At 58.9% G+C, this 46,540-nt stretch carries 47 protein-coding genes and 2 tRNA genes (1 of these 49 cut by a window edge); 27 read left to right on the forward strand and 22 right to left on the reverse strand.

Annotation, left to right across the window (positions count from 1 at the left end):
* Positions 1-1,341 carry the 5' portion of an ATP-binding protein gene (locus BLV11_RS12590; protein WP_091814714.1) on the reverse strand. Its footprint begins 219 nt before the window's first position, so only the first 1,341 of its 1,560 coding nucleotides appear in the window; its start codon is at positions 1,339-1,341; its stop codon lies beyond the left edge, outside the window.
* A gap of 55 nt (positions 1,342-1,396) precedes the next feature.
* On the reverse strand, positions 1,397-2,134 hold the full coding sequence (locus tag BLV11_RS12595; protein ID WP_091814717.1) for a response regulator: 738 nt from the start codon (positions 2,132-2,134) through the stop codon (positions 1,397-1,399).
* Between the two features lie 356 nt (positions 2,135-2,490).
* Here BLV11_RS12595 and BLV11_RS12600 point away from each other — a divergent pair, with 356 nt between their 5' ends.
* Both BLV11_RS12600 and BLV11_RS12605 read left to right on the forward strand, forming a co-directional pair.
* Entirely contained in the window at positions 2,491-3,255 is a 765-nt protein-coding gene (locus BLV11_RS12600; RefSeq protein WP_091814721.1) for a GNAT family N-acetyltransferase, read from the forward strand.
* 29 nt (positions 3,256-3,284) lie between these two features.
* Complete coding sequence (locus tag BLV11_RS12605) at positions 3,285-4,094, forward strand: lysophospholipid acyltransferase family protein (protein ID WP_091814725.1); 810 nt, start codon at positions 3,285-3,287, stop codon at positions 4,092-4,094.
* Between the two features lie 6 nt (positions 4,095-4,100).
* On the opposite strand, the gene BLV11_RS12610 is transcribed toward BLV11_RS12605, so the two are convergent.
* The 3 genes from BLV11_RS12610 to BLV11_RS12620 form a co-directional block, all read right to left on the reverse strand.
* The gene (locus BLV11_RS12610) at positions 4,101-4,559 is read right to left on the reverse strand and encodes an FKBP-type peptidyl-prolyl cis-trans isomerase (protein ID WP_091814728.1); all 459 of its coding nucleotides are present in this window, start codon (positions 4,557-4,559) and stop codon (positions 4,101-4,103) included.
* A gap of 5 nt (positions 4,560-4,564) precedes the next feature.
* On the reverse strand, positions 4,565-6,760 hold the full coding sequence (locus tag BLV11_RS12615) for an acetyl-CoA hydrolase/transferase C-terminal domain-containing protein (protein WP_091814731.1): 2,196 nt from the start codon (positions 6,758-6,760) through the stop codon (positions 4,565-4,567).
* 187 nt (positions 6,761-6,947) lie between these two features.
* Positions 6,948-7,262: a hypothetical protein gene (locus BLV11_RS12620; protein ID WP_091814734.1), complete on the reverse strand. Its 315-nt coding sequence runs from the start codon at positions 7,260-7,262 to the stop codon at positions 6,948-6,950.
* Between the two features lie 253 nt (positions 7,263-7,515).
* Between BLV11_RS12620 and BLV11_RS12625 the strand changes: the two genes are divergently transcribed.
* Positions 7,516-8,733 (forward strand): glycosyltransferase family 4 protein, encoded by a 1,218-nt coding sequence (locus tag BLV11_RS12625; RefSeq protein ID WP_091814738.1) that lies wholly within the window; start codon positions 7,516-7,518, stop codon positions 8,731-8,733.
* Positions 8,702-9,268, forward strand: a complete 567-nt coding sequence (locus BLV11_RS12630; protein ID WP_245726022.1) for a phosphatase PAP2 family protein — start codon at positions 8,702-8,704, stop codon at positions 9,266-9,268. The genes BLV11_RS12625 and BLV11_RS12630 overlap by 32 nt, the downstream gene beginning before the upstream one ends.
* On the opposite strand, the gene dinB is transcribed toward BLV11_RS12630, so the two are convergent.
* On the reverse strand, positions 9,269-10,339 hold the full coding sequence (gene dinB / locus BLV11_RS12635) for a DNA polymerase IV (RefSeq protein WP_091814908.1): 1,071 nt from the start codon (positions 10,337-10,339) through the stop codon (positions 9,269-9,271).
* Positions 10,340-10,554: 215 nt separating this feature from the next.
* Here dinB and BLV11_RS12640 point away from each other — a divergent pair, with 215 nt between their 5' ends.
* From BLV11_RS12640 to minE, 6 genes are all read left to right on the forward strand, one after another.
* Complete coding sequence (locus BLV11_RS12640) at positions 10,555-11,334, forward strand: PEP-CTERM sorting domain-containing protein (protein ID WP_091814744.1); 780 nt, start codon at positions 10,555-10,557, stop codon at positions 11,332-11,334.
* A gap of 263 nt (positions 11,335-11,597) precedes the next feature.
* On the forward strand, positions 11,598-11,891 hold the full coding sequence (locus BLV11_RS12645) for a DUF1244 domain-containing protein (protein WP_091814748.1): 294 nt from the start codon (positions 11,598-11,600) through the stop codon (positions 11,889-11,891).
* Positions 11,888-12,277, forward strand: coding sequence for a HopJ type III effector protein (locus BLV11_RS12650; RefSeq protein ID WP_091814751.1), 390 nt, complete (start codon positions 11,888-11,890; stop codon positions 12,275-12,277). Before BLV11_RS12645 ends, BLV11_RS12650 begins: the two co-directional genes overlap by 4 nt.
* Positions 12,274-13,041 (forward strand): septum site-determining protein MinC, encoded by a 768-nt coding sequence (gene minC, locus BLV11_RS12655; protein ID WP_091814753.1) that lies wholly within the window; start codon positions 12,274-12,276, stop codon positions 13,039-13,041. Before BLV11_RS12650 ends, minC begins: the two co-directional genes overlap by 4 nt.
* A gap of 118 nt (positions 13,042-13,159) precedes the next feature.
* Positions 13,160-13,969, forward strand: coding sequence for a septum site-determining protein MinD (gene minD, locus BLV11_RS12660; RefSeq protein WP_091814756.1), 810 nt, complete (start codon positions 13,160-13,162; stop codon positions 13,967-13,969).
* A gap of 5 nt (positions 13,970-13,974) precedes the next feature.
* Positions 13,975-14,226, forward strand: coding sequence for a cell division topological specificity factor MinE (minE, locus tag BLV11_RS12665; RefSeq protein ID WP_091814759.1), 252 nt, complete (start codon positions 13,975-13,977; stop codon positions 14,224-14,226).
* Between the two features lie 69 nt (positions 14,227-14,295).
* Here the strand turns inward: minE and BLV11_RS12670 are convergent, their stop codons facing one another.
* Positions 14,296-15,303 (reverse strand): DUF2804 domain-containing protein, encoded by a 1,008-nt coding sequence (locus BLV11_RS12670; protein WP_245726024.1) that lies wholly within the window; start codon positions 15,301-15,303, stop codon positions 14,296-14,298.
* Positions 15,304-15,429: 126 nt separating this feature from the next.
* Between BLV11_RS12670 and BLV11_RS12675 the strand changes: the two genes are divergently transcribed.
* The 3 genes from BLV11_RS12675 (at position 15,430) to BLV11_RS12685 (ending at position 18,150) form a co-directional block, all read left to right on the forward strand.
* Positions 15,430-16,173, forward strand: a complete 744-nt coding sequence (locus BLV11_RS12675; RefSeq protein ID WP_091814766.1) for an START domain-containing protein — start codon at positions 15,430-15,432, stop codon at positions 16,171-16,173.
* Between the two features lie 38 nt (positions 16,174-16,211).
* Positions 16,212-16,703, forward strand: a complete 492-nt coding sequence (locus tag BLV11_RS12680) for a CBS domain-containing protein (protein ID WP_091814769.1) — start codon at positions 16,212-16,214, stop codon at positions 16,701-16,703.
* A 91-nt stretch (positions 16,704-16,794) separates the two neighbouring features.
* Positions 16,795-18,150 carry a PhoH family protein gene (locus BLV11_RS12685; protein WP_091814772.1) on the forward strand — a complete coding sequence of 452 codons (1,356 nt, stop codon included), beginning with the start codon at positions 16,795-16,797 and terminating at the stop codon, positions 18,148-18,150.
* 76 nt (positions 18,151-18,226) lie between these two features.
* Here BLV11_RS12685 and BLV11_RS12690 read toward each other — a convergent pair whose 3' ends face one another.
* Positions 18,227-19,894 (reverse strand): AMP-binding protein, encoded by a 1,668-nt coding sequence (locus BLV11_RS12690; protein ID WP_217634571.1) that lies wholly within the window; start codon positions 19,892-19,894, stop codon positions 18,227-18,229.
* A gap of 152 nt (positions 19,895-20,046) precedes the next feature.
* Between BLV11_RS12690 and BLV11_RS12695 the strand changes: the two genes are divergently transcribed.
* The 3 genes from BLV11_RS12695 to BLV11_RS12705 all read left to right on the forward strand — a co-directional run bounded on the left by BLV11_RS12695 (position 20,047) and on the right by BLV11_RS12705 (position 23,811).
* Positions 20,047-21,051 (forward strand): AraC family transcriptional regulator, encoded by a 1,005-nt coding sequence (locus tag BLV11_RS12695; protein WP_091814779.1) that lies wholly within the window; start codon positions 20,047-20,049, stop codon positions 21,049-21,051.
* 108 nt (positions 21,052-21,159) lie between these two features.
* On the forward strand, positions 21,160-23,202 hold the full coding sequence (locus BLV11_RS12700) for a T6SS phospholipase effector Tle1-like catalytic domain-containing protein (protein ID WP_091814782.1): 2,043 nt from the start codon (positions 21,160-21,162) through the stop codon (positions 23,200-23,202).
* Positions 23,203-23,211: 9 nt separating this feature from the next.
* Positions 23,212-23,811 carry a DUF2931 family protein gene (locus BLV11_RS12705; protein ID WP_091814785.1) on the forward strand — a complete coding sequence of 200 codons (600 nt, stop codon included), beginning with the start codon at positions 23,212-23,214 and terminating at the stop codon, positions 23,809-23,811.
* A 104-nt stretch (positions 23,812-23,915) separates the two neighbouring features.
* Here the strand turns inward: BLV11_RS12705 and BLV11_RS12710 are convergent, their stop codons facing one another.
* The 4 genes from BLV11_RS12710 to BLV11_RS12725 all read right to left on the reverse strand — a co-directional run bounded on the left by BLV11_RS12710 (position 23,916) and on the right by BLV11_RS12725 (position 27,637).
* Positions 23,916-25,097, reverse strand: a complete 1,182-nt coding sequence (locus BLV11_RS12710; protein ID WP_091814788.1) for a thiolase family protein — start codon at positions 25,095-25,097, stop codon at positions 23,916-23,918.
* 22 nt (positions 25,098-25,119) lie between these two features.
* Complete coding sequence (locus BLV11_RS12715; RefSeq protein ID WP_091814791.1) at positions 25,120-26,271, reverse strand: acyl-CoA dehydrogenase family protein; 1,152 nt, start codon at positions 26,269-26,271, stop codon at positions 25,120-25,122.
* 32 nt (positions 26,272-26,303) lie between these two features.
* A complete protein-coding gene (locus tag BLV11_RS12720) occupies positions 26,304-27,065 on the reverse strand; it encodes an SDR family NAD(P)-dependent oxidoreductase (RefSeq protein WP_091814794.1) in 762 nt (253 codons plus the stop codon).
* 146 nt (positions 27,066-27,211) lie between these two features.
* Entirely contained in the window at positions 27,212-27,637 is a 426-nt protein-coding gene (locus BLV11_RS12725; RefSeq protein WP_091814797.1) for a secondary thiamine-phosphate synthase enzyme YjbQ, read from the reverse strand.
* 137 nt (positions 27,638-27,774) lie between these two features.
* Here BLV11_RS12725 and BLV11_RS12730 point away from each other — a divergent pair, with 137 nt between their 5' ends.
* The gene (locus BLV11_RS12730; RefSeq protein WP_091814800.1) at positions 27,775-28,914 is read left to right on the forward strand and encodes an HD domain-containing phosphohydrolase; all 1,140 of its coding nucleotides are present in this window, start codon (positions 27,775-27,777) and stop codon (positions 28,912-28,914) included.
* A 12-nt stretch (positions 28,915-28,926) separates the two neighbouring features.
* On the opposite strand, the gene BLV11_RS12735 is transcribed toward BLV11_RS12730, so the two are convergent.
* Genes BLV11_RS12735 through BLV11_RS12745 form a run of 3 tightly spaced genes read right to left on the reverse strand, consistent with a single transcriptional unit; the run spans position 28,927 to position 31,393 of the window.
* Positions 28,927-30,024: a succinylglutamate desuccinylase/aspartoacylase family protein gene (locus BLV11_RS12735; protein WP_091814803.1), complete on the reverse strand. Its 1,098-nt coding sequence runs from the start codon at positions 30,022-30,024 to the stop codon at positions 28,927-28,929.
* Positions 29,994-30,899, reverse strand: coding sequence for a 30S ribosomal protein S6--L-glutamate ligase (gene rimK / locus BLV11_RS12740; protein WP_091814806.1), 906 nt, complete (start codon positions 30,897-30,899; stop codon positions 29,994-29,996). Before rimK ends, BLV11_RS12735 begins: the two co-directional genes overlap by 31 nt.
* Entirely contained in the window at positions 30,896-31,393 is a 498-nt protein-coding gene (locus BLV11_RS12745) for an ATP-dependent zinc protease family protein (RefSeq protein ID WP_091814809.1), read from the reverse strand. Before BLV11_RS12745 ends, rimK begins: the two co-directional genes overlap by 4 nt.
* Positions 31,394-31,564: 171 nt before the next feature.
* Between BLV11_RS12745 and phrB the strand changes: the two genes are divergently transcribed.
* Positions 31,565-32,971, forward strand: coding sequence for a deoxyribodipyrimidine photo-lyase (gene phrB / locus BLV11_RS12750; RefSeq protein WP_091814813.1), 1,407 nt, complete (start codon positions 31,565-31,567; stop codon positions 32,969-32,971).
* 5 nt (positions 32,972-32,976) lie between these two features.
* Here phrB and BLV11_RS12755 read toward each other — a convergent pair whose 3' ends face one another.
* The 4 genes from BLV11_RS12755 to hemA are packed head-to-tail and all read right to left on the reverse strand — an operon-like array spanning position 32,977 to position 36,946.
* The gene (locus BLV11_RS12755) at positions 32,977-33,723 is read right to left on the reverse strand and encodes a HesA/MoeB/ThiF family protein (protein WP_091814816.1); all 747 of its coding nucleotides are present in this window, start codon (positions 33,721-33,723) and stop codon (positions 32,977-32,979) included.
* Entirely contained in the window at positions 33,710-34,579 is an 870-nt protein-coding gene (prmC, locus tag BLV11_RS12760; RefSeq protein WP_281242778.1) for a peptide chain release factor N(5)-glutamine methyltransferase, read from the reverse strand. Before prmC ends, BLV11_RS12755 begins: the two co-directional genes overlap by 14 nt.
* Complete coding sequence (gene prfA / locus BLV11_RS12765) at positions 34,572-35,657, reverse strand: peptide chain release factor 1 (protein ID WP_091814819.1); 1,086 nt, start codon at positions 35,655-35,657, stop codon at positions 34,572-34,574. Before prfA ends, prmC begins: the two co-directional genes overlap by 8 nt.
* A complete protein-coding gene (gene hemA, locus BLV11_RS12770) occupies positions 35,654-36,946 on the reverse strand; it encodes a glutamyl-tRNA reductase (RefSeq protein WP_091814822.1) in 1,293 nt (430 codons plus the stop codon). Before hemA ends, prfA begins: the two co-directional genes overlap by 4 nt.
* Before the next feature lie 281 nt (positions 36,947-37,227).
* Here hemA and BLV11_RS12775 point away from each other — a divergent pair, with 281 nt between their 5' ends.
* The 9 genes from BLV11_RS12775 to BLV11_RS12815 all read left to right on the forward strand — a co-directional run bounded on the left by BLV11_RS12775 (position 37,228) and on the right by BLV11_RS12815 (position 44,347).
* On the forward strand, positions 37,228-38,994 hold the full coding sequence (locus BLV11_RS12775) for a tetratricopeptide repeat protein (RefSeq protein WP_091814826.1): 1,767 nt from the start codon (positions 37,228-37,230) through the stop codon (positions 38,992-38,994).
* Between the two features lie 26 nt (positions 38,995-39,020).
* Positions 39,021-39,638, forward strand: coding sequence for a lipoprotein insertase outer membrane protein LolB (gene lolB / locus BLV11_RS12780; RefSeq protein ID WP_091814915.1), 618 nt, complete (start codon positions 39,021-39,023; stop codon positions 39,636-39,638).
* Complete coding sequence (gene ispE / locus BLV11_RS12785; RefSeq protein WP_091814829.1) at positions 39,605-40,489, forward strand: 4-(cytidine 5'-diphospho)-2-C-methyl-D-erythritol kinase; 885 nt, start codon at positions 39,605-39,607, stop codon at positions 40,487-40,489. Before lolB ends, ispE begins: the two co-directional genes overlap by 34 nt.
* 19 nt (positions 40,490-40,508) lie before the next feature.
* A tRNA-Gln gene (locus BLV11_RS12790) sits at positions 40,509-40,583 on the forward strand.
* A 52-nt stretch (positions 40,584-40,635) separates the two neighbouring features.
* Positions 40,636-41,580: a ribose-phosphate diphosphokinase gene (locus tag BLV11_RS12795; protein WP_091814832.1), complete on the forward strand. Its 945-nt coding sequence runs from the start codon at positions 40,636-40,638 to the stop codon at positions 41,578-41,580.
* Between the two features lie 156 nt (positions 41,581-41,736).
* On the forward strand, positions 41,737-42,369 hold the full coding sequence (locus tag BLV11_RS12800) for a 50S ribosomal protein L25/general stress protein Ctc (RefSeq protein ID WP_091814920.1): 633 nt from the start codon (positions 41,737-41,739) through the stop codon (positions 42,367-42,369).
* A 21-nt stretch (positions 42,370-42,390) separates the two neighbouring features.
* Entirely contained in the window at positions 42,391-42,981 is a 591-nt protein-coding gene (gene pth / locus BLV11_RS12805) for an aminoacyl-tRNA hydrolase (protein WP_091814835.1), read from the forward strand.
* A gap of 105 nt (positions 42,982-43,086) precedes the next feature.
* Complete coding sequence (gene ychF, locus BLV11_RS12810) at positions 43,087-44,178, forward strand: redox-regulated ATPase YchF (protein ID WP_091814838.1); 1,092 nt, start codon at positions 43,087-43,089, stop codon at positions 44,176-44,178.
* A 92-nt stretch (positions 44,179-44,270) separates the two neighbouring features.
* Positions 44,271-44,347 (forward strand) — tRNA-Met (locus BLV11_RS12815).
* A 250-nt stretch (positions 44,348-44,597) separates the two neighbouring features.
* On the opposite strand, the gene BLV11_RS12820 is transcribed toward BLV11_RS12815, so the two are convergent.
* The 3 genes from BLV11_RS12820 to BLV11_RS12830 all read right to left on the reverse strand — a co-directional run bounded on the left by BLV11_RS12820 (position 44,598) and on the right by BLV11_RS12830 (position 46,134).
* Positions 44,598-45,005: a GFA family protein gene (locus tag BLV11_RS12820; RefSeq protein ID WP_091814841.1), complete on the reverse strand. Its 408-nt coding sequence runs from the start codon at positions 45,003-45,005 to the stop codon at positions 44,598-44,600.
* Between the two features lie 121 nt (positions 45,006-45,126).
* A complete protein-coding gene (locus BLV11_RS12825) occupies positions 45,127-45,669 on the reverse strand; it encodes a DinB family protein (RefSeq protein ID WP_091814844.1) in 543 nt (180 codons plus the stop codon).
* Positions 45,670-45,774: 105 nt separating this feature from the next.
* Positions 45,775-46,134 (reverse strand): nuclear transport factor 2 family protein, encoded by a 360-nt coding sequence (locus BLV11_RS12830; protein WP_091814848.1) that lies wholly within the window; start codon positions 46,132-46,134, stop codon positions 45,775-45,777.
* Between the last annotated feature and the right edge of the window lie 406 nt (positions 46,135-46,540).

Here is a 46,540-nt window from a genome sequence, read left to right on the forward strand (position 1 = left end):
GTCATCTTCCACGTCCACCCGGCAGTTGTCCTCATCCAGCTGACAGCGAACCCGCACCCGGCCAGAGGCATAACGGGCCGCGTTTCCAACCAGATTCTGAATGGCCCGATGGATATACCGCGGTTCCACATCCGACATTGCCCACGACTCTGAAGACGAGGGAATATCCGCCTCGATGACCATCTCGGGCCGAATAAGCTGCTGCTCCCCAACCACCTGACGGACAATATCGGTGACGGAGGTCTCTACCAACGAGAATACCGGTCCGCCCTGCTCCAGACGGGCATACGTGAGAATTTCATCGATCAGCTCATCCAGCTCCTGGATATCACCGTCAATCCCGTCGAGCTGCTTCTGCAGAGCCTCAGGACTGTTCGAGCCTTCCAGCATCTGGACCCCAAACCGGATTCGGGCAACCGGCGTGCGCAGCTCGTGGGAGACCGCGTGAATCATCTCACGCTGAACACCGACCAGACGCTGGATATGTTCAGCCATGCCATTGAACGCATTCGCCAGCCGCGAAACCAGGGTACTGCGACTCTCCTCAACCCGCGCACCCATTTCCCCCCGGGCAATGCGAACCGCCACGGATTCGACCGCACGCAGATTCTGGTCCACATCCCGCAGCAACATCAGCAGAGCCGCAGCCAACACGGCGGCAGCGACCACAATCAGCAACAGGACCACACTCCAGTGCCAGGGATTAAACGGCGCCGGCACGGCCATCTTGACCAGAGTTCCATCCGCCAGCCGCAACAGCACGCTGGACAGGTCTCCCTGCCGGTAAAAGGCAACCCCACGATCAGACACCTGCCCCAACACCGCTTCAGCGGGCAACTCAGATTCACTGGTCAGAGGCTTCAGAGCCACGCCCAGGGTCGATGATAGCGAAGCCAGCATATCGTCCCGGGCTTCCGGAAGTGATTCATTCAAATGCGCCAACGCGATCAGGGCGAGAGACTCCGCCACTTCACGGTAGGTATCGCGAAACAGGAAATCCAACACCTGCCCCTGCTGGTTCAATACCTGCAGGCGCCACCCCAGGCTGGTCTGTAACGCCACCACCTGGCCATAGCCCAGACGTTCCAGCACCAACGGGGACACATCCAGGTCGCCCTGTTCGACAACGCGCAACTGGTGATGTCCGGACAACCACGGGTATTGATTCTGAGGAGCAGGCACCGCCGCCAGCCAGCGCAGCATCGGCGCAGGAAAAGCTTCCTGCCAGTATTGCTGACGAACCGCGTTAAAACCGGCAAACAGGGAAAAACAAAGAACAACGACCAGCGCCGTGAGCCCGATCAGTCGCAGGTACAGCTTGAGGAAGAACTTCAGGGGCATGAACAAAACCCTGGGGGAAATTGCCGGCCTTGCGGCCGGCTCGGAAATCAGGTGATCAGGCTTCCTTTACAAACAGGTAGCCCTTGCTGCGAACCGTCTTGATTCGACGGGGATGAACCGGGTCATCCCCGATCTTGGGCCGAATCCGCGATACCCGGACATCGATGGAGCGATCCTGGCCGTCGTATTCGATTCCCCGCAGGGCGGTAAAGATTTCTTCCCGGCTCAAGACCCGGCCAGCACTGCTCGCCAGCAGCCATAACAGGTCAAACTCGGCACTGGTCAGATCAATGCTTTCATCGTTCAGCCAGGCCTCCCGCATGGAGCGATCGACCACCAGGTCATTGAACTGCAGCCTTACCGGCTCTTCGCCACTGTCACCGCCATTGTCGGCATTGGCCGCATCGCCGACCCGCCGAAGCAGAGCTCGGATACGCGCCAGCAGGACCCTCGGCTGAACCGGCTTGCCAATATAGTCATCGGCGCCCATTTCCAGCCCCAGAACCTGATCAAGGTCATCCGTCCTGGCGGTCAGCATGATAATGGGCCCCGAAAAGAACGGCCGTACCCTGCGGCAGATTGATAACCCGTCTTCACCGGGCAACATCAGGTCCAGAACCACCAAGTCCGGCTGTTCATTACGGATTCGCTCAACTGCGTGCCCGCCATGATTCTCCACGGATACTGTCAGGCCATTACTCTCGAGGTATTCCCGGGTCAGGTCTGCCAGCCGCTCGTCGTCCTCTACGATGAGGACACGCCAACTCTCATTCGTCTGTTCCACGCCATCCATCTCTGATTTTGTTGTGTGCAATCGAACTGTCACTCACAGCATAGGCCCGATTGTGAGAAATTTCCGGGTCATTTAAGCCCACCGTCCCCCGGAACCCTCTTTTTTTCGACCGGAACTCCAGCAGAAGCTTCACAGTCCTCATGTAGTCTCTCAAACAATACAGGCAACGTCCTGTAACAGCAATTATACATGCTATTCAGAAATATACATGGAACAACCCGTTCGTTACACCGCGCAACACAGGGATTTTCGCGGGTTAACCGGCTTCGCTGTCACATCCTCGTCACGGGCGCTTCATCCCCCTGTCATACCTGATTCATAGCCTTGTCTGGAAATAGAAACAAAGAGACAACGCCATGACTGTACAAAGTGCCCGTACCACACGCCCTGCCCGCCGACTGAATACTGTCATTACCCGGCAGCCGGAGCTGGTGGAGGCCGCCCAGCGTCTGCGTTTTGAAGTGTTTTCCGAGGAATACGACTCCGACCTGGGCTCCTGCACCCCCGGACTCGATGCCGATGCATTCGATGACTGGTGTGATCACCTGGTCGTCACCGACGAAGCCAGCGGCCGGCTGGTCGCCACCACCCGCATCCTGCATCGCGCCAATGCCGACAAGGCCGGCGGTTTCTACTCGGAGGGCGAGTTTGAACTGAGCCGGCTCTATCAACTACCGGGGACGGTTGCCGAACTCGGACGCACCTGTGTGCATCCGGATTACCGCAGTGGTGCAACGATCAGCCTGCTGTGGGCATCGGTGGCTGAATACCTGGTCAAGCACGAGGTCGACTATCTCATCGGCTGTGCCAGCATTGGCATGTCTGATGGCGGCCAAAAGGCCTGGCGAATCGCCCGACACCTGCAACAGGAGTTCCTGGCGGATGAGGCCTTCCGGGTTACCCCAAAGCGGCAACTCCCCCACCTCACGCACCCTATCGAAGAAGACCGGCCCGCCGATGCACCAGCCCTGATCAAGGCCTATATGCGTTTGGGCGCACGCGTGTGCGGTGAACCCTGCTGGGATCCCGATTTCCGCTGCGCAGACCTGCTGGTGGTGCTGGAGGTGAACAGCCTTGCAGATCGATACAGCCGTCACTTTATGCGCCGGCAACAAAGCTGACATGACGGCTCTTCTGGTGGAGACAGTAAATGAAAGACTACGCCCGACTAGGCTACCGACTGACCCTGTTCACACTGTCACTGTCTGTGACGATTACAATCGCCTGCGGCGTCTCGCTGGCAGAGCTCCTGAGCCGCCGGCGCATTGATCGCACCCCATACGCTCGCTTCTGTTTTCACGGCGCGGCACGAAGCCTTGGGTTCAGGGTCCGCCAGCAGGGTGATGTCTCGACAGAACCGGTACTTTACTTGAGCAACCACATTTCCTGGTCCGATATACCGGTGCTGGGAGGGCAATCGCCACTGCGTTTTCTGTCGAAGGCTGAAGTCGGCAAGTGGCCGGTCATCGGGTGGCTGGCAGGTCAGGCGGGAACGCTGTTTATCAAGCGAGGCGGGGGGAAATCCCTGCACTGTCGTCAGGAGATCGCCAATACCCTGACCGGGGGGCAATCGGTGCTGATCTTTCCAGAGGGCACAACCACCACGGGGTTGACGGTGCTACCGTTCCACAGCCGCCTGTTGTGGGCGGCGAAAGATGCCGGCGTCAACATCCAGCCCATCAGTATTGGTTACCTGAGGGATGGACAGCCGGACCATCTGGCACCGTTTATTGGTGACGACGAGTTCCAGAGCCACATCCTCAGGATGCTGAAGCGCCCGTCAGTGGACGTTGGCGTGATATTCCATCCCAAGGTCACGATCGACGAGCATTCAGATCTGGATGCCCTGGCCGCGGAACTGCATCAGACCGTGAGCACAGGGCTGAAGCAGATCCATCGCTGCCGCAGCCTGGATGACGTCACCAGCACTGGCGGCATGACGGCCCGCCAGACACCCTGAGTCAGGTCAGAACAGCGGACGGTTGGCTTCGACCTCTTCCTCGTTGGCCTCACGTTTGGCCATGATTTCGAGGTCGAAGTACAGGGTAAGGCCTGCCAGCGGGTGGTTGGCATCCACCTGCACCAGGTTTCCGTCAATACCCACCACCTTGACCACTTTGGCTTCGTCTCCGGTATTGGTCTGGAATTTCATGCCCACCCGGAGATCCTCGATACCCTCGAACGCCGACCTCGGTACTTTCCGCACCAGCTCCGGGTCATGCTCGCCGTAGGCCATGGCGGGCGGGATGGTTACCTCGAGACAGTCTCCGGGACCACGTTCGCGGACCGCTTCCTGAATACCCTGGATGACGCCATCGCTACCCATCAGAAAGTGCAGGGGCTCGCCCCCTTCGGAGGTATCGACCACCTCACCCACGGTGTTCTTGAGTCGATAATGAACGGTATAGACAGCAGGCTTCTGCATTACAGTTACAATTTTCCTTTGGCCGAGGTCAGGCCAATCATATTGAGTGCGAGAATCAGCAGACGCTGATTCAGTTTATCGCTGAGCGTAGCCGGGCTATCCAGCCCCATACGCTGCAGCAGCGGCAGCAATTCACCAGCATCGGTAGACACCCGCAGGGCACCGAGCAGGACCGAGATTTTACCACGGGCTGAGCCGGTTGTTGCCTTGAGCGCTTTCAGCGCCTTGCCGAGGGTGAGCTCCTCCTCGGTAAAGTCACAGCCGAACGGGAACGCCGGGAACAGGCCGTCTTCGCCGGGCACACGCAGGGCGGCCTGCAGGAACTCGGGCGTATTCCGCAGCCAGCTTTCCGGCATCTGGAACCCGGCATCCACCTTGCCAGCCTTCTTCGCCTGCTTCAGCAACCCGGCCTGAAAACGGGAATCCGCGATGCGGATCAGCTCCAGATACACCTGCTGATCCGATTTGCTCCGCAGGTCTGCAATGCCGTACTCGGTAATGACAATATCCCGCAAATGGCGGGGAATGGTGCAGTGACCATAGCTGAAGACAATGTTCGACACCACCTTGCCGCCCGCATGCCGGGTACTGCGCAGAGTCAGAATGGAACGAGCACCGGGAATCTCATGGGCCATGGCAACAAAGTTGTACTGACCACCCACACCACTGACCACCCGGCCATCCTCCAGGCCGTCCGAAATCGCCTCGCCCTCCAGGGTGTACATCATTGCAGAATTAATAAAACGACTGTCCTTGCGCTGAGCCGCCTTCAATTGCTGGTTGCCAAAACGGTGATCGTAGAGGTGGTTGATGTAGTTGACGCTGGTCATGCAGATGCTGTCGCGTTCTTCCGGAGTCAGCTCTCGCAGTTGCTGGTAGAAATCACCGGGGCCCAGGTAGAAGCCCCCGTGCATGACCAGCCCGCCCTTGAGCTCCCTCCCCAGTGCCAGCTGTTCCAGACGCTGACGGGCGTCGGGATCATCCAGATCCGGTTCCAGGGTCTGGTCGCGCACCACCAGCCGTCCACCTTTGAACACCACCTCATCATGAAAGATGCCATAGCGGGTCAGCCACTGAACATCCCGAGCCCGTAGCGGCGAGTCAATCAGTTCTGCCCCCCTCAGGGCATCGAGGCAGCCCAGAGTCACCCTGGGCCCGACCTTGCCCTCGTTCACCAGCGCCTGCAAACCGGCATGATCGTATACTTTTCGCTTGAGCACCCCTGCCTTCATCAGATGGCCAAAACCATCCACCATCATTTCACTGCACCCGTACAGCCCCTGCTCAAACGGCCCCACTCCGCCAGCGTCAATCGCCACCGGATTGCGCTCTGCAACCTGCAGGCTGTCATAGACCGCGCGCCAGGCGTCGTTGTTCTGATGCCTCAGGATCGTACTGTGGACCAGCGCAGCGCCCAGCGAACCAATGCCGACCTGCAGGGTACCGCCATCCCTGAGCAGGGCGCTGGCATAAAATCCAATGGCATGATCTGCCGGACTGATCGCCATCTGCGGCACCGGGAACAACGGATATTCGGTTTTCTGGCGATCAAGTACCACATCAAAGCTGGCAATGGGCAGCTCCGCGTCGTGCCCCAGGTAAGGCAACTGGCGATTGGTTTCACCAATCAGCATCACCGGCTCGCCAGCGGCGGCCCGCTCATGGAACACGGGCACCAGATCAAGCGTCAGATCCGGATTGCAACTGGTACTGACCCGCCTCATATCCGCAGACGGCGCCACCATCTGGGCCAGTACGTTAACGCCCTGGGCCAGCAAATCCCTCACCGCGTGGGTATAGTTCGTGCACACGTAGCTTTGCTGTTGTTTGCTGTGGTTCAGAAAACTTCCCGCCTTGAAGAAAAACTCCGAGACCTGAACATTCCCCGGCAACGTTCCGTCAACCACACCCCTGGCGTATTCGAGCTCCGGAATATCCCCGTACAGGCGCTGCACAAAGGGGCCGAGAAAGCGGCTTTCCAGGGAAGACTGACCGCGCGGAGCCAACATGGAAATCGCAGTGACAATGCGCAACTGGATGGAGGAGTCGGTCTGAGCCCGCCGATACAGCGCGTTGGCAATCCGCACCGGCTTGCCAAGACCCAGCGGTAAACCGAGAACGATATTTCGCCCCACCCGCTCCAGCACCGCATCGACGCACGCGTCTTCGTCGCTCAGGATCACCGGCATATCTCTTTCCATCGTCCACCCCTGACTGATTGTTTTACTGATAGCAAACGATGATCACACGACTCGAAGGCTCAGACAACGTGAGCAGACAGGGAAGCAGAAGAGAGAGGAATCAGAGGGAATGGGTTTTACAGGAACAGGGAAGGCAAAACGGGAATGCAGGGGGATGAAGCCAAGGCACCGGAAGACCGATGGGAGTTCAGAAATCCCACTTGAAATTCAGGCAGGCTCCCCGCTCGAGCAAGGCCACACCGTGATCCTGCCGGACTGCGTCGGAAGCATAATTCTTGCCGCCATCACCACGGGTAAAACTCCAGCTCAGCAGGCGGGACCCGATTTCGGTCAGGGCATCACTTTCATCACGCACAAAATCCCCCGACATTTCTTCCTGCAGCTCATACACCGTATCCGGGGAGATTTCATAGTCAAACGCGTTGCGATCAGCGGCTTCCGCCCTGACAACGAATGCGACCATATTAAGAGCAAGTAAAGCGACAAAGATGCGAACGATCATGATAAGCCTGACTACGTAAATGCGAATCGGATTGTAGAGATTGATTAGCCTAAAGTCTAACCAATACAGGCCTGAGATCTGTGAAATTGAGCACACTCGGCAGGTTATTTTGTCACCAAATGTACGCTTTTGATGTCGGATTATTGTCAATCCGCCCCGAGGGTAACAGGTCAACAGAATGTCACCGTTCTGTCCCGGAACTGTCACACAGGATTTCCATAGTGGTAGCCAGAAAGATGGAAACGGTGAATCAATGACAGAACAACAGGTCTCTCCCAGCCATAACCGGCATATCGTGGTCGTTTCGGAAACCTTCCCCCCTGAAATCAATGGGGTGGCCAATACGCTGCGCCATCTTTGTCAGGGACTGTTGAAACAGGGCCACCGGATTTCGGTCGTACGCCCACGCCAACGGCATGAATCCACGGGAAACGTGACCAGCGCCGGACAGGCCCTGTTTACAGACGAGCATCTGGTGGCGGGCACCCCCCTGCCCGGCTACCCGGACCTGCGGTTCGGTCTCACCCGCTCGGCCCGACTGACCCGACTCTGGAAGCGCACACGCCCCGACGCCATCTATGTTGCCACCCAGGGCCCGCTGGGAGTCGCAGCCGTCAGCGCCGCACGACAGCTTGGCATTCCGGTCAGCTCCGGCTTCCACACCAATTTTCACACCTACAGCCGCTACTACGGTGCCGGATTTCTGGAAAAGCTGCTGTGCGGGTACGGTCGCTGGTTCCACAACCGCACCGCAATCACCCTGGTGCCAACACGCAAGATGCAGACCGTCGTCAACGCCATGGGCGTTCATCCCACGGGCCTCTGGAGCCGGGGTGTGGACTGCAATCGCTTCAACCCTCACAAGCGCGACGACGCCTTGCGAGCGTCCTGGAACGTGGAGGCGAACGACCGGGTTGTGCTCTATGTCGGCAGACTGGCATCAGAAAAGAACCTGCAGATGGCCGCTACCTGTTTCGAGCGCATCCGCAACCTGCACCCCCGGACCCGCTTTGTACTGGTGGGTGACGGTCCGCTCCGAAAACGTATGGCCGAACGCCACCCCGACTATATCTTCTGCGGCATGCAACGGGGTGAAGACCTGGCGCGGCACTATGCGTCTGGCGACATCTTCCTTTTCCCCAGCAAGACCGACACCTTTGGCAATGTGGTCACCGAGGCCATGGCCAGCGGACTGGCGGTGGTCGCTTATGACGACGCCGCGGCCAGCGAACACATCAGCCATGAAGGCAATGGTATGAAAGCGGATCTGACCGATGACGACGGCTTTATCGACGCCGCCCTCAAACTGGTCGATCAACCCACGTTACTCAACCGAATCCGGGCCCAGGCTCGCCTGGACGCCCTGGACCTGAACTGGCACGTCCAGATTGAACAATTTGAACAGCTGGTGCTGAACCAGAAACACAGGGTCAAATATCATGCAACCAAGCAAAGCATCCCGCTTCTTTGAGGCCGTGGACCAGCGCGAGTTTGCGCTATGCCAGACCATCAACCGGTCCTTGCGCTTTCGCCCGGTCCACAGCTATTTCCAACTGGTCAGCCGCCTGGGCGATGGCTGGTTCTGGTATGCACTCATTCTCATGCTGCCCGTACTGCAGCCCGACGATGGCCTGGCTGTCGCGTTGCTGATGGCGGCAACCGGCCTCAGCTGCACGCTGACGTACAAACTGCTTAAAAGATGGCTGATCCGGGAGCGCCCCTTTATTTCCTTCCCCAGCATCAACTGCGGCACTCCGCCACTGGACCGCTACAGTTTTCCGTCCGGGCACACCCTGCATGCCGCCTGCTTCAACAGCCTGCTGGCGGTGCTCGCCCCCGAGATTGCCTGGCTGTTGCTGCCGTTCACGCTGAGCGTTGCCGCATCACGGGTCGTGCTGGGCCTGCATTATCCCAGCGATGTCGCAGCTGGCGCAGTGATTGGCAGCACTATGGGACTGGTCGCAGCCTACAGCCTTGCCGACACCTTCAGAGCCCTGTTCGGCTAGTTACTCGAACAGGCGCAGCTGCTGAACGGGCGAGCGGTCATCCCGGAACCGCACCCCCACCCCGAGCAAGCGCACCGGTCGCCCGTCATCCTTGACCAATTCATCCAGCAACGGCAGAAAGTGCTCGCTGTCCGGAGGATCAAGCCGGTCACTTACCCGTTCCAGGGTATGTGTCGAAAAGTCGCTGTAACGAACCTTGACGAACAATTTGTGAATGGGTCTCGATGCGCCCTTGCGGGACAACCGGCGCTGAAGCTCCAACGCCAGCTCCTCCCGCACGGCCAGGCAGGCAGCCTTGTCGGGCAGATCCCGGGAGAACGTCCGCTCAACGCTGACCGACTTGATGCTTCGGCTGACCTCCACTGGCCGGTCATCCTCACCATTGGCCATCTGGTGAAGGCGATATCCCTGACGACCAAATCGCTCAACCAGCCACTCCGGGCGCTGTTCGCGCAAATCGCCACAGGTAGCAAGCCCCAGTTCGTGCAGTTTCCTCGCCGTTACCGCACCCACCCCGAACAATTTCTCGACCGGCAGATCACGCACAAAATCCAGCACCTGATCCGGCCGGATGACATACAGGCCATCCGGTTTCTCCCAGTCACTGGCAATCTTCGCCAGAAACTTGTTGGGGGCCACGCCCGCTGAGACGGTGATCCCGACCTTCTGACGAACTCGCTCACGCAGCTCCCGCGCCATCAACGTGGCGCTGCCCTGGCAAGCGTCAACTTCACTTACATCCAGAAAAGCCTCATCCAGGGACAATGGCTCCACCAGATCCGTCAGCTCACGAAAGATCGCCATGACCTGGGCCGACACCTCCCGGTATCGCGCCATGTTCAACGGCACAAAGACCAGGCCCGGACACAGCCTGCGGGCTTCCGAGGCGGACATGGCGGAACGTACCCCAAAGGCCCTGGCACGGTAGTTACAGGTGGTCACGACACCACGCCCCCCGTCACCGCCGACCGCCAGCGGAACTTCCCTCAGGGAGGGGTCGTCGAGCATCTCCACCGCTGCGTAAAAGCAGTCGCAGTCGACATGTATGATTTTTCGCTGACCGCTCACCATCTCACCTGCATTCCAAAGGAGCCAACCCGGTTCCACCATGTCAGCACATTTTACATAGCGTCCGACAAGACGGCTAAAGAATCATTTATTCTACATACATATCATGCACATAAATATTTAGGCCTAACTTTTGCTTGATAACACTCACCGTAGGATTTGCCCCTTAACCTCAAGGGCTTACCCCACTGACGAAAACACATGACAAGGAGAAAGTTATGAGCCTTACAACTAACAGCTTCGCGGCAGCCGCGGCTGCCATCGCCCTTACAACCGTTTCGATTGCCAACGCCGATGTTATCCGCATCGACGAAACCGCATTCACTCCGGATGCCGGCCTGATCACTTTCAGTGAATACTCGCTCGGCACAGTCAACCCAACTTACAACCCCGTGGATTATGGCGGTGGCGCTGGCGCCCCCACTGTAACCTTTGGCGGCTATTTTACCGGCCAGAGCCTGGGCGGCGCTGGTGACTGTCCTGCGGGCGCAGCCCTGACCGGGTGTGTCATTGGCACCCCGACTGGCCCGCTGTCCCTGGATCCGACCTCGCCGGATACCTTCATCACCAACGACGGCGCTAACCCGACGTCTCCGGTCCTGTCTGGCAGCCCGACCTTCAATGGCGCCATCTCCATCCTGTTTGATACCGACATCGCCGGTGTTGGCCTCGACGGTGGTTACTTCAACGCCATTGGCGGCACCGCCATCACGGCGTTTGACCGCGATGGCAACATCATCGGCCAGGTGTTCAACGAAGGCCTCGGTATCGAATTCCTTGGTCTCGTCACCGAAGACGGCGCTAACGCCATCGCCGGCCTGCAGTTCAGCCTGGTTGGCGCGGAGCCTGCCGGGTTCGCGATTGACAACCTGCGCTTTGGCACTGGCGATCAGATCGTCGTCCCACCGGTTGCCGGCGTACCTGAGCCGGGCAGCATTGCGCTGCTGGGTCTTGGTCTGGCCGGACTGGGTCTGAGCCGTCGTAAAAAGCAGGCCTGAGGCTCTGTCGGCAGCCGCCGACGGGGACTGACACAGCCCGCGACAAAGCCCCTGCTGTAATGGCGGGGGCTTTTTTATGGCAATTCATCCCCATTCCAGGCCATTTCAGGAGCCACCCGCCCATGGGGCAGCCATGCCTCTGCCAACCGCCGCCAACTTGCGGTACCATGCCAGTCACTCCGGGCGAGCCTTCCCGCACCGGTCCAGGCCGGGCCACAGTCGGACACCTCGCCGAGAAAAAACCTATGACGGATGGTGAACCCATGACCACCCCGATCCCTGAACAGATCGAAACCGAGATCCAGGCCGCAGCGTTTCGCCGCCTGGTTGAGCATCTTCAACAGCATCCGGAAGTCCAGAACATCGACCTGATGAACCTGGCCGGGTTCTGCCGCAACTGTCTATCCAAATGGTATCTTGCCGAAGCCACGGAGCGTGGTGTTGATCTCACCGATCCGCAAGCCCGCGAACGGATCTACGGCATGCCCTACGAAGACTGGAAAGCACGCCACCAGAAAGGCCCCAAACAGGAACACAAAGGCAGCCCGTCACAATGAATGTTACCGATGCCATCAGAATCCACCTGGCTTCCATCGAAGCCGGTCGCAGAGAGTTTGAAGACAGCCTGGAACTGATCGAACGCTACTTCGACTACACCCCCGCAGGCTTCGCCAATGGCCCGCTGCACAACAGTGCCGAGGAAAACCAGGGCTCATGCAAACTGTTCGCCCTGGGCCGGTTCTGCAACCTGACCGAAGCCCAGACCCTGAGCTGCTTTGGCCGCCATTATCGTCAGGTACTGGAAGACCCCGCGGGCACCAGCCACGGCAATATTCGCCAGTTCATGGCCACCGGCTGGTCGGGCATTCGTTTCGACAGCGAAGCCCTGCGTCTGCGCAGTACTCCGGAACAAAACGATCCGCAGGATTCCGAACGCCCATGAGCCAGACCACGTCCGACGTCAGTCAATGCTTCCAGCTCAAAAGCGCCAGCGTCTCCCTGACCGCACTGGAGCTGTATTTCTTTGAAAACGACACCTTTGAAGCCACCCTGCGCGACAAGATCAGCCAGGCACCGGGCTTCTTCAAGGACATTCCGCTGATTGTAAGCCTCGAGAAATACGAAGGCCCTACCAGCGAGCTCGATTTTTTCAAGCTGATTGGCACCTGTCGCCGGCACAACATCCACGTGGTGGGTGTTCGCGGCGGTACCGAAGACCAGCGCCGACTGGCCCGAAATGCCGCGCTGGCTCTGTTGCCAGCGGGAAGCCAGCGGGATACGGCACGCAACCAGGAAGCACCTGCAGCGGATGACGCCGAGCAAGCAGCCGCTCTCCCTGTCGCCCCGGTCGCAGAAAAGTCCAGTGAGGCCAAACCGGCAAAAATCGTAACCCAGCCAGTACGTTCCGGTCAGCAAGTCTACGCTCCCGAGGGGGACCTGATCATTCTGGCCCCGGTTCAGGCTGGCGCTGAGGTGCTGGCAGCAGGTAACATCCACGTTTATGGCCCACTCCGTGGGCGGGCGCTGGCCGGCATCCATGGTGCGGCTGGCGCCAGAGTGTTCTGTCAGTCGCTGGAAGCCGAGCTTGTCTCCATTGCCGGGCACTATAAGATCTCGGAAGACTTACAAGAGAGCGGATGGAAAGCCGCCGTCCAGATACTGCTCAAAGACGACGTACTGGTGGCTTTGCCACTGGATAAAGCCTGACACCAGCTACGTAAAACTGAAATAAGCGGCATCGCTGGCCCCTTACCCTTCCGCCCTGAGTGGCGGATCGTCTGGCGATGCACAGGTTCGTAACACATACGCAAAAGGGATTGCAGCCTTGGCTAGAATAATCGTCGTTACCTCAGGAAAAGGTGGCGTGGGCAAAACCACCACCAGCGCCTCCATCAGCACCGGGCTGGCCCGTCGTGGTCACAAGACTGTGGTCATAGATTTTGACGTGGGCCTGCGTAACCTCGACCTCATCATGAACTGCGAACGCCGTGTGGTTTACGACTTCGTTAATGTTATTCAGGGTGAGGCGTCACTTAACCAGGCGCTGATTCGCGACAAGCGGGTCGACACCCTGTACATCCTGCCGGCCTCCCAGACCCGGGAAAAAGAAGCGCTGACCAAAGAAGGCGTGGAAGCCGTCATCAACGAGCTGTCGGAAACCTTCGACTACATTGTCTGCGACTCCCCCGCGGGCATCGAGCACGGTGCCCAGATGGCGCTTTACTATGCCGACGAAGCCGTTGTGGTCACCAACCCAGAGGTCTCTTCAGTCCGGGATTCCGACCGCATTCTGGGCATCCTGCAAAGCAAATCCCGTCGCGCGGAAATGAGCCAGGATCCGGTCAAGGAACACCTGCTGCTCACCCGTTACAACCCGGAGCGGGTAGAACGGGGCGAAATGCTGTCCGTGAGTGATGTTGAAGAGATTCTGGCGATCCCGCTGCTGGGCGTTATTCCCGAGTCCCAGGTGGTGCTCAACGCCTCCAACCAGGGTACTCCGGTCATTCTTGAAGAAGAAAGCGATGCCGGTCAGGCCTATGACGACGCCGTCGCCCGCCTGCTGGGTGAAGAGCGGGAACACCGCTTCATGACCGCCCAGAAGAAAGGCTTCTTTTCACGGATGTTCAAGGGGTAGCACGGATGAGTTTCCTGGATTACTTCAAAAGCAAGAAAACCAACACTGCCAGCATCGCCAAGGAGCGACTGCAGATCATTGTGGCCCACGAGCGTGGCCATCGGGAACAGCCGGATTACCTGCCTCAACTCCAGCAGGAGCTGCTTGCAGTGATCCGCAAGTACGTGCAGATCGACGACGACATGGTTCAGGTGGAGGTCGACCGAAACGACAGTTGTTCGATCCTGGAACTGAACGTCACCTTGCCCGAACACTGAGACTCTGATCTCTTTAAAAAGCAGGCCTTCCTCCGGGAACGCCTGCTTTTTTTAGGCCGGCCGGCCCCGTCACCAGCGGGCGTAGTGGTCTTCCATCAGTCCCCTGAGACCGGCAATCCTGACCACCTGACCGTCCGGATCCCGTACCTCGCCCTCAAAGGTTCCCGCATACTGGCGGAAGTTCGACGCCATCAGCACCACGTCCATACGCTCTTTGCGAACACCGGAAGGAACGAAGCGCAGGTCGACGAGGCCATCGGTGGTGGTAACCCGCCACGGTGAGGATGGATCGTAACGATCGAACTCGAAGCACGCCATTTCCAGCTTGATGCAGCGACCATCCAGCCACAGGGCATTCTCGGTTACCCCGGTTTCATTGACACCAGCGGCCAGGTTCAACCCGACCGATCGGCCATCAGCACTCTTGCCCGCCAGGCTGGCCCAGTTCCAGGCGGTTTCCCGACGCATGTAACCACAACTCCAGTCGATGGCCCCGCGCCAGTCGTCACCGCAGTGATAGTCGCGCCCGTCCCAGGTGACCGATCCGGTGACCGGCAATCCCGCCGACTTGCGGGTAAATACCCAGCCGTTGTAGCCCGCCTGGCTGGTCATCCGCAAGGGATCCGTGTCGCCCTGAAAATCGAGGTTCACCGTTACCCGATCGCCATCCGCCACCGTTACCCGGCGGCTATGACCTTCGGCTTCAATGGCGATTCGGGTTGAGCCTCGGGCAAAGACCGACGTGCCGGTTTCCGGTTGTGGAGCGATTTCCGTACGCCAGGCCAAAGGCTGCATCAAGCTCCTCTCCAGCATGTCACCGGAACGAAAATCGTAGAGGTAGAAGAAAGCGCTGCTCACCAGTTTCAGATCAACAATCGCCAGACCGAACAGCCAGTCAGGCCCCATGGCGCTGATAAACTGGAACTGGTTGAAGCGCCAGCGCCGGGCCAGCGCGGAGCGGGGCCGGTCCATGACCGAGCGCAGGTCATAATCCAGATAGTTGATCTCGTCCACCGGGGCTGTCAGTACGCCGGTTTTTACCCGACCGTTGCTGTCTACCAACTTGCTGTTTGTCACTCCAGACACACTCATTAAGGGCCATTTCCTTTATCTGTTCGACCAGTTCACAATCCTAAAACGGCACAACAAGTTCCGTCAGGAAGACATGCTAGACTCCGAAAAAATTCCAAGGAAGTCTACCCCATGGCACTCATCAGCGCTCCGAAGTTCGTGAGCTGGATCAGTGGCGTCGCTGCCCTGACCGTTTGCGCCACCCTCCAGGCAGGAAGCCTCCCGAACGAAAATGCCGCTGAATGGTCGCTCAGCAAGACCGCCGGCGACATTCGCATCTACACCATTGAACAACCGGGTTCCAGCTTCAAAGCGTTCAAGGCCGTGGCGTTAATGGACGTCCCCATCGAAAATCTGATGGCCGTCATGATCGACCCCACGTCCTGCGTCGCCTGGGTCCATGGCTGCACCGAGTCCTATGGGTTCGGGGAAGGCACCTTCGGCGACCGTTACGCCTACTCCGTCAACGACATGCCCTGGCCGGTAACTGACCGGGATTATGTGCTCCATATCCAGACCGAAGGCAACCGCGCGTCCGGCGAGGTGGTGATGCACCTGAACGCAGTCCCGGAACACCGCGAAGAGTTTGATCGCTACGTGCGGGTAGATCGCTCCGATACCGTTTACCGGTTCATTCCGGAAGGCCGGCAGACACGGATGATCTGGTTGCAGCACACCGACCCCAACGGCGCCCTGCCGGGCTGGCTGGTCAACTCCCTGCTGGTCGACATTCCGGTCAAATCCCTCGAAAGCCTGGAACAGGTTGCCCAACGGCCCCAGTACCAGAACCATGACCTGATCTACGACCCGCAAGGTCAGCTTACAGGTGTACGCTTATTGCAATCAGGGGATGACGGCGGAGACAGTAACCGCTAAGCTTCAGGAAAAGGAACTTACTGAGCAGGAATACGTAAATGACTGTTCTCGCCCGCGAGATCATGACCCCCAGTATCAAGGCTGTTCCCCAATCGTGGACTATGGAACGCCTCGCCCGCTTCCTCACCGATAATGAGATTACCGGCAGCCCGGTCACCGATGAAAGCGGCGAGATCGTGGGGATTGCAACCCTCAAAGACATCACCGAGTTTCGCTGGAACGCCACCCGAAATGAAATGGACAACCGCCTGACGGCCGAAGAAGAACAGGAGGCACGTCGACTGCGCATGGCCATTTTTGAGGAAATGGGCAAGGTACCAGTGGAAGTCCGTGACATCATGACGCCCATCGTTCTGTCCGTGGATGAGCGGACCCCGGTCAAGGAGATTGCCGACATCATGATGCGGGAACACCTTCACCGCATCTTTGTCACCAATGATGACAAGATCACCGGAATCATCACCACCTATGACATGCTGAAACTCATTTCGGATACGGCACTGACTGAACGCTGCGCCACCACCCGCTGAGTGGCACAGCCGTGAGATGAAGACCCGGACCACAGCCGCCTGCCAGAGAGGTAACGAGCCTATGCCCAGAGAACCGCACGCTCGCCAGAAGATGTATGTCCTCGACACCAATGTCCTGATCCACGATCCCAACGCCCTCCTGAATTTTGAAGAACACGACGTCATTATCCCAATGACAGTACTGGAAGAGCTGGACAGCCTGAAGTCCGGCAAGCAGGCTGTCGCGGCCGATTGTCGCCAGGCCATCCGCAACATCGACAAGTTGCTGGGCGATGCCTCACCCAAAGACATAGAACGCGGCGTTCCTATTGTCCGGGCCCTTAAGGCCGATCCCCTGGGCACCCTGTCGATTCTGATGAGCACGGAGCACAGCAGCACTCACTCCCTCCCAGACAACCTCAACGACAACAAGATCATCAACACCCTGGCAGCGCTGCAGGAACGGTACCCGTCCCGGGACATCATCCTGGTCAGCAAAGACATCAACATGCGCCTCAAGGCCCGGGGGTTTGGCGTTGAGGCCCAGGATTACCACAACGACCAGTTGCTCGACGACATTGACCTGCTGCCCCAGGGCTACCGGGAGTTTGCCAACTCGTTCTGGGACACCATAGAAAAGGTCGAGACCATCCAGAGGGAAGGTGTGACCGAGCACATCCTCAAACGCGATGGCGAACTCGCCAAGATGAACATCAATGAGTTTGTTGTGGACGAACAAGGCTTTGTCGGCAAGATCATTGACATCAGCGACGACAAGATTGTTCTGGAAGATCTCCATCAGGACGATCTGATGAACGAGGAAGTCTGGGGACTGGTGCCGCGGGATGTCTACCAGGCCATGGCCCTGAACCTGCTGTTGGATCCGGACATTCACCTGGTGAACCTCACTGGCTCCGCGGGCTCAGGTAAAACCATCTTAGCCCTGGCCGCCTGCATCGAAATGACCGTTGCCAGCAAGCAATACAAACGCATCATCGCCACCCGCAGCACCCAGGGACTGGACGAAGACATCGGCTTCCTGCCCGGCACCGAGGCCGAGAAGATGGAGCCCTGGCTCGGCGCCATCGTCGACAACCTGGAGGCCCTGCACGAGGACGATGAGAACATGACGGCCAGTGTGGACTACATCCTCAGCAAGGTTCCCCTACACTTCAAGTCCATGAACTACATCCGGGGCCGTAGCTTCCAGCACAGCCTGATCATTATCGATGAGTCCCAGAACCTGACCCCACACCAGATCAAGACCATCGTCACCCGTGCCGGTAACGGCTCCAAGGTGATCTGCCTGGGCAATCTCGCCCAGATTGATACGCCTTACCTGAGCGCCCTCAGCTCGGGACTGACCTACATGACCGAGCGATTCAAGGGCTTCCGCCATGGTGGTCACATCCACTTGCAGGGAGTGCCCCGCTCGCTACTGGCCGAGTATGCAGAGGCCAACCTGTAGCTGACCGGATCAGGTAGCACTCGCGTTCGACAAAAAAGGCAGCCTCGGCTGCCTTTTTTGTCGCCCCGACGTTGCGTCAGGCCGTTTCCGACGAGGCTTCCTCTTCCGCCTGCTTACGCAGCAGGAATCGCTGGATCTTGCCACTTGAGGTCTTCGGCAACTCGTCGACAAACTCAATTTCCCGCGGGAACGAATGGGTCGAAAGACGCTGGCGAACATGCTGCTGCAGTTTTTCCACCAGGTGCTCGTCGCCATCAAACTCCGGACGGGTGACCACATAGGCCTTAACGATTGCTCCGCGTTTCGCGTCCGGTTTACCGACGACGGCACTTTCGATGACAGCGTCATGCTCCAGCAGTGAACTCTCCACTTCCGCGGGGCCGATCCGGTAACCCGCCGAGGCAATGATGTCGTCATCACGACCGGTATAGGAATGGGCGCCTTCACCGTTGTTGATCACGATATCCCCGGTCAGGTAATACCTGCCATGGAACGGGTTCTTTTCACCCCAGGTGTACCCCTGAAAGAAGTACAGCGGTGAGTTCTCGATATCGATGGCCAGTTCGCCGGTCTCCCCGACGCCGACCTCATTAAACCCGGCATCCAGTGCCACCAGGCGATAGCCGGGAAGCTGGTAACCCATGCTCGCGTCCCGGTGAGGATGGCTCAGTTCGTGGAAATTGGCCGAGGTCATGCCGGTTTCGGTCTGGCCATAGTGATCGCAGACCACACAATCAAAGCGCCGTTTGATCCAGCTGATAACTTCCGGGTTGAGGGGTTCACCCGCACTGCTGGCCACCCGCAATCCAATCTCCGGATACTCTGACACCAGATGGTCGTTGGCCATCAGTAAACGATAGGCCGTCGGCGCTGCCGCCAGGTTGGTAATACGGTATTTGCGCAGAAACTCCAGCGTGTTGTCGGCGGTAAAGCCGGCTTCATTGAAGTGGGTGGTGCAGCCCAGCAACAGAGGCCCTACAACCGCATAGTAAAGACCGTAGGCCCATCCCGGATCAGCCACGTTCCAGAAGTTATCATTCTCTCGCAGGCCAACGGCATAACGCATGTACATCCAGAACGCCGGCAGGGCTCTGGCGGGTACCGCGACACCTTTCGACTTACCGGTGGTGCCGGAAGTGAACATCTGAAGGAACGGCTCTTCGGCGCCGATCAGTACCGGCTCAAATTCGTCGGACTGCTGATCCAGGGCCGACCAGAACAGATGATCCGCCTCGCCGGCCAGGGGCTGGTCTGCCTCGGCAACCAGCAGGGTTTCGGGGAGGTTGGCAACATCCCCGAGCTTGGACCATTGCTCCGGATTGGTGACGATCAGGCGGGTACCGGCCTTGCCCAGACGGTATTCGATCGCTCCCGAACCAAACGCGGTGAACAGCGGCTGGTACACGGCGCCGATTCGGAGGGCGCCCAACACGCAAATCAGCAACTCCGGGGTGCGGGTCAACAGACAGGCCACCCGATCGCCCTTGCCAATACCGCGGGACTGGAGAAAACCGGCAAACTGGGCAGAACGCCGCTTCAGCTCGGCGAAGGTTAGCTCGCCGCTACTGCCATCCACACGCTCATAACGCAAGGCCACCCGGCTTTCATCCTCGGCGTGGCGATCACAGATTTCCACGCAGACGTTCAGGCCTTCGTTATAATCACCCCGGAAATTCTGTAAGATCGAGTCAACAGAAAACGCAGACACAAATTCGTCGTAGCTGATCGCATCCATAACACTCATTGCCTTCTGACTTGTTTTTGTGGGTTGGGACCGTCGCGTTACCGCCGGCCCAGACGGCTATTCCAAGCAGGTTAAGGAATGGGATGGCCTAACAGAATGACAGGATCGAGCAGTTAAATTGACAAGTTTTGCCGTCGTCCGGATCCCCATCCATGGAAAATCTCACCTTCTCATCCCACTACGCCCGCGCCGTTCTTTACGGCCTGGAGAAGCAAGGCCTGAATGTCGATACCCTCCTGAAAACCCGTGACATTGACCCTGAACTGATCCGCGAACCCAAGGCCCGGGTGCCCCGGGAACAGTTCATCCGCTTGTTTCGCCTGGCCTGGAAAGTGCTGGATGATGAATTCATGGGGCGCACCACGCGGCCCTGCCGGGTCGGCCACTTTCACCTGATGGGGTCGCTGGTGGTACACAGCGCCAACCTTGAAGACGTGCTGGCACAAAGCATTCGCTGCTATCGGCTGTTTTCAGATGACATCTGCATTGAACTGAATCTGGAGGGTGAAGAAGCAGAGCTCAGCCTGACCCATCGTCACCCCGAGCTGGACCCTGATCACTTTCTGGTGGAATGGCTATTGCTCGTCTGGCACCGACTGGTGGGCTGGCTGATCGGCCGTAAGATTGTGCTGAGCCAGGCAACCTTCACCCATGCCCTGCCTCCACACTTTGACGAGTACCGCTTTATCTTTCCCTGCCAATGCAACTTCGAACAACCGCGCAACAGCCTGTTCTTCAGCAAGGCCTACCTCACCATGCCGGTAACGCGAAACCAGCAGGAACTCGATGACTTCATTCTCAGCTCCCCACGCGATCTGCTGGTCTGGACCGACGAGGACAACAGTCTGACCACCCAGGTGCGTCAGATTCTGGAGAACTCGCCGGAGGAACGTCTGCCCAATCAGGAGGCCGTGGCCAATGAGCTGCACATGACCGCCTACACCCTCAGCCGGAAACTGAAGACCGAAGGCAGCTCCTACCAGAAGATCAAGGACAACCTGCGTCGTGATCAGGCCGTCACCATGCTCACCCGCCAGAACCTGAGCATCGCCGACATTTCCAGTCGCCTCGGCTTCACTGAGCCCGGCGCCTTCTCCCGGGCCTTCAAACACTGGACCGGGCTTAGCCCGCTGGCCTACCGCAATCAGGAGCAATAAGCAGACAAGCAATGGCAAATCTGTGACAGACAGCCCGCCGCCACAAGGGCGACCGCTATAGGCTTGCTGTTAAAGGAACCACTCAACGTCAACTAAGGATGGCTGACGATGAAAATAGTACCCACCCGTGATCTGGTTGCGGCCGACCTGCCGAACCTGGAAAACCCCTTTGTTGCCGCCGAAAAGCTGCGCGCGCTCATTCAATCCGACCGCTTGGGCCTGCCGCCAGCGCTCAGCCGGCTCACCCCCTTCGGTGCACGGAATCCGGACCCGCGCCCCCAAGAGCTCATCCGGCAACTCGGTAACGGTGAGCTCTGGCTGGTTCACGGGGTCGGCGACGGTAAACCCGTCAATCCGGTCCTCCGCTGGCAGGAGGACAACCCGCAACAGGGGCGCTGGGTGGTGACGGCCAGCGAGGCTTACTTCCCGCTCCACGACCGCGTCAGCAGCCTCAACACCAACCGTATTGGCCCCCGGCAATTAGCCCGGCAAGGCGCCGGCAGCCTGGGTTTATTGCCCACAGAAAACCTTGCCCTGGCATTGCAGCGCCGGCGTCACGAAGAAACGCTACAACAGACGGAGGCCCCGGGCGATTCCCCCCTGTTGTCTGCCTCAACGGTCGCGTCACGGCCCGCGGCCACAACAACATCAGAGTCATCGCCTCCGCAACCGGCACCCGACATTCACCTTGAGGTGGGCCTGTTTACCGATGGCACCCTGAACAACGCTGACAATTCCCAGGCACTGGAGCGGCGCATTGAACAGGAGTGTCTTGCGCCGTTCGAACGGGGTGAGATCTCCGAGGCCGAATGCCGTTATCGGCTGGGCTTGGAGATGGGGCTCAGCTACACCAATGCGCCGAGTAACATTGCAAAGCTGGCAGACCTCTATATCGAATCAAGCAATACCGTCGACGACACCATTCGCCACAGGTTCATGGCGTACGCGCCAGGGATTGGTACCAAGACCGGTGACGGAGACTCGGTTATGGGCATGGTCACTGGCATGGGGGATACCGGTATCGAAAGCCAGGTTGACCGCCTGTTCAGAGAGGTTGCCCGAAGGATCTTTCGACTGGAGCTCCAACACACCATCGCCAGTTTGCAGCTCGACCTGTTCGGTTTCAGTCGCGGCGCAGCGTCGGCACGCCATGCAGCCCATGAAATCAACCTCGGCCCAGAGGGGGCACTGGGACAGGCCTTCAAGGCAGAAGACATCGAATGGCCTGAGCATGTAAACATTCGTTTTATCGGTCTGTTTGACTGCGTCGCAGCCATCATCAATCCAGCCAATGGCGACTTGTCGCCCGGCAACCATCTCAATGCCCCCGTCAATGTGTACCTCAACCCGGACCATGTTGAACAAGCCGTGCACCTGACCGCCGCCAATGAACATCGCACGAACTTTGCGTTGAACAGCCTAAGGAACGCCGACGGCAGCCTGCCTGCGAACTTTCGCGAGATATCTCTCCCCGGCGTGCACTCCGACATTGGCGGTGGCTACGGTGATAGCCAACGGGAAGACATCCTGATCAGCCCGCTTTATCCGATCCCTGAGGATCGGGCCAGGTGGCCAGAGCAATCCATGCAATGGGACACTCTGGAACGGTTGAAGCAGCAGAAAGAACGCGAGGGATGGATTGGAGACTTCAGCTTGCCCGTGCGATTGTCCGAACGCCTCGACCCTCGGCCCAGAGGCCTGGGCCCGGAGGGCATGGCCAGCCTTGAGATCTACCAGCATACCTCAGAACACCCTGGCCCCTCTGACCGGGTGGAGCTGGCCTTGCGGATGCTACGCCAGGTTCGTGGAGAGTATTCACGGGTGGCGTTAAGAGCCATGCAAACGCTAGCGATCAAAGCAGGCGTACCGCTGGATAGCATCGATCCAGAAGATGAGGCAACCCGCTTGCCAGCTGATCTGAAGTCCATTGCCGAAACGGTCGTGGAGCAGATTTCAGCTGGCGCTGAAAGCCCCACGCTTACGTTGGCTCAGCAGCGTCTGGTTCGACAACGGTATATCCATTACTCCGCCCATTATAATCCTTTCAAATTCATGGCACTTGGTACACCTACAGCTTTCCGGCTATTCCGCAACTTCAGCCCCAATGCCCCCACACAAAACGGCGAACGCATCGTTCACCCCAATCGCTAGGGAGCCAGTATGAGATCTTGTCGAGTTGCCGTCTGGTTGTCCTGCCTTGTTGTTCTGAGCGGATGCACGACCTGGGGGCAAGAGGATATTCCATGGTACGTCGGTATCGCCGCCCCCACACACTATGAAGTGTGGGTCACCAACCTTCATCTGGAGAAGTCCGGTGAACGCAGCTGGCGTATTCCCGTCGGCACAAAAGGCTGTTGTTGGAAAGGCCCCTGGGGGCCCTTTGGAACCGGCGGCGCAATGGACCCCTTCCCCAACCTGATCGCCATTCGCTGGTTTTCATTCGCCGAACAAAAGTACTATTTCACGCTGATCAGAGTCCCCCCCGATCTGCAGGATCGCATGCGGGTTCCAGCACGCACGGTTACCCAACGGGGAGAAGTTCGCTACCTGCCACGGAGCGATTTGATCCTGGGACTGGCCCCCGGTGGCGAGGTCGTGGTCTGGATGATGAGCCAAAAATCCAATGCCGTTGAAGTTATGCGCGTTCCCGCTGTCGAAGTGGAGGATGACGTAAACGCCTTCAGGGTTCGCACCCAAGACTACCTCGAAGAGCACGGCGCCTACCTCGAAGAACACGGCATCCCTCTGGAGGGCTGGTAATCAGGCACAAAAAAGCCGCCTGAAAAGGCGGCCAAACATTCCCCCATAGCCCAGGGATTGATCCAGGGGGACAGACTTGACATCTGTCCCCGGCCTAGTTGCCGTTACAGCAACTCCACGGCAACCGCAGTACCTTCACCGCCACCGATGCACAGTGACGCGACGCCCCGCTTCAGGCCTTTCTGCTTCAAAGCGTTGATCAGGGTCACAATAATCCGCGAACCGGAGGAACCAATGGGGTGACCCAAGGCGCAGGCGCCACCGTAGACATTAACCTTGTCGGCATCCAGTCCCAATTCCTGGATCGCCAGCAGGGAAACAACGGCAAAGGCTTCGTTGATCTCGAACAGGTCCACCTCATCGGTACGCCAACCGGCCTTGTCGAGCACCTTGCGCATCGCGCCGATGGGGGCCAGGGTGAATTCCGCCGGTAGCTGGGCATGGGTTGCGTGGGCGACAATTCGTGCCAGCGGCTGCAAGCCACGACGGGCCGCTTCGCCCTCTGTGGTCAGCACCAGTGCCGAGGCACCATCGCTGATGGAACTGGCGTTAGCCGCCGTCACTGAGCCGTCCTTCTTGAAGGCAGGCTTCAGCGTCGGGATCTTTTCCGGGCGGGCGTTACCGGGTTGCTCGTCAACGTCCACCAGGGTATCGCCGTTACGGCCAGGCACACTGACCGGCACGATCTCGTCACGGAACCAGCCATTGTCGATCGCGGCCCTCGCCTTGCTCAGCGAACCCAGGGCAAACTCATCCATGGTTTCCCGGGTGATATTGAAGTCGTCCGCGCTCTTCTGGGCGAACACGCCCATCAGCCCGCCTTCATAGGCATCTTCGAGACCGTCAAAGAACATCGAATCAATGACCTGCCCATGCCCCATACGCATACCCTGACGTGCCTTGGGCAAGAGGTACGGGGCCTGGCTCATGTTCTCCATGCCGCCAGCGATCATCACGGCATTGGTACCGGCCTTGATCTGGTCGTGGGCCATGATCACCGCCTGCATGCCTGAGCCACACATCTTGTTGACCGTGGTGCATCCGGCGTCATCCGGAATGCCAGCCTTGCGCGAAGCCTGACGGGCCGGCGCCTGGCCCAGTCCTGCCGGCAGAACGCAGCCCATCACCACCTCATTGATGTCCGCTGGCGTCAGGCCCGCACGCTCGATGGCCGCCTTGATCGCCACGGCCCCCAGATCCGGGGAGCGAACCGAACCCAGCGCCCCCATCATACCGCCCATCGGAGTACGGGCGGCGCCTGCAATGACCACAGTATTCTCTGACATAACTCTATCCTTTCAGGTTTGCTCAGCCTTTGCCCAACAGGGAACGGGCAATGACTTCTTTCATCACTTCCGAGGTACCGCCATAAATTCGCTGTACCCGGGCGTCCACAAAGGCCCGCGAAATCGGGTATTCGGTGGTGTAGCCGTAGCCGCCAAACAACTGCAGGCAGCCATCCGCCACCCGACACTGCATTTCAGTGGCGCTGTACTTGGCCATGGAGGCGGTCGCCGCATCCAGTTCACCCCGGCTGTACTGAACGATGCACTGGTCAACAAACGCTTGATTGACCCGGTAATCTGTTTCCATTTCAGCCAGTCTGAAACGGGTGTTCTGGATCTGCTTGAGCTTCTGGCCGAAGACCACCCGCTCATCCACATACTTTAGGGTCAGGTCGAGCGCGCCACGGGCTGCGGCCGCACCCAGGGCACCAATCACCAGGCGTTCCCGGGGCAGCTCCTGCATCAGGTAGACAAAACCCTGGCCCTCACTGCCCAACAGCGCCGATGCCGGTACCCGCAGATCCTCGAAAAACAGTTCAGACGTATCACCACAATGCTGGCCGATTTTGTCGATGTTGCGGCCGCGGCTGAAGCCGGGCAAGGAGGTATCCACCAGAAACAGACTGATGCCACGGGCACCGGCGGACGGGTCCGTCTTGGCGGCGACAATCACCATGTCGGCATGCTGGCCGTTGGTAATAAAGGTCTTGGAGCCGTTCAGGACGTAGTCGTCACCGTCACGCACCGCGCTGGTCCTCATCGCCTGCAGGTCACTACCGGCACCCGGCTCGGTCATGGCAATCGCACCCACGACCTCGCCTGACACCATCCCCGGCAGCCACTGCTGCTTCTGGGTCTCGCTACCCAGATGGCTGATGTAGGGCGCGACAATGTCCGAATGCACCATGACGTTGGTCGCCAGGGCCCCAAAGCCCATGCGGGCCATCTCCGCACCAACCAGCACCGAATACTCGAAGGGTACGCCACAACCACCGCAGTCCTCCGGCACATCCACACACAACATGCCGGCCTGCCCCAATGTCCGCCACAGTTGCCTCGGCACAATGCCTTCCTTGTCCCAGGCCTCGTAATGGGGCTGAACTTCAGTTTCCAGGGCTTTGATCACCATGTCCCGGAACAGGGTCATCTCTTCGTTGTCGGTGTAGCCTGTCATTGTTATCTCCTGCCAGCGGTCTGGATTGGGGCTCAACGGGGGGCCATGCGCAGGGCGCAGTCGAGACGGATCACCTCACCATTGAGGATCGGGTTGCGGACCATCTGCTCCACCATCAGACCAAACTCTTCCGGCTTGCCCAACCGCTTGGGGAACGGCAGAGTCGCGGCCAGGCTGTCCTGGACTTCCTGCGGCATCCCCATCAGCATCGGGGTCATGAACAAGCCCGGAGCAATGGTATTCACTCGAATACCTTCACGCGCCAGTTCCCGCGCAGACTGCAGCGTCATCGCCACCACACCGCCCTTGGAGGCACTGTAGGCAACCTGACCAATCTGGCCTTCATAGGCAGCAACCGAGGCCGTGTTAATGATGATTCCGCGTTCGCCATCCGCATTCGGCTCACGCTGAGCCATGTCGGCCGCCGCCAGCCGCAGGATATTGAAGGTACCTATCAGGTTGACCTGAATCACCTTGTCAAAGTTCGCCAGTGGCATCGGACCTTCCTTGCCCAGAATCTTCTGGGCCGGACCGATGCCCGCACAGCTCACCGCAATACCACAGGGCCCATGGGCTTCCCGCGCCGCCGCCACCGCAGCTTCGGCACTCTCGGCGGACGACACGTCACAACGGATAAACACGCCACCCACCTCCCGGGCCACCTGCTCACCACGCTCTTCCTGAAGATCCAGAATCGCCACTTTGCAGCCAGCGGCGGCCAACGCCCGAACGGCGCCCTCACCCAGACCGGACGCACCACCGGTAACAATTGCGGGTACACCTTGAAAATCCATGATCACCTCTTTTTCTTATAGAAATGCCGCCAGCGGGTAGCCCCGGAGACGGTCAGGTAAAGAACATGGAGAGAGTGTGTCGCATGTCATGGCAGGGAGGCCATGACATATTTGGGCAGGAAAATTGTTAAAACTTGGGGGAAAAGTTACCAACGCCCCTGCAACGTCGCCACAATCCGCCGGCCACTGGCGTGGTTGCGGTGCTCGCAGAGGTAGATCCCCTGCCAGGTGCCCAGGGCGAGGTGGCCGTCGGTGATGGGGATGGTGAGGGACGGGCCGATCACCACACTCTTGATATGGGCGGGCATGTCATCGTCGCCTTCCAGCACATGCTCGTAGTGTGGTGCCCGTTCCGGGATCATCACGTTGAAGTGACGTTCAAGGTCTCCGCGCACATCGGGATCGGCGTTTTCGTTGATGGCCAGCGAGGCCGATGTGTGTTGCAGGAACAGGTGCAACACACCGACCTGGCAGTTGGTCAGCTCTGGGCCCTGAACCAGAATTTCGTTAGTAATCAGGTGAAAGCCTCTGCGCAGGGCCGTCAGTTCAATCGTGGTCTGATCCCAGATCATAGCGATGCTTCCTGTGAGTAATCCGTGAAATCCATGGAGACATTATCACTCTTCGGCTATCTTGGAGGTAATCAGGCTCTTGCACAACATCGGTTCAGGATCACCCCGTTTCATTCGCGAGGAACACCAACAACTACATGCCGACACAACAGAATGCCCTGCTGGAACTTAACCGTGCCAACGACCTCGGCGAGAAGCTGGTTCATCTGCACAAGGTGACCCGTGAGCGTTATCCCTTTATTACCCGCATAGCCATGGCGTTGTACGATCAGGGGACAGACCTGGTTCGGACATTCATCTACAGCGGCGATACGTCGCCCCTCAATCATTACCAGGCCAGGCTATCCAGCTGCCATTCACTGCGCCAGTTGGCCGATAAGCGAATCCCCCGTCTGGAGCAGGACCTGTCGGTGTTCAAGGACAGTCGCCACATTCACGCCCGCAAGATCTACGAAGCCGGATACCGTGGCAGCTACACCCTCCCGCTGATTTTTAACGACGAACTCATCGGTTTTATCTTTTTCAATGCTGAGCATGAAAATGCCTTTGACCAAGCCTGCCTGAGTTACCTTGACCTGATTGGCGAGCTGGTCGGGTTGTTGATGTTCAACGCCATCAATACTGTGCGAACCCTGCTGTCGACGGTGAAGTCCGCGGTTGATCTGACCTACTCCCGAGACCCGGAAACCGGCGGCCACTTACAGCGTATGTCACGCTACAGCCGCACGGTAGCCCGGGCGCTGTCCACCGTCCGGGAGCGGGATGACCAGTTCTCCGAATACGTTTACCTGTTTGCCCCGCTGCATGACATCGGCAAGATCACCATCCCTGACAATATCCTGCTGAAGCCGGGCCGGCTCACGCCGGATGAGTTTGAGGAGATGAAGGCCCATGCCGAGAACGGTCGCATTCTGGCCAGCAAGCTGATGCAAAACTACGGGCTGGCCGACGTGCCTTACCTGAAGATCCTGCTGAACATCATCGCCTGTCACCATGAAGCCTGGGATGGCAGCGGCTACCCCAAAGGGCTGCAAGGCGAGAACATTCCTCTGGAGGCCCGCATCGTCGCTGTGGCAGACGTGTACGATGCGCTTACCAGCCGCCGCCCCTACAAGGAACCCTGGTCTGTGGGCGATGCGCTGGCGGAGATGAAACGAATGTCGGGCCAGAAACTGGACCCGGAGTGCGTGGATGCACTGGTCAACAACCTGGCGGATATTCTGGAAATCCAGAACAGCTTCGTGGACAAGGAAGGCGATGACACCGGCTGGCGCTAGGTGGCCAGCCGGTTATCGTTGCAGCTCGTCCCAGGGGTGTACCGGCACGACCTCCTCAGCCACCTCTGATTCGTAGGTACTGCGGAAATAGTCCATGGCTTTTTCGGCTTCACCCAGCTCATCGAAACGCGCGATGTTGTAGATTGCCTCGCCCTCGTTGACCAAGGGCAGGTTATTGACGCAGATAACAATGCCGGAACACGGCGCGATGATCGCCTCTTCGCTTTCGCCAAACGGGTCAGCCACAATCGCCAGTTTCTGGCCCTTGCGAACCTTTTGCCCCAGCTTCGCCACCGGCCGCATGATGCCATCAATATCTGAGCGGACCCAGGTCGACGTGGCCGCAGCTTCCGTGCGTTTTTTCGGACCCCGCGGCCCCTTTTTCACGGGCACCATTTCCAGGGCCCGCATCACCCGCATCACTCCACGAGCACCGCTGGTGATAACCACCTCGTCGAATCGAAGGGCTTCACCGCCTTCAAAGGTAATCACCGGGATATCCTGGGAATCGGCGTAGGCGCGCAAACTGCCCTCCCGCAGGCTGGCATTGAGAATCACCGGCGCCCCGAAGGCTTCTGCCATACGCTCGGTTTCAGGGTTCTTCAGCTCGGCGCGGATTTGCGGCAGGTTGAAACGATTGATGGCACCGGTATGCAGGTCGATGATGTGAGTCACATGCTCCATCACCTGGGTGCGCAACAGATAGGCAATCCGGCCACCCAGTGACCCGGTTTCAGAGCCCGGAAAACAGCGGTTCAGATCACGACGATCCGGCAGGTAGCGGGTACGCTGGATAAACCCAAAAATATTGACGATGGGCACGGCCACCAGGGTGCCCCTGAGGTGACGAAGGGCTGAATTGCGCAACAACCGGCGCACAATCTCAACACCATTGATCTCGTCACCGTGAATGGCACCGCACACCATGAGCACCGGGCCGTCCCGACGCCCGTGAATCACTTCCACCGGGATGTGTAATGGCGTATGGGTGTACAGCTTGGCAACCGGGATCTCCACTGTCTCCCGGGTACCGGCCTTGATCTCGGTACCCGCAATGACAAATGGCGCCCGGCTGGCCCTTACCCCTGTCCTTTTGTTTTTGTTTTCCAAGGCTTCTGGTTCTTCTCTGTCCAGTTGATGATCATGCCGGCGATGTTCTTGCCGGTGGCATTTTCGATCCCTTCCAGTCCTGGTGAGGAGTTCACTTCCATCACCAGAGGCCCCCGGGCCGAACGCAGCAGATCCACGCCAGCCACGTTCAGGCCCATGGCCTTGGCGGCCGTTACTGCAGTACGACGCTCTTCCGGAGTAATCCGCACCAGTGAGGCACTGCCGCCGCGGTGAAGGTTGGAGCGGAACTCACCTTCCGGAGCCTGACGTTTCATGGCGGCGATCACTTTATCACCGATCACAAAACAGCGGATATCGGCACCGCCGGCCTCTTTGACGAATTCCTGCACCAGAATATCCGCCTTCAGCCCCATGAAGGCCTCGATGACGCTTTCCGCCGCTTTACGGGTTTCCGCCAGAACCACCCCGATGCCCTGAGTTCCCTGCAGCAGCTTGATAACCACCGGAGAACCACCCACCATCCGGATCAGTTCAGGCACGTTGTCAGGCTTGTTGGCAAAGCCGGTCACCGGCATCCCCACGCCCTTGCGGGCCAGCAGCTGCAATGAACGCAGCTTGTCGCGGGCACGGCTGATGGCCACCGACTCGTTCAGTGGAAACACCCCCATCATCTCGAACTGGCGCAGTACCGCCGTACCGTAGAACGTCACAGACGCGCCGATACGGGGAATCACCACATCAAAGTCATCCAGTACCTCTTCGTGGTAATGGATCTTCGGGCTGGCCGAGGTGATGTTCATATAGCAATGAAGGCAATCGATAACGTGAACCTCATGGCCACGGTTGATGCCTTCCTCCACCAGACGGCGGGTGGAGTACAGTGAGCGATTACGTGACAGAATCGCGATCTTCATGGCGCTATCCCTACGGCCGGTTCACCGGCCAGATACGAGGCTTCGGGCGAAACGATGCAGCGTTTCGCCAACGCGGTGCGACCAATCAGCATGCGAAAACGCATGGTGTCGCGGTTGGTAAGAGTCATTTCGATCGGCCAGCTCAGTTCACCGACCTGCAGAGTCGTTGCAATCACCAGACGCTGCTCCCGGTGTCCCCCGGAATCCGTCACTGAACGCTCATCCACCACCAGCGCATCGCATTCCACACTGGTGTGCAGCTCATTCTGGACCGGGTGTACCCAGAACCTGACGCGCCGCTGACCATCGACCGTATAGGGTTCGGTGCGGTAAGCATGCAGGCAGGAAGTGCGGGCCCCGGTGTCTACCTTGGCCTTGATCAGCCCGATATTGAGATCAGGCAGAGCCACCCATTCCCGCCAGCCCAGGCAAAGGCGGTCGTCTCCCAGGGTTTCCGGGTTGAGGAGCGTTAACTCCGGCGCCGATTCCGACATCAATCAGTTCCTTATCAAAAGTCGTTCTGTTACCAGGCTATCCTTGCCATCAGCCACTACCTGCGGTTCACTCCTGTCATTGGGGGCTAACTATAATCGAATCCCTGACCGGCAGCGAATAGGCAAGTCCGTGATTTCATTGAAACGTTTTGACCTATAACAGGATAGACCATGACTCAGCTCGTGTGGTTCAGAAACGACCTTCGCACCACTGACAACCCGGCACTGACCGCCGCCTGCAGCAGCGGTGCCGCTGTCAGGGCCTGCTATATCGCAACTCCGGGCCAGTGGCAGCAACACCATTGGTCACCCGCACGAATCCGTTTCGTCCTTGACCACGTCCAGGTGCTCGGTCAGCGTCTGGCCAAACTTGGTATCCCGCTGGTCATTCTTTACGCAGATCAATTCAACGATTCCATAGCAACACTAAAGGAATTTTGTTGCAAGAACCGTGTAGAAACACTGCACTTGAATACCGAATACGGCATCAATGAACGAAGACGTGACCGCGAGCTGAAAGCACAGCTGCAGGAGCAGGACATCCGAGTGCTCAGCTACCACGACCAATGTGTGGTTCCGGTGGGGGCCGTCAAGACGGCCCAGGGCACCCCGTACACGGTATTTACGCCGTTTTACCGGCGCTGGGCTCAGTGGCTTCAGGAGCATCGCCCAAGCCCCTACCCTGAACCATCTCCGGTGGCACCGGCACTGGCGCCGCCCCCTCCGCCTGACGATGCCCTGCGCCCCCCTGACAGCCCCCGCCCACTGGTAAGCTGCGGCGAACAGGCGGCCCACCAGCGGCTGGAGCAGTTCCTCGACGAACAGGCGCCCGGCTATGACAAGGTCCGTGACTTTCCGGCCCGGCCCGGCACCAGCCTGCTCTCACCGTACCTCGCCAACGGGGTGCTGTCCGGCGTGCAGTGCTGGACTGCCGCCCTTCCTCACCAAGCCTCCGCGCTGGCCGATCAGGGCGTCAGCACCTGGATCAAGGAACTGGCCTGGCGGGACTTCTATATTCACATCCTCTATCACTTCCCCCGCATCAGCATGGACCGGGCGTTCAAGCCTGAAACGGAAGCGCTGGTCTGGAACACTCCGGGCGATCACTTTGAGGCCTGGAAGGCCGGCAATACCGGCATCCCCATCGTGGATGCGGCCATGCGCCAGCTCAACCAGAGCGGCTGGATGCACAATCGCCTGCGGATGGTGACGGCCATGTTCCTGACCAAGAACCTGTTTATCGACTGGCGGCAGGGGGAGCGCTATTTCATGTCCAGGCTGGTGGATGGGTTCCTTGCGTCGAACAATGGCGGCTGGCAGTGGAGCGCGTCCACCGGCACCGATGCGGCCCCCTATTTCCGGGTGTTCAATCCGGCCAGCCAGAGTGAGAAGTTTGACCCGACGGGTGAATTCATCCGCCAGTATGTGCCAGAGCTGGCCGGGCTCGATAACAAGCGGATCCACCAGCCATGGCTCGGCGGCGCAGCACCGAAAGGGTATCCGGCACCGCTGGTGGATCTGAAGGAAAGCAGGAAGGAGGCGATTGCCCGTTTCCAGGCCTTAAAGGATCAGCCCTGAAGGGGTCAGCCGCCACACACCGGGCAGTTGGGGTCGCGGGCCAGTGCCATCTGACGCCATTCCATGCGCCAGGCATCCAGAATTTGCAGGCGGCCAACCAGTGGCTCACCCACCCCGGCGATGACCTTGATGGTTTCCATGGCCTGGGTGGCGCCAATCATACCCACCAACGGTCCCATGACGCCCGCTTCCGAGCAGCTGAGGTCCTCATTGCCGTCTTCGGGATACAGGCAGTGGTAGCAAGGGCTGTCCGGACGACGGGGATCAAAGACCGAGAGCTGGCCTTCGGCACGAATCGCCGCTCCGGATACCAGCGGCACCTGTGCCCCGACGCAGGCCCGATTGAGGGCAAAGCGGGTATGGAAGTTATCGGTACAGTCGACCACAACAGTCGCCGACGCCACTTGCTCGACCAAGGCGTCACCGTCCAGCCGCGAGCTGATCGCGGTCACCTCGACCAGCGGATTGATGGCCGTCACCCGCGACGCCAACGCCGCCGCCTTGCTGTCTCCCAACTGGGCTTCGCCGAACGCAATCTGGCGCTGCAGGTTGGTGACTTCCACCCGGTCGTCGTCAACCAGTGTCATTCGCCCGACACCGGCAGCCCCGAGATAGAGTGCCACCGGACAACCAAGACCACCGCTGCCCACCACCAGAACATGGGCTGATTTGAGCCGCAGCTGACCGGCCACATCAAAGGCTGGCAGCAACAACTGACGGCTGTATCGCATCAGTTCATCATCGGTCAACATTGGCATGCTCCTCATTACCCATCCACTGACCCAGGGTCAGGCGATCCTGGCGACCATAATCCTGACGACTGTCCACGGCGCTGAACCCCGCCTGCAGAAACAGCCCCTGCACCGCAGGCGCCTGGTCATAGCCATGCTCCACCAGCAACCAGCCCCCCGGCGCCAGCCAGGCAGGCGCCTGGGCAACGATCTGGCGAAGGTCATCCAGCCCATCAGCACCCGCCACCAGCGCCGTGGCCGGTTCAAAGCGAACATCCCCCTGCTGCAAATGATGGTCATCGGCAGCGATATAAGGGGGGTTGGAGACGATCAGATCAAAGCGGGCCAGCGGCAGTTCATCAAACCAGTGACTCTGGTGAACGGTGACCGGCAAGTTCAAGCGCGCGGCATTATCGCGGGCCAGCTCAACCGCACCTGGCATGGCATCACTGCCCTGCACCCGCCACCCCGGCTGCTCGCTGGCCAGGGCCAGAGCGATGGCACCGGTTCCGGTGCCCAGGTCCAGCACCTCGGCCTGCGCCGGTAACGGCAGCGACAGCGCCGTTTCAACCAGGCACTCGGTATCGGCCCGGGGGATCAGGGTCGCGGGCGTCACCCGCAAGGTCAGCGACCAGAAATCCTGTTCACCCAGCAAGTGGGCAACCGGTTCTCCGGCAACCCGGCGAGCCAGCAGCTGGCGGAAGTACCCGGCCTGTTCGGCGCTGACCTCGCGCTCCGGCCAGGCACGAAAGCTGGTGCGGGACCAGCCGGTCACGTGGCTCAGCAACAGCTCGCCATCAAGCCGTGGAGTCTCACTATCAATAGCGGCTACGGCCTCAGCGAGCAGGTGCTCACAGGTCAGTGATGATTCACTCATCAGACATGCTGGCCAGCAGTTCGGCCTGGTGTTCCTGCAGCAGCGGACCAATCACCGGAGACAGATCACCGGCAATCACTTCATCCAGCTTGTACAGTGTCAGGTTGATACGGTGATCGGTGACACGACCCTGGGGGAAATTGTAGGTTCGAATACGTTCGGAACGGTCGCCGCTGCCCACCAGACTCTTGCGGGCCTCGGCCTGGGATTTCTGGGTGCGTTCACGCTCGGCATCCCGCAGGCGCGTCGCCAGAAGGCTCATCGCCTTGGCCCGGTTCTTGTGCTGGGAACGCTCTTCCTGACACTCCACCACCATCCCCGTTGGCAAGTGAGTCAGGCGAATGGCGGAGTCGGTCTTGTTTACGTGCTGACCACCGGCGCCGGACGCGCGGAAGGTGTCCACTCGCAGGTCGGCCTTGTTAATCTCGATGGCTTCGGCCTCGTCAGCCTCCGGCATCACCGCAACGGTACAGGCAGACGTATGGATGCGACCCTGGGATTCGGTTTCCGGCACCCGTTGCACCCGATGGGCACCCGACTCGAACTTGAGTTCGCCGTACACGCCATCACCGGCCACCCGGCTGATAATTTCCTTGTAGCCACCATGCTCGCCGGGGTTCTCGCTGAGCACTTCAACCTGCCAGCGTCGGCCCTCGGCGTAGCGGGAGTACATGCGGAACAGGTCTCCGGCGAAAATGGCGGCCTCATCACCGCCGGTGCCGGCACGAATTTCAAGGAACACGCTTTTGTTATCGTCGGGGTCCTTCGGCAGCATCAAGCGCTGCAACTCTTCATCGAGCTCGGCACTTTTCTGCTCGGCCAGGGCGCGCTCTTCCTCCGCCATCGCCTTCATTTCCGGATCGCCCTCATGGGCCAGTTCGGCGGCGGCCTCAATGTCATCTAACGCGTGGCGGTAGGCCCGAAAACACTGAACAACAGGCTCAATTTCGGCGAACTCCTGGGATAACGTACGAAATTTATCCTGATTGGCGATCGTTCCCTGATCACTTAACAACGCACTGACTTCCTCGTAGCGGTCAACCAACTGCTCGAGTCTGGCCTGAATCGATGGTTTCATAGTTTTTCCGGAGTGACGGAAACCTCGTTACTGTCCTGGGTTTCCAGATTATGCAGCTCTCTGAGCCAATGGGCAGCTTCGACCCGGCCTTCGGCGGTGGCCTTGCGTACCTGAATGGTGGGTTCATGGAGGAGTTTGTTGGTCAACCCGCGGCCAAGGCTGCGAATAACCGTTTCGGCATCGGCGCCATTACGCAGCGCCCGCAACGCCTTGGTCACCTCGGCATCACGCTGCCGTTCGGCCTGCTCGCGCAACAGCCGTAGGGTCGAGACTGAATCCAGCGCCCGCAGCTGGCCAAGGAACTCCTGGGCACCGGCCAGTATAAGGTGCTCGGCCTCACGGGCCGCACCTTCTCGGGAGCGGACATTTTCTTCAATGACCTGCCGCAGATCATCCACGGTATAAAGATAGACGTCGGCCAGCGAGGCCACTTCCGGTTCGATATCCCTCGGCACCGCGATATCAACCATAAAGTAGGGGCGATGCTTGCGCTTTTTCAGCGCCCGCTCCACGGCGCCCTTCCCCAGAATCGGCAACGGACTGGCGGTTGAGGCGATGACAATATCAACCTCAGGCAGATAATCGGGAATGTCGGCAAGGACAATGCCACGACCACCGTGGATCTCGGCGAGATTCTGGGCCCGGTCCAGGGTACGGTTGGCCACCAGAAATTCCCGGACACCGGCATCAGCCAGATGCTTGGCCACCAGCTCAATGGTCTTGCCTGCGCCGATCAGCAGGGCCTTGTTGCGGGACATGTCGGAAAAAATGTGGCTGGCCATGCTCACGGCCGCATAGGCCACTGACACCGGGTTCTCACCAATAGCAGTATGGGTGCGCACCCGCTTGGCGACCGAGAAGGTCTGCTCGAACAACCTAGACAGGAAGGTGCCGCAGGAATCGTGTTCCCGGGCCAGGGCGTAGGCATCCTTGAGCTGGCCGAAGATCTGCGGCTCGCCCAACACCATGGAGTCAAGCCCGGACGCCACCCTCATCATGTGGCGAACGGCTTCAGCATCCCGGTGCAGGTATACCGCATCCTCCAGCTCCGCCGGGGTCAGCCCGTGAAAACCCGCAAGCCAGCGCAACACCAGCGGGGCGCAGTCATCATCGCCCGCCAGATACAGCTCGGTCCGGTTACAGGTAGACAGGATAGCGGCTTCACTGGCGCCAGACGCCGCCCGCAACTCGGCAAACGCTTCTGTCATGCGCTCGGGGGTGAACGCAATGCGCTCCCGGAGGTCAACCGGGGCCGTGCGATGGTTAATGCCCAGCGTTAGTAATGCCATATCAGGGTGTGAAAGCCTTCTGCGCCAGTAGGTTATGTCCACGCCAACAATAACACGGCACGTTGCGGACACCTGGATAATCCCCCTATTTTACCGAGGGATATAGCCGCCCGCCACCCAAAACCCCGATGGAGGCACCGGACATTCGCCCAAATCACGGCAACTACTGACAGGTTAGGCAAGATCAAATGCTTATGCCATCATAGGGTTTCGCACTTGGGAGCCCCGGCGGGCTTTCCGGGTACTGGTTCCCTCGTTGTACTTTTGGTTCGGGACGTCGTATGCAAAAACCTGTCTTGTTGATCGCTGCCAGCCTCCTTGGACTGTCGCTGTCAGGCTGCGCAAACCTCATGGGCACGGCAGAGCCCGCGGCCGGCACCGAAACCGCCGAGCCCACGTCGCTCAGCCCCCAGCCACAGGCAGACGCATCCCAGGACACCCCCCCCGACTACGCCGACTTTGAACCCGAGGTACTGTACCTGCTGCTGTCTGCCGAAGTGGCCGGGCAACGGGGCCGATATGATGTCACACTCCTTAATTACGTCCGCGCCGCCGAGCTTTCCCGCGACCCGGGCGTCATACAGCGAGCCATGGGTATTGCCCAGTCACTCAATGGCGACAACGCCCAACAGCAGCTTGGCCAGCTCTGGCTGGAGTCAGACCCCGATAACCTGGAAGCCCACCGGGTACTGACAATCCAGGCCATCAAACGCAATCAGATGGACATCGCCCTGCAACACATGGAGGCCATCATGAGCCTCGGCGGCGATGGCGATTTCGACAATCTCGCCGCCATGTCCAGCACCCTGCCTCCGGAAAGCCAGCAGGAGCTGTTGGCGCTGTACCAGCAACTGCAGCAACGTCATCCGGACAACCTTGAAATCGAGTACAGCGTTGCCCTGCTGCTGAAAATCAACGGACACCCCCAACGCGCCCTGCAACAACTGGACGCCGTCCTGGCGCAGACGACAACCTTTCAGCCAGCCATCATGCTCAAGGGCGACCTTCTCTATCAGACCGGCGAAACCGGACCGGCGCTGGATTACCTGCAGCGACACACCCGGATTTACCCGGCCAACCGGCAGATGGGCACCCTTTATGCGCGCATACTGATCAACGAAGGCAACATGCGGGCGGCTCAGGATGAATTCGCCCGTCTCATGACTCGGTTTCCGGAAGTGCCAGGCCTGCGCCTGTCTCACGCCCTGGTCGCCCTTGAAAACAACGAAGTCGAACTTGCCACCGATGACCTCAACGAACTGATTGCCCAGGGGCATCATGTGGATGAGGCCAACTTCTATCTGGGCAAGATCGCCGACGACGAACAACGGCCCCAGGAAGCGATTGGCTACTATGAGCGGGTCGCCAAAGGCTCCCATTACTTCCCCGCACTGTCCCGGGCCAGCGCGTTACGCGCCGAGGCTGGCGATATCGATGGCGCCCTCACCAACATTCGTACCCTGAGGGAAGCCAACCCAAGCCAGGCGGAAAACTACTGGCTGATTGAAATCAATCTGCTGTTGGAAGCTGGCCGCGCCGAGGCCGCCATCGACATGGCCAATTCGGCACTGCAGGACCAACCCAACAGTGTCCGCATCCTCTATGCCCGCGCCATGCTGCACGACACCCTGAGCCAGACCGCTGAAGCGGAGGCAGATCTGCAGCAGGTACTGGTGGCGGAACCGGACAATGCCGTCGCCCTCAATGCCCTGGGCTACATCCTCGCCACCAGGACCGATCGCCTGGATGAAGCCGAGACCATGATTCGTCGCGCCCTGGAGCTCAGCCCCGGCAATCCGGCCATCCAGGACAGCATGGGCTGGGTACTGTTCCGTCAGGGTGATCACAGCCAGGCACTGGAATACCTGAAAGCCGCCTACAGCGATTTCCCTGATCCGGAAGTGGCCGCCCACTTCGGTGAAGTCCTGTGGACCATCGGCGAGAAAGAGCAGGCACGCATCATCTGGCGCGAGGCTCTGTCGCTTGACCGGGAGCACCCCATCCTGCGGGAAACCATTTTACGCCTGACAGGAGACCAGGATCTGTGAAACCCAGCTTCACCACTCTCGCAGCCATGGCCATGACCCTTTGGCTGTCTGCCTGCACCACGATTACCCTGGATCCCCTGCCGGAAGGCCTGACCGACCAGCCACCCCTCGACTGGCAGCAGCGACAAACCCAACTACAGTCCCTGCAACGCTGGCAACTGCAGGGCAAGCTCGCCGTCCGGCAACCGTCCGACAGCGGCAGCGCCATCATCAATTACTGGACCCAGCAGCACGAGGCCTACGAACTCTCGCTGTCCTCTGCGTTTCTCGGCCTCGGAACCACCGAGCTTAAAGGTGTGCCCGGTTTCATTTCACTGACGCTGTCGGACGGCGAGACCTACCACTCAGCAGACCCTGAAGCGTTAGTCGAAGCCGCCACCGGCTGGCAGCTTCCCCTTGAGAGCCTGCCCTGGTGGATTCGCGGCCTGCCCAACCCGGCCAGCGACTACCGCCTGTACTTCGATGGCGACCACAAACTGGCCCTGATCCGTCAGGACGGCTGGGAAATCCGCTACGATCGCTGGAACCGGTTCATGGCCGACAAACCGGAACTGCCCGCCCGCATTACCGCGGTGAGCGGCGAAAAACGGGTGCGCGTGGCCGTAACCCAATGGCAAGCCCTGAACGCGGAGCCGGCCCAGTGACCCTTACCCTGCCCTCACCAGCCAAGCTCAACCTGTTCCTGCACATCAACGGTCGCCGCGCCGACGGCTACCATGAGCTTCAGACTCTTTTTCAGTTCCTTGATTACGGTGACGACCTGAGTTTCGAGTTACGGGGTGATGGCCAGATGGTCCTGAGCCCCTCCATCCCCGGCGTACCCGACGAAGACAACCTGATCATCCGCGCCGCAAGACTGCTGGCTGAACACAGCTCCCACCCCGTACCCGGGGTAAACATCACCCTCAACAAACGCCTGCCCATGGGCGGAGGGCTCGGTGGCGGCAGCTCCAACGCCGCAACGGTACTGCTGGCGCTTAACCACCTGTGGCGCCTGAACCTGGACACCGACACCCTGGCCCGGCTGGGCCTGCAGCTAGGCGCTGATGTACCGGTATTTGTGCGCGGAACGGCTGCCTGGGCCGAGGGGGTGGGCGAAGTACTGACCCCGGCACAGCCGCCGGAAGACTGGTTCGTGGTGCTCAAGCCAGGCTGCGACATCAATACCGGAAAGATTTTTTCACAGGAAGGGTTGACAAGGGACACCCCGAGAATCAAAATAGCGCCCGCTTTTGAGGGAGACGCCTCGAGGTACCGAAATGACTGTGAGGATGTAGTTTGCAGACTGTATCCCGAGGTTAGAAAAAGCCTGGATTGGCTTTCACAATTCGGACCAGCAAGATTAACCGGAACCGGGGCTTGCATTTTTGGACGTTTCCCTACAGAATCCGCAGCCCGGATTATCTGGGAAAGCAAACCCTCCGGCATCAAGGGGTTCGTAGCTAAAGGGGTGAACCTTTCACCTCTACACAAAAAGCTAGCAGAGCTGAAATGATGCCAAAGAAGCACGTTACTGGGGTGTCGCCAAGTGGTAAGGCAACGGGTTTTGATCCCGTCATTCGCAGGTTCGAGTCCTGCCACCCCAGCCATCTTTCCCCCTCTGAATCTGAATCCAACGCTGAGACTCTGAAGGATACCGTCGTGTCCAAACTGATGATTTTTGCTGGTAACGCTCACCCGGAACTTGCCCAGAGCATTGCCAAAAAACTCGCCATCCCCATGGGCCAGGCCACTGTAGGCAAGTTCAGCGACGGTGAAACCACCGTTGAGATCAACGAGAACGTTCGTGGCCACGACGTCTTCATTATCCAGCCGACCTGCAATCCGACAAACGACAACCTGATGGAACTGATCGTTATGGCGGATGCTCTGCGCCGGGCTTCTGCTACCCGTATCACCGCGGTTGTTCCTTATTACGGCTATGCCCGTCAGGATCGCCGGGTACGTTCCACCCGGGTAGCCATCAGCGCCAAGGTCGTGGCAGACATGATCTCCAGCATCGGCGTTGACCGGGTTCTGACCGTTGACCTGCACGCCGACCAGATTCAGGGCTTCTTCGACATCCCGGTGGACAACATTTATGCCACTCCGGTGATGATGGAAGATATCGAAAAACAGAACTTCGAGAACTTTGTTGTCGTTTCCCCGGACGTCGGCGGCGTTGTCCGCGCCCGCGCTGTCGCCAAGCGACTGGATGATGCCGATCTGGCCATCATCGACAAGCGTCGTCCGAAGGCCAACGTTTCCCAGGTGATGCACATCATCGGTGACGTAAAAGACAAGACCTGCATCCTGGTCGACGACATTGTGGATACTGCCGGCACCCTCTGTAAGGCTGCCGACGCGCTGAAAGAACACGGCGCCGCCAAGGTTGTGGCTTACATCACCCACCCGGTGCTGTCTGGCCCAGCCATTGAGAACATCAGCAATTCCACACTGGACGAACTGGTTGTTTGCGACACCATCCCGCTGGATGAAAAAGTCCGCAACTGTGATAGAATTCGCCCCCTTAGCATGGCCGGCCTCCTGGCAGAGTCTATTCGTCGCGTCAGCAACGAAGAGTCTATCAGCCAGATGTTTGAATAAAGCCCGCCAGGCGAACAGATCCAAGCCGGGAGCCCTTTTGGGCTCCCGGCTTGTTTAACTTGCCGGAAAACAAACGTTTTTCGGCTTTTTCATAGCAAACCACCTGTAGCATCAGCCTGGTCGCGGGCCGCTCAGGTGCTGATTGAGGTAATTGATATGTCTCAGGAATTCGTACTCGAAGTCGCCCTTCGTGACGACCAGGGCAAAGGTGCGAGCCGCCGCCTGCGTCGCGAAGAAGGCAAAGTGCCGGCCATCATCTACGGTGGCGGCAAAGACGCAACTGCGATCTCTCTGCGTCAGAACGAAATGGTGAAAGCGCTGGAAAACGAAGCGTTCTACTCCCACATTCTGACCCTGAAGGTTGACGGTAAAGACGAAAGCGTGATCCTGAAGGATCTGCAGCGTCACCCGTACAAGCCGACCCTGATCCACGCTGACTTCCTGCGCGTCGACAAGGACCACGAAATCCACGTCAACGTACCGCTGCACTTCGTTAACGAAGACACTGCACCGGCCGTTAAGACCGAAGGTGGCAAGGTATCTCACCAGATGACTGAAGTAGAAGTTATCTGTCTGCCGCAGAACCTGCCTGAGTTTATCGAAGTGGACATCACCGACGTAGCGATGGATCAGGTCCTGCACCTGAGCGACCTGAAGCTGCCGGAAGGCGTTCGCATTGCTGCTCTGCAGCAGGGCGAAGATCACAACCTGCCGGTTCTGGCGATCCACAAGCCGAAGGGCGCCAAGGACGACGAAGCCGCAGCTGAAGAAGGCGAAGGCGAGGAGTAATCCCGCCTGGGGCGACGGTCAATGGCGCAGCAGATTGTCATGGTGGTGGGACTGGGTAACCCCGGTGCCGACTATGAAAATACCCGTCACAACGCCGGCGCCCTGTTCGTCGAAGCTCTGGCCCGCCATGCGGGCCAGACGCTCCGTCCGGAAAAGAAGTTCCACGGCTTTTACAGCCGCATTCACTGGCAGGGACTCGACCTGCATCTGTTAAATCCGACCACCTTCATGAACCGAAGCGGGCTGGCCATCAAGGCCTTGGCGGATTTCTACAAACTGACCCCTGAACAGATCCTCGTTGCTCACGACGAACTCGACCTGCCCCCCGGCACGGCCAAGCTCAAGCAAGGCGGCGGCCACGGCGGCCACAATGGTCTGCGTGACACCATCAGCCATCTCGGCAGCAAGGACTTTCATCGCCTGCGTATCGGCATCGGCCATCCCGGCGACGCCAAAAAGGTAACCGGTTACGTGCTCGGCCGCTTTGGCAAACAGGAAAGCGAAGAGCTGGACGCCGTGATCGACGAAGCCATCCGCGTTCTGCCCGACGCCAGCAGCGGCAAAATGGCCCCCGCCATGAACCGCCTGCACAGTTTCAAACCCGGCAACTGATCCCCCCCCTCCACCTTCTGTTGCCTGCGGACACTCCGCACTCGCGCCCTGCCCCCTCGACCGGTATAATCCCGCCACAATTTTCAGTATCAGCAGAGGCAATCCATGGGCTTTAACTGCGGCATCGTCGGCCTTCCTAACGTCGGCAAATCCACCCTGTTCAACGCACTGACCAAAGCCGGCATTGGCGCGGAAAACTTCCCGTTCTGCACCATCGAACCGAACTCCGGCGTCGTGCCCATGCCAGACCCACGCCTCACCAAGCTGGCAGAGATCGTCAAGCCTGAACGGGTTCTGCCCACGACCATGGAGTTTGTCGATATTGCCGGCCTCGTCGAAGGCGCCTCCAAGGGTGAAGGCCTGGGCAACCAGTTCCTCGCCAACATCCGCCAGACCGACGCCATTGCCCATGTCGTGCGCTGCTTTGAAGACGACAACGTGATCCACGTTTCCAACAAGGTCCATCCGGCAGCCGATATCGAGGTGATCAACACCGAGCTGGCGCTGGCTGACATGGACACCGTGGAAAAAGCCATCAAGCGAGTCCAGCGCGTTGCCAAGAGCGGCGACAAGACCGCCAAGGCCCAGCTGGAAGTCTTTGAAAAGCTGTTGCCGGTGCTGAACGAAGGCAAACCGGTACGTGGCATGGCGCTGAGCACCGAAGAAGAGGTTCTGATTCGTGAGCTGTGCCTGCTGACCGTCAAGCCCACCATGTACATTGCCAACGTCTCTGAAGACGGTTTCGAAAACAACCCGTTCCTGGATCAGGTACGTGAAATCGCCGCGGCAGAGAACGCCGTCGTGGTTCCGATCTGCAACAAGATCGAAGCGGAAATTTCTGAACTGGAAGACGAAGAGAAGAGCATGTTCCTGGAGGAAATGGGCATGGAAGAGCCCGGCCTCGACCGAGTGATCCGCGCCGGCTATAACCTCCTGGGCCTGCAGACCTACTTTACCGCTGGCGTGAAGGAAGTTCGTGCCTGGACTGTCCGCATCGGCGCGACCGCCCCTCAGGCCGCCGGTGTCATTCACACCGACTTTGAGCGTGGCTTCATCCGTGCCGAAGTCATCAGCTACGACGACTTTGTACAGAACAACGGCGAAGCCGGTGCCAAGGAAGCCGGAAAATGGCGCCTGGAAGGCAAGGAATACATCGTCAAAGACGGCGACGTCATCCATTTCCGCTTCAACGTGTAATTTTTTAGAAAAAAACGGCGCCTTCCCCTTGACAGAAAGCGCCCATTTCTTGAAAATACGCGCCTCGTTTGGGGCATAGCCCAAGGCGAAATGGCAAGGTAGCTCAGTTGGTTAGAGCACAGCACTCATAATGCTGGGGTCGGCGGTTCGACTCCGCCCCTTGCTACCAGTATTCGAAAAAGCCCGCTTTTAGCGGGCTTTTTTATTGCCTGAAATAATGCCTTTTCGACCGCCGGGCATAGTCCGCCCCTAACCCACCAACTCCCTCTCCCGTCGTCAACGCTTAGAAGCGGAACGCCAGCCAAGGCGTTTATCCATCAGCTATTGTTGCTGCCGCAGCTCATCCGATCTCGAACCAGGACGCCTTACAGTCCACGACTGCATGTCACTGTGCTTTTACTCCCGGATGCAATGCTGAACTAAGGCTGCTCGTCGAATACCGCGACGCCGTCAGGAATGGAAAACCAGTCCTGCTTCTCGCTTACCCAAACATGGGCCGTCGGCTTGATGATGCTGGTGTCGGACAGGTTTGACGGTTTGAGTTTGATCTTGTCAGGCTCCTTTGGGTCGAAGTGGTACATTCGATTGCCACAGGTTGAACAAAACTTTGCCCCGTTGACATTGCCGCTGTCGGCGATGCGACGCCATTCAACCATGTCACCCTGAAACTTAATGTCATCCGCACTTACAACGGCCGTGATACTGAATGCGCTTGTCGACAGCTTCTGACATTCCTTACAGTGGCACGCCACAACCATCAGCGGCTCGGCAAGCAATTGATAGCTGACACCCCCACATTGACACGACCCTTCGATTGGATAGCTCATAGACCTCTCTTAACGTTAGACATCGCCTTTCGCGAACTTCCCGCGAGCAGAAGGCATTTTAGCGCTCGCAGCACTGCACAACGGCCTGATTTGCCGGTAGCTGCCCCCATGACTTACCGGGTTACGCAGGCGTTTCCTCGGGGATCAGAGCCAACAAATCAGTCACCCCAATACCCACGCCTGCCTGCGAAAGTAACGCAGACACCTGCCCTCGATGATGGGTCTGATGGTTAAAAAAATGAAGAATCAGGCTCGAATACCGCTTATTGGCAGGCACCCCTTTCGTGTTTCGGTAGCTGAGCAGCCTCCCCAGATCCTTATCGGATAGCCCCGCGATCCAGTTAATAATCAGTCGATCCAACCAGATTCGCTGCTCGGCTAAACAACCCAGGTCATCATGGAGCGTTTGATCCAGGCGCGTTGGAGCCTGAAGCTCTGCCACCGGCCGCAAGGCGTCCAGAGAAGCTGGATCGGTAGCAAAGCGTTGGAGCCAGAGGATATCCCCCACCAGGATATGATTCAGGGTACCCAGCACAGAGCCGAAAAAGGCCCCCCGATCTTTTGCCAACTCCGCCGCCGACAGCTGCCCCGCGGCCTCATACAGGTTCGAGTTCATCCACTGATTGTAGGCGGCAAGCAATTCAAACTGATGTTTCAAGCTCATAGAGATCCGTCTCATGTGTCACACGCAGGGAAGGGGCTGGCCAACCGGGACCCCGATCCCCCTTCAGCCCCCATGCTAATTGATCCACAGCGTATCCTACGTCCGTTAGCGTGCCCCCTTCCATTGTTCGGTATCGACAAACCACCGCTCCTCGTAGATCTTGTCGCCATCGAACCGGAACAAGACCGCCAACTGAGACCCACTCACCTTGTCGGACTGCCAGTCGACAATGGAAACAACCTCATCGGGACCCTCAATGTGGCGCAGCCCGGTGATTTTAAAGCCTGCCGGGAGCACCTCCCCCAGCCTTCCCAAGGCGTCGCGAAACGCCGTACGCCCGCTAACAATGTCCGTCTGCCCGGGCATGATGAACGTCATCTCGTCCTGATAGTCCTCCACCAGGGCATCGAACTCGCCCGAGGCAGCCGCATCCCACCCCCGTTGCACAATCTCTGTCGCATTCATTGCTCTCCTCCCCATCCGCCTTGATACGTACCCCGGCATTTGGCGAACCAGCGGCCGGCAGGCACGCATCAGCATAGAACGAGGCAGATGATGATCCTCTCTCTTTGAGCATAGACCATGGGGAGCCGGAAGCTGGCTCGGACGATGTTTCGAGCGTATTGAGCAAACCTGGCTTGGTGACCGGCCCTTGAAAAAGCCTGTCCCGGTTTTCTGCAAAGATGAACTGATAACTTTTCCCAATATCATATAAAAAAAAGCTCGAACCCCCTGTGGCTCCGTCGCTAACCTAACTCTTTCTATTAGTTAGCATTCTGTAGTGGTCAACTAATCCCGGACAGTATTTTAAGTTTTTCCTCGGCAGCAACCGGAGAAATGCCACCGTTGAATGAGTGTGGTCGCTGCCGGT

Origin of the sequence: Marinobacter mobilis (genome assembly GCF_900106945.1) — a bacterium.
Lineage (GTDB): Bacteria > Pseudomonadota > Gammaproteobacteria > Pseudomonadales > Oleiphilaceae > Marinobacter > Marinobacter mobilis.

Coding starts and splice junctions, on each gene's coding strand:
- BLV11_RS12825 (WP_091814844.1), bottom strand. CDS start 45,669: ATGAGCTTGAAACATCAGTTTGAATTGCTTGCCGCCTACAATCAGTGG.
- BLV11_RS12710 (WP_091814788.1), bottom strand. CDS start 25,097: ATGTCAGAGAATACTGTGGTCATTGCAGGCGCCGCCCGTACTCCGATG.
- minC (WP_091814753.1), top strand. CDS start 12,274: ATGAGCCAGACCACGTCCGACGTCAGTCAATGCTTCCAGCTCAAAAGC.
- BLV11_RS12650 (WP_091814751.1), top strand. CDS start 11,888: ATGAATGTTACCGATGCCATCAGAATCCACCTGGCTTCCATCGAAGCC.
- BLV11_RS12685 (WP_091814772.1), top strand. CDS start 16,795: ATGTATGTCCTCGACACCAATGTCCTGATCCACGATCCCAACGCCCTC.
- rimK (WP_091814806.1), bottom strand. CDS start 30,899: ATGAAGATCGCGATTCTGTCACGTAATCGCTCACTGTACTCCACCCGC.
- BLV11_RS12705 (WP_091814785.1), top strand. CDS start 23,212: ATGAGATCTTGTCGAGTTGCCGTCTGGTTGTCCTGCCTTGTTGTTCTG.
- BLV11_RS12695 (WP_091814779.1), top strand. CDS start 20,047: ATGGAAAATCTCACCTTCTCATCCCACTACGCCCGCGCCGTTCTTTAC.
- BLV11_RS12775 (WP_091814826.1), top strand. CDS start 37,228: ATGCAAAAACCTGTCTTGTTGATCGCTGCCAGCCTCCTTGGACTGTCG.
- BLV11_RS12615 (WP_091814731.1), bottom strand. CDS start 6,760: ATGGAAAGAGATATGCCGGTGATCCTGAGCGACGAAGACGCGTGCGTC.
- pth (WP_091814835.1), top strand. CDS start 42,391: ATGGCGCAGCAGATTGTCATGGTGGTGGGACTGGGTAACCCCGGTGCC.
- BLV11_RS12630 (WP_245726022.1), top strand. CDS start 8,702: ATGCAACCAAGCAAAGCATCCCGCTTCTTTGAGGCCGTGGACCAGCGC.
- BLV11_RS12610 (WP_091814728.1), bottom strand. CDS start 4,559: ATGCAGAAGCCTGCTGTCTATACCGTTCATTATCGACTCAAGAACACC.
- BLV11_RS12755 (WP_091814816.1), bottom strand. CDS start 33,723: ATGTTGACCGATGATGAACTGATGCGATACAGCCGTCAGTTGTTGCTG.
- BLV11_RS12675 (WP_091814766.1), top strand. CDS start 15,430: ATGGCACTCATCAGCGCTCCGAAGTTCGTGAGCTGGATCAGTGGCGTC.
- phrB (WP_091814813.1), top strand. CDS start 31,565: ATGACTCAGCTCGTGTGGTTCAGAAACGACCTTCGCACCACTGACAAC.
- ispE (WP_091814829.1), top strand. CDS start 39,605: ATGGCAAGCCCTGAACGCGGAGCCGGCCCAGTGACCCTTACCCTGCCC.
- minE (WP_091814759.1), top strand. CDS start 13,975: ATGAGTTTCCTGGATTACTTCAAAAGCAAGAAAACCAACACTGCCAGC.
- BLV11_RS12745 (WP_091814809.1), bottom strand. CDS start 31,393: ATGTCGGAATCGGCGCCGGAGTTAACGCTCCTCAACCCGGAAACCCTG.
- ychF (WP_091814838.1), top strand. CDS start 43,087: ATGGGCTTTAACTGCGGCATCGTCGGCCTTCCTAACGTCGGCAAATCC.
- BLV11_RS12625 (WP_091814738.1), top strand. CDS start 7,516: ATGACAGAACAACAGGTCTCTCCCAGCCATAACCGGCATATCGTGGTC.
- BLV11_RS12820 (WP_091814841.1), bottom strand. CDS start 45,005: ATGAGCTATCCAATCGAAGGGTCGTGTCAATGTGGGGGTGTCAGCTAT.
- BLV11_RS12640 (WP_091814744.1), top strand. CDS start 10,555: ATGAGCCTTACAACTAACAGCTTCGCGGCAGCCGCGGCTGCCATCGCC.
- dinB (WP_091814908.1), bottom strand. CDS start 10,339: ATGGTGAGCGGTCAGCGAAAAATCATACATGTCGACTGCGACTGCTTT.
- BLV11_RS12800 (WP_091814920.1), top strand. CDS start 41,737: ATGTCTCAGGAATTCGTACTCGAAGTCGCCCTTCGTGACGACCAGGGC.
- BLV11_RS12690 (WP_217634571.1), bottom strand. CDS start 19,894: ATGAGTGTTATGGATGCGATCAGCTACGACGAATTTGTGTCTGCGTTT.
- prfA (WP_091814819.1), bottom strand. CDS start 35,657: ATGAAACCATCGATTCAGGCCAGACTCGAGCAGTTGGTTGACCGCTAC.
- prmC (WP_281242778.1), bottom strand. CDS start 34,579: ATGAGTGAATCATCACTGACCTGTGAGCACCTGCTCGCTGAGGCCGTA.
- BLV11_RS12600 (WP_091814721.1), top strand. CDS start 2,491: ATGACTGTACAAAGTGCCCGTACCACACGCCCTGCCCGCCGACTGAAT.
- BLV11_RS12700 (WP_091814782.1), top strand. CDS start 21,160: ATGAAAATAGTACCCACCCGTGATCTGGTTGCGGCCGACCTGCCGAAC.
- BLV11_RS12830 (WP_091814848.1), bottom strand. CDS start 46,134: ATGAATGCGACAGAGATTGTGCAACGGGGGTGGGATGCGGCTGCCTCG.
- BLV11_RS12715 (WP_091814791.1), bottom strand. CDS start 26,271: ATGACAGGCTACACCGACAACGAAGAGATGACCCTGTTCCGGGACATG.
- hemA (WP_091814822.1), bottom strand. CDS start 36,946: ATGGCATTACTAACGCTGGGCATTAACCATCGCACGGCCCCGGTTGAC.
- BLV11_RS12680 (WP_091814769.1), top strand. CDS start 16,212: ATGACTGTTCTCGCCCGCGAGATCATGACCCCCAGTATCAAGGCTGTT.
- lolB (WP_091814915.1), top strand. CDS start 39,021: ATGGCCATGACCCTTTGGCTGTCTGCCTGCACCACGATTACCCTGGAT.
- BLV11_RS12725 (WP_091814797.1), bottom strand. CDS start 27,637: ATGATCTGGGATCAGACCACGATTGAACTGACGGCCCTGCGCAGAGGC.
- BLV11_RS12620 (WP_091814734.1), bottom strand. CDS start 7,262: ATGATCGTTCGCATCTTTGTCGCTTTACTTGCTCTTAATATGGTCGCA.
- BLV11_RS12595 (WP_091814717.1), bottom strand. CDS start 2,134: ATGGATGGCGTGGAACAGACGAATGAGAGTTGGCGTGTCCTCATCGTA.
- BLV11_RS12645 (WP_091814748.1), top strand. CDS start 11,598: ATGACCACCCCGATCCCTGAACAGATCGAAACCGAGATCCAGGCCGCA.
- BLV11_RS12605 (WP_091814725.1), top strand. CDS start 3,285: ATGAAAGACTACGCCCGACTAGGCTACCGACTGACCCTGTTCACACTG.
- BLV11_RS12720 (WP_091814794.1), bottom strand. CDS start 27,065: ATGGATTTTCAAGGTGTACCCGCAATTGTTACCGGTGGTGCGTCCGGT.
- BLV11_RS12730 (WP_091814800.1), top strand. CDS start 27,775: ATGCCGACACAACAGAATGCCCTGCTGGAACTTAACCGTGCCAACGAC.